The organism is Corynebacterium sp. TUM25020 (genome assembly GCF_056388495.1).
Window position 1 is genome coordinate 57,672 of record NZ_JBWJFG010000004.1, and the last position, 57,671, is coordinate 115,342.

The following is a 57,671-nucleotide window of genomic DNA, read 5'->3' on the forward strand; positions in this document are numbered from 1 at the left end:
CACCTCCACCCTTGAAACGCTGCGCGAGCTGGCCAGCGGTGAGTTTATCGCCGAGGCCGATGCGGAAATCTTGCGTGATGCCTGGATCACCGCCACCATCGCCCGCAACGCAATTGTGCTGGTCAAGGGCAAGCGCAAGGATCAGTTGCCTAGCCACGGAGACCAACTTCGTCACGTTGCGGCGGCGGCCCATTGGCAGCCAGAGCAGGCACAGGAGTTCCTTGACGACTACCTTAAGAAGACCCGCAAAGCACACCGCGTGGTCGACCGGATCTTCTGGGGTGAGGATGTCGGCATTGACTACGGTGGCTAGTCCAGCTGCCCCTCGACGATGACGTTGTAGCCCAGGTCGCTGGAACCAGAAACGGAGCAGGCGATCAAAACAATGCGGCCTGGTCGCTTGTCGTCCATGATGTCCGGATCGACGATCGCCTCGTTCTTATCCACCAGCCAGCTGCGGGTGACTTTCCACGTGTGCCCGTGGTTCGCGCCATCGCGCATGGTGATGCGGGCGCCATTAAGCACATCGGAGGAGTAGCGTTTCACCGGTTTACCGTCGGTTCCGGTGACATTCTTCGGCGGAGCATTGAGGTTCACATCCGCGGTCACGGCTTCGCTCAGCGGGTTAAACACCAACGGAGCAGCGCCCCAGGCGTGCCCCAGCACATACATTGTGCCCTTTTCCGCATTGTTCGGGGAGACTCCCCAGCCATCTACCCAGCGCACCATCGTGTTCTGTGGGCCGGCTGGGTTGAGCGGTAGGGCATAGGGCATCGAGGCATATGTCGCCCCATTCACCGGTGCGGGACCGTCCATGGTGAAGGAACCATTCTGTCCGAGTGGCCCTGGGACAAGTGAGCGATCCTTCTTCTTGTCTTTGTCCCCGTCCTTATGGTCCTTGCCGTCTTTATCTTTCTTCTTGTCGTTGGGCTTCTCCGCGCTCGAAGATGCAGAGCTGCCAGTCTCCTCACTGGAGCTCGCACGGTTGGAGGCCGAGGGGGCGTCATCACCCGAAAGAGCTAACACAGCCCAAACAATCAGTGCGATGACGACGAGTAGAGCTACAACGGCGGCTACAGTTCGGCGGCGATTAGTAAAAGGGCGGGTAAAGCTCATAGTGAATAAGTTTATCCATATATCGACCGGGTAGCGTAGGACGCGTGACGGCGACAGACAAAGAGAAACTCAGCAGCCGCGCGCTGCTGGTATGGGGAGCTGGGGTGCTGTGCTACACCCTGGCGGTCACGGGACGCACTTCCTTTGGCGTGGCCAGTGTGGACGCAATCGACCGCTTCCACATCAATGCCGCGCAGCTGGCCGTGTTCACCACACTGCAGCTGGCCGTGTACGCGTTTGCACAGATCCCGGTGGGGTTGCTGGTGGATCGCTTTGGCCCGCGCAAGCTAATGGTTGCCGGTGCTTTTGTGATGGCGTTAGGGCAGGTGACTCTGGCTTTCACCTCCAGCTACCCGGTGGCGATCGGCGCCCGCATGCTCATCGGTGCAGGCGATGCGACGGCCTTCCTATCCGTCATGCGCCTGATCCCCGCGTGGATTCCACTACGTCACGCTCCGCTGTTGGGTCAGCTGACGGGCGCGGTGGGACAGTTTGGCCAATTTCTCTCGGCGGTGCCGTTTTTGAGCTTGCTACACGCAACAAGCTGGCAGGTAGGGTTCGTCAGCCTTGGAGCAGTGGGGGCGCTGGTGGCCTTGGCAGCGGGGGTTTTGGTGAAAGATGCGCCGGAGACTGCGAAGCCTGCCCCGACGCAGCCCTCTGCCACCACGCAGCGGATGCCCGTTAAAACGATCCTGGCTAATGTGCTGACCAACCGCGTGTGCTGGCACGGCTTCTTTGTTCACTGGACGGGTCTGGGTGCGCTGGTGGTGTTCACCCTGCTCTGGGGACTGCCGATCATGACTCTTGGCCTGGGGCTGACCGCGGATAAGGCCGGATTGGCACTATCCCTTGGCACCTTGGCCTCGGTGATGGTGGGGCCGATTGTGGGTCTGCTTTCTGCACGCTTCTACAACCACCGCATGCAGGTCGTGATGCTCTTTTCTGTTACCGGATGGTTGGGCTGGTTGTGGTTCTTTACCGCTGCTCCCACCGGTGTGTTGTGGACTGCGTGCCTGATGAACATCATCATGGGTTTCACCGGCCCCGTCGCGAACCTGGGTTTTGACTCTGTGCGCGAGAAAGTGGACCGCCGCTTCGTCGCCACCGGCACCGGCTTGGCGAATATGGGTGGCTGGATCGCGGGCATGATCGGCGCCCAGGCAGTTGGCGTGCTGCTAAACCTGCGGGCTCCGGATGGGCATTACACGTGGGGCGACTTCGGTGTGGCCTGGATTGCCGTGACTACTGTGTGGGCGTTTGGCTTCTGCGGAATGTGGCTTTCACGCGATCGAAACGTTCGGCGCCATTCTTAGGGCTGTTTTTCAGGGGGTTGTTCTTGAGGACGCCCACCGCCTCCGTTGTCGGAAGATCCTTAAACCCTTCACGGATGGCGAGGCGCAGCGTCAAGAAAGTAATGACGACCATAAGGATGTTCCGTGCCGTGAGCACAAGCGCCGCAAACCAGTGTGGGCCTTCGAAAAGGAGGTTATAGGTGAAGGGGAAAACCACCATCGTCAGTGCTGCAGCGAGCACGCTAAGACCCGGCAGGTAGCCGAGAACCTCGTGTTTGCCGAACACCATTGACCGGGATAGTGGCGCCGGGGTGCCCTGCTCGGAAGGGGCAGCTGCCGGCAACTTGGCGATCATCACGGCCAGCACGGGGCCGAACCACACCACGTACTGTGGCGAGAACACCTTGTTGGAGACGATCAGGAGTAGCACCATCGTCAGGAGGAACGCGCTGGTGCTTCGCGGGGACCAGCCGTCATAAATAAAGCGCCACAAGGCCCACCCCAGGCCGAACAGCATTGTGGCGAGCATAAGGATGCTGTTCAGTGTGAGCATTTGATCCACGCCGGGGCCGAAAATCTCAAAGCTCTTCGACGGGGCTTTCGCGATATGCCATTGGCCCGGCGCAAAGGCAGCAGCGAGGATCAGGGGAGTGGCGAGGACCGACTCGATCTGCAAGCCGCGGACGTCCTGGTAAGTGAGTGGGGAGACCAGACGATCCCAACCAGACGTCAGTACTGTGACCAGGCCGACAACCACCATGGTGCCGGCGAACGTGGCCAGCCGGACCCACGTGGTGGAGCGATTCCACTTATCCACGAGCCCGGCAGCTAGGGCAGCAGGCCAGAGTTTCGACATCGCCGCAAACCCCAATAGTGCGGAGGCTACCTTGGGGTGATTGAACAATGCAGCAGCAGCGATGGCCACCAAGAGGCCAGGGATGAGATCTAGACGGGAATACGCAATGGGGCCTGTGGCCGCGCAAAAAGCCGTCCAGAATAACGCCGCCCGGTGGCTTTGATTCAGCAGATAGAAGAAGAATGCGGTGCTGAGCAGGATCAAGAAGCCCGAGAAAACGACGAGGAAGGTGTGGGTGTGGTCGCCGCACAGCCACACGATGGCGCGTACCGGCCATAATCCCGCATCCGGATACTCGGTGAGTGGCACCGCTCCGTGGAGTGGTTTCGTGGGCTCATGTACTGAATTACGGAAGTAATACAGCGGATCGCCCTTGGCGAAAGGCCAGAAGACCAAAACGCTGATCAGAATCGCCTGCACCAACGCCCACGCGCCGATGATTCGGGATCGAGTCCAGTGGGCGGAGGATAGGTTTTGCTGATCATGCACAGAAGTGAACTGTACCTAAGACTCTTCTGCTTCCATAGCAATGGCACGGATGGTCTGCTGAATTCCTTGAGCAAGGCCAGCTTCGAATTTTTCCTCCCCACCGAGAAATGCAGCCACCAACGCTCGCGACACCAGCGTGGTATTCCCTCCTGCCACGAGCCGCTTCTCTGTGAGCGTGGTGGTTTCGTCGGCGGAAGTCTCTAATTCGAAACGCCAACGCGAGCGGTTGAGGGGGATCTTGAACTCGAAGAGCTTCTCCGGCACGACTTCTGTGACTACTGCCCACGTGGGCCACCACAGTAAACCTTGACGATTGATGTTGAGGTAGATCGTACCTGGCGTAGGGGTGCTGCCGGAGTTGCTCGAGTTGCCCGAACCGCTGGAGCGCTTACGGTTTAGCACAATCATTTTCTTGCACTGTGGGCTGCGGTCTCCCATTGCGGTGAGGTTGATAACGTGCTGCAGAATCTGTCGGGTTCGCGTTAAACGTCCATGACCAGCGCGGAATCCATCTCGCCATGCCGGGAACACTCTGCGGTCCATCCCATCGGGTTCACCTGAACCTTCATGCGGCGGCCACACAGTGGGCAGAAGCGCGGCGGTTCCAAACCCGCCACCGCCCCACGACTCGCCTGTGCAAGTGCCCCGCGGCCGACGCGTAAAGACTTATCAGAAGAATCGAGGGGTTGGCCCGTATGGGCGTCATACAGCGGAGTACCGCCGAAAACATAGAGAGCGGTGAGTTTGCTGAGGGGAGTACTAGAGGACATTGCGGTGAGCCTACAGCGTTGCGTTCAGAGCCTTGATCGGCAGCTGCAGCTTGCCGAGCATGTCCACGTCGCGCTCAGCGGGGCGGCCCAGCGTGGTCAGGTAGTTGCCCACAATAACAGCATTAATGCCGCCGAGTAGACCCTTTTCTGCGCCCAGGTCGCCCAGGGTTAGCTCGCGGCCACCGGCGAAGCGCAGAAGCTGGCGGGGTAGTGCCAGACGGAAGGCGCCGATGGTGCGCAGGGCATCATTGACGGGCATTGGTTCGATATCGGCGAAGGGAGTGCCCGGGCGCGGGTCGAAGAAGTTCAGCGGAACCTCGGTGGGGTCGAGGTTCTGCAGGTCGATGGCGAACTCTGCACGCTGCTCGACCGTTTCGCCCATGCCGACGATGCCGCCGCAGCACACTTCCATGCCTGCGTCGCGCACCATCTCCAGGGTGGAGGTGCGCTCCTCCCATGTGTGGGTCGTGACAACTTCCGGGAAGTAGCTCTTGCAGGTCTCCAAGTTGTGGTTGTAGCGGTGTACGCCGAGTTCCTTGAGGCGGTCAACCTGCTCCTGGGTGAGGATGCCGATGGAGGCGGCGATGTTGATGTCCACCTCTGCCTGGATGGCGGCGATAGCCTTAGCCATTTGGTTCATCAGATCCTCGTCAGGCCCCTTAACAGCGGCGACGATGCAGAACTCAGTGGCACCGGTCTTGGCGGTCTGCTTTGCGGCCTCGATCAGCTGGGCAATATCCAACTGGATGGAACGCACCGGAGATTCGAAAAGTCCCGACTGTGCGCAGAAGTGGCAGTCCTCGGGGCAGCCTCCAGTCTGCAGGGAAATGATGCCCTCCATCTCCACGGCATCACCACACCACTTCAGACGCACTTGGTGGGCGAGGTCTAGCAGCTCGTCAAGGTGCTCATCGCCGAGCTGCAGAACCTGCAGAGTTTCCTCGTAGTTCAGGGGCTCGCCATTTTCCAGCACCTTCGTGCGCGCGAGCTTTAGAACCTCGGGGGTATCGGTGGCCTTGGTAGCTTCAGTGGTCGTCATCGTCGGTCTCCTCTAGTTCTCGTGCGAGTTATGGTGGCGTATCGCTCTTGAACGCTGTTTAGTTTCACATGCTAACTTACTGCCATAGCGGCGTGCGACATACCGGGCGCTCAGGGAACCTCGCGGGGGTGGGGGAGCAAGCGGGGAACATGCGCGGTGCAAAAATAATGTGGCGCCTCCCCATGAGAAGCGCCACATTGAAGAACTCAAGCGAGTTTTATGCGTGCTCGTCAGCCTGCTGGTTGGAAGGCTGAACCGTCCACTCCGGTGGCACGTCCTTGCCGGATTCCTCGTCCTGCTCTGCCTGCTCGGCCGTTTCCTGAACGATGCCCTTGGCGTGGTGGCTCGGTGCATAGACCGCGTACACCTGCATCGGCTCTTCACCAGTGTTGATGATGTCGTGCCATACACCCGCCGGAACCTGTACGGCCCAGCCGTCGGAGACCTCCTGCTGGATGGTCATGTTGTCCTTGTCCGGACCCATGATGCACTTGCCAACTCCCGCATCCAGGCGCAGGAACTGGTCGGTATCGTGGTGCACCTCCAGGCCGATCGAATCGCCGGGAGCGATAGACATGAGGGTTACCTGCAGGTACTTACCCGTCCACGCAGTGGTTCGGTAATTGGTGTTTTCTCGGGTGGCAGTTTCAATGTCAAAGACGTTGGCTTCTGGTCCGTTATCGACAATCTTCATGATTCTCCTTCCGACTTGCCCCACCGGCAATGTTGAGCTGACCGTCCAGCTCCTACCGGTGCGACGTCCTCCACCACCCATACTAGGCCGATTATCCAGGAGCCTCAGATGCGTAGCAGCTCCGCTGTTTGGTCCTGCCAAACCTGTAACACTGGAGGCATGGCTACTTCTGACATCTATTGGAAGGACAACCCCGGCCGTCCTGGCGCCTGGGAAGTCGCGGGCCTGCGTTGGCTCGCTGACGCTCCGGGCGGGGTGCCCGTCGTCACTGTTCACGAGCACAATGAACGCGGTCTGGGGATTGACCGTGTTTCTTCGATGACGCCCACACGCGCCATGGCCGAAGATTTTGGAAGAAAGCTGGCGTTAACCCACGCCACAGGCGCGCCACACTTCGGTTACTCGCCGACGGGAGAGTCAGGATTCCAAGGCCCCAACGACAACCTCTTGGAGCTTCCCCTCAAGCCTTACGAAAACTGGGGCGAGTTTTATGCCAACGTGTGCCTAGCACCGCTGATCGAGCGGGTTTTCGACAATGCTCCAGCAGAGGTCACGCAGCTACTAGAAAGTTTGCGCGCCGGGCAGTTGGATGACGGCACACCTCCGGCCCGCATCCACGGCGATCTGTGGGCGGGGAATGTGTTGTGGGGGAAGGTGGCGTCAACAAATAGGACAGGAGGAATCCTTATCGACCCGAGCGCGCATGGCGGGCATCCGCGTGCTGATCTGGCGGCGCTACGGCTATTCGGTGCACCGCACTTAAGCTGCATCGAGGGCGCGTACTTTGAGGTGGCAAGTGAACAGGGCGTGCTGGGTGCAGAAGAGCCTGGTTGGGGTACAGGTTCACGAAGTGTTGATCTGCATCAACAGCACCTTCTATGGCTCCATGCGGCAGTTTTCGGTGGTGGCTACGTGGGGGAGGCTACAGCGGCGGCGGCGCGTGTGATTCGCACATTGTAAAGGTGCCCGAGAGACGGCCGCGGAGTAAGGTCAACTCTCGGACTAAAAATACAACTATCTTCGTAAAGGGGTTCCTGAAGCGTGAAGAGAACATTCTCCATCGCTATGGCCTTCGTCGGACTAACCGTCGGCGCGGGTTTCGCTACTGGCCAAGAAGTCATCCAGTACTTCGTTTCCTTCGGAATGAACGGAATCTGGGGCGCCGTGCTCGCCGGCATCGTCATGACTATCGCGGGCAGTGTGATCCTGCAGGTCGGCAGTTATTTCTTGGCCGACGAGCACCGGATGGTGTTCCGCAATGTAGCGCATCCGATTGTGTCGCGGTTCCTCGATATCTCTGTAACGCTGACCCTTTTCGCCGTAGGTTTCGTGATGCTCGCCGGTGCGGGCTCCAACCTGGAACAGCAATTTGGCCTGCCAGCCTGGGCGGGTGCGCTGATCATGACCGGCGTGGTGCTAGCAGCCGGAATGCTGGATGTGGAGAAGGTTAGCCAGGTGATCGGAGCGCTCACTCCGCTGATCATCGTGGCTGTCGTGTTCGCCTTCGTTTACACGATGATGCACATGCCCGCCGATACTTCCCACCTGAGCGAAGCTGCGATGGCGGAGGATTCGCCGGTTTCCCCGTGGTTCCTATCGGCCCTGAACTACAACGGTCTGGCTCTACTGCTGGGTGTATCGATGTCTCTGGTGATCGGCGGTAACTATGCTTCGCCGAAGGAAGCCGGTATCGGTGGCTTGATGGGTGGCGCGCTGTACACGGTGATGCTGATCATCGCGGCTATCACGCTGTACCTGAACATTGAGAAGGTGTCCGGTAGCGATGTGCCGATGCTGGAAATGATGAATCAGATCCACCCGACCTTGGGCGTGATCATGGCAATCATCATCTTCTTCATGATCTTCAACACGGCGATCGGCATGTTCTATGCCCTGGGTAAGCGCCTAACCGCCAGCACGGACAAGTCTTTCCGTCCGGTGTTCGTTGTCGTGACGCTGATTGGCTATGGCATCAGCTTCGTAGGCTTCGACACCTTGATGACGTACGTCTACCCGGTGATCGGCTACATCGGCATTGTGATGATCGTCATCATGATCGCGTGGTGGGTGCGCTCCCGCCGTCGCATTTTTATGGAGGCTAAGCGCCGCGACCGTATCCACGAGCTCGCCCACGCGCGCGAGGATAAGGATGGCGACTACACGGAAAAGGATCGCCAGGAGATGCGCAAGCTGGTTGGCGAATCCAATATCGACGATAAAACGCTGCACAAGACCATCACCGACGAGGTGAAAGACGAGATCGACCAGTAGGCTAAATATCCATGTTGGGCGAGATTTGTGACGCATATGTGACGGCTGCAATCAGTTCTGCGGATCTCGCCCCGCCACAGGGATGGGGGCCGGTGCTGAAGGAACAACTCGGCATCGAACTGTGGCGTATTCCGATTGTGATGGTCGCCGCAATCGGCATCTACTTCACTTTCCTCATTGCGGTGAGGCTCTTTGGCCAGCGCATTTTGAGCCCGCTAGGGGGCTTCGATGCCGTCGTTATTTTTATGTTCGGCGCTGTAGCGGGCCGTGCCGTGCTGGGGCACCCGCCGTCATTAGCTGCGGGCGTCATTGGCCTTCTTACCCTCATGGGCATGGAGGCCATCTTCGGGGTGGTGCAGGACGTTGTGGGGTTGCGTCGCACAATTAACCCGCCCCCGACGGTGTTGGTCGCTCACGGCGAGTTGGTCGAGGAGACACTCAAGCGTCAGCACATTACCGACAATGCAATCGCTACTGCGTTGCGCAAGGCTGGGGTGCGGGATATGAGCGAAGTCGCTTGCATGGTGCTGGAGTCCAATGGTTCCATCTCCACCCTGCGCGAGGGTCACGAGATCGACCCTTCTTTGTTGTTGGGAGTGGAGGGTGCCGAAAGGGTAGTGACGCCCCCTCGGCCCAGCGAACCTTAGGCGTTCAGTACTGGATGCAGTCGCTTCATGGTCCACGTTTGCTGGCTGCGCGCCGATAGCGTGGTGACCAGGAAGGCGCCGAGTCCGACCAGTATCAGCACTCCGACTGCGATCGGTAGGCGTTCATCGTAGAAGCCGTAGATCAGCTGCCTGAAGCCGTTGACTGTGTATGTCATCGGATCGAATGGGTGCAGGAATTGGAAGAACTTGTTCTGGGTCTCGATGGGGTAGAGGCCACCCGAGGCAACGATTTGCAGCATTAGCACCGCCAGTGCCGCCACTCTGCCTGGCCCGGGGCCCAGGAAGGCGATAAAGGCCTGGTTCATCAGCATCCACACGAGCGCCACGAGTGCGGCGAAGAGGAATAGCCCTGGGATGTTGGCGGTATCCATACCCACGCCCCAGATAGTTACCGCCACGACTACACAGGCCTGCAGGACGGCGATAATGCCGGTTGGCAGGAAGCCGGAAAGTGCCGCGCGCCACGAGTGCACGCCGGAGTTTACCGTACGAGCCTGCAGTGGCTTAATCATGACGTACACCATGATACCGCCGATGAAGAGCGCCATACTGAAGAAGAACGGTGCCATACCGGCGCCGAAGGTGTTGGTGCCGGAATCGTTGTCGGACTGCATCTGCACAGGTCCGCCGATGGTGGATGCGGTGGCGAGGCGCTGCCCCTCGTTCCACTTCGGCACCTGCTTGGCACCATCGGAGAGCTTGTCACGCAGCTCGGTGGCGCCATTATTGAGCTTGACGGTGCCATCCTTGGCCTTGGAGGTTGCGTCGGTGAGCTGGTCGGCACCATCCTTTAGCTTGGTGTTGCCGTCGTCGAGTTGGATGATGCCATCCTTCAACTTGCCAGCGCCGTCCGAGGCATCGCCGAGCTTGGTGTTCAGGGTCTGCGCGCCATCGTCGATCTTGTTTACGCCGTCTTGCAGCTGCTTGAACTGTGCCGGCAGGCCGGAAAGCTCGCCGACACCCTTGCGCAGTGGGGCATTCGGGTCATTCAGCTGGTAGGACAGCTGCGCCGAGCCATCGGCCAGACGTTTGAGGTCGGCCGCGTTTTGAGACTTCGGCCCCAGCCCCTGGGTATCCAAAGAGTTAGCTGCCTTGTCCAGTTCATTTGCCGCATTGATGGCGGAGGGCAGACCGGTGGCTCGCAGGTCGCGGGAGATATTGCGCAGGTTTGTTGCTTGGTCGCTTTGCACCTTCGTGACGGTGCCGAGCTTGTTGCGTAGCTTCTGTACGCCGTCGTTCACCTGGCTTGCACCGTCGCCGAGCTTATCGACGCCAGTTTCCAGCTGATTTAGCTTTCCACTTTGACCGTTGAGCTTGTTTGCCGCAGCGTTTACCTTCGTGGCCAGCTCGCCCGTGCCGTCAGAGAGTTTGCCGGCACCGTCGTGCAGCTTGGAAATACCATCGTCGAGTTCAGTCGCGCCCTTGCGCAACTTGCCGGAGCCATCCTTGGCCTTGGAGATGCCGTCGGAGAGTTTGTTCGCGCCGTCGTCGAGTTTGCTGGAGCCGTCCTTCAGTTCAGCGGTGCCGTCGGCGAGTTTACCTGCTCCGAGAGCAGCCTTTTGCATACCGCTGCCGGCATCGACCACGCCGACCAGGACCTTGTCCACGGCCTCGGTGCTGATCTTGTCGCCAACGACACTGATGACCTCACGCATGACGTTCTGGCCGATCATGGTGGACAGATAGCCATTGGCGTCGTTGTACGTGCTGATGAGGTTGGCTTTCTCCGGGGTTTCAGAGGTGGGGGAGGCCACGGCTTCGGAGAAGTTCTCCGGTAGCTCAAGCGAGAAATAGTATTCGCCGGATTCCACGCCCTTACGGGCATCCTCGGCGTCGGTTTCGATCCAACTGATCTGATCGTTTTCCTTTAAGCCCTCGATCACCTTATCGCCGGCGCGGAGCTGCTCGCCCTTCACATTCGCGCCCTTATCACTGTTGACCAGGGCGACGGGAAGCGAGTTGAGGTGCCCAAAAGGGTTCCAAAACGCCCAGAGGTACAGGGCGGAGTACAGCAGCGGCATGAGTACCAGGATCACGAGTGCAATTCGCGTCAACCGGTTGCGCTTGAAGCTGCGGATTTCGCTGTTGAGTTTGAATCCGGCGAGCATTAACGGTTCTCCTTTGGCTCTGCGATGTGGGTGGAGGTGTCTTCGGGGATGTCGAGGTCGTCTAGTTCTGGATCGTATTCCGGATCGTTTTCCGGATTGGGTTCCGAATTGTCATGTGGACTGTCTTGGGAACCGCTATAGGCCGGTTCACTATCCATCGGGTCACTGTATTCGCACAGTCCGGTATGAATCGGGTGCGTGTGGCCAGCGTTGGCGTCAATTTCAATAACCTTGTTCGGTGCAACGGGGCCAACAATTGGGTTAGCGGAGTTGACGATCACCGGAATATCTTCCGACAGGCGTTCGAGCACCTGTAGCAGAATTGCTCGGTCATCGTTTTCGTGTACCTGCTCAATATCGTCCATGATCAGCAGTTCGACGGGCTTGTTATCAGCGGGCGATAAAGCCAAGCTGATGCGAAGCATGATCTTGTCGAGATTGTCCAACTGGGAGATGTAGGCATCCAGCGGGGGAAGGTCACGATCGCCGTAGACGTGGGAGCAGATACGCTCCAGATCTTCCTGGGTGGCCTTACCCATTGGCATGAACCAGTGCTTTGACCACGACAGGGACTCGGTGAGGATGTCCTGGACAGTAACTGAACGCTCTAATAGGTCGATTTGCTCCACGCCGGCGATGGCGACGCGGGAGCGAATTGGGCGAGGCTTGGATTCGCCGAGAACACTCAGCGAGCCGCCCGTGGGCTTCATGCGACCCGAAAGAACCAGGGCGAGAGCCGTGCGGCCGGAGCCGCCCTTGCCGAGCAGATTGGTTAGCCCCTGGCTGGGCACGGCGAAGCTAAGGGGGCCGAATACTTTGCCCTCATCGCCTTTAAGCTCGAGATCCTGGGCTTCTACTGCATAGGAAGACATGGCTTTACCTGATTTCTTGGAGAGTGGGAAGCGCGGTCTATTTCATCAGACACCCTGGGTATTTTTGTAGATTTTGACGATTTCGTCAATTTTCGTTGTGGTGTGGCGAAATAGCGCTATACGTTGCCGTATAGCGCTTAGTTTATAGTGTGTTGGGCAGTAGCCGCTTGGCTATATTGCCGCCCCGAAGATGCTGCCGACCGCGAAGGTCACCGCCAAGGCGAGCATTCCGCCAATCACGATGCGCAGTATTGCGCGGGTCTTTGGCACGTTACTTAGGTGAGCCGACAGGGCGCCGGTGAGCGCCAGAGCCACGAGGGTCACGCCGAAGATGACGGCGACGGGAGCGAAGAGGGCAGCAGCAAAAGGTAATGCGGCGCCCAGGATGAAGGAAATGAAGGAGGCGATGCCTGCCGACCATGGGTTAACGAGCTGGCTCATTCCCATGGTGCGCTCGGAATCGCGCTGGGAGGAGACGGAGACATATTCACCCAGGGCCATGGATATGGCGCCACCAATCACGGCGCGTCCGGTGTGCTTGGCGCGTGCGGCAGAGGTTGTCACTTCAGTCGTCGCAATGGTGACGGTCTGGCGCTCGCACGCGTCGACGGCCACGCAGCTGCCGTCGTAGTAGCGATCACAAGGACAAGATACTGAAGTGCTCATGACTCAAGTATTGCCGGGTTGGAGAGGCGCCGCAAGCATTGGAAGGCTACCTTTGCGCAGGTCAGGGTACCTTTCATTAGGTGAGGCTGGGATTGGGGAACTAAAGATCGTGGTAGATTTTTGGGTTAGATAGTTTTGTGTTTGAGAAGTGTACGTGGGTGTCGAACTCGGAGAGCTGCTCCCAGATCTTTCGTACTTCGGACTTTGTCCGAAGCTTCTTCATCTGAAGTCCGCGGGTGCCGTATCTAGTTCTTGTTTCACCTGCTCTGAGGAAATGCCACGGGCTAGTGCGACTGCGGAAGAAGATACGACGCCCTTGCGATAGCCCTTGGTTGCGTCGGCAACCAGGCGCGGAGATGGTCGTGGCTGGTCTGAAACTAGCGCATCCGCATTGTATTGCTCCCGCCAGCCGTAAAGGGAAGCCAATTTAGGAGCGGACCATTCTTTAGATAATTCGTCGCAGACTTCCTCGCTAATCAATCCAGCCTCTTTCAGCTGGATGGCAGCTACCGAAGGGGAGACGCGGAAGTGTTGAATGATCTTGGAGAGTGTTTCGGGGGCTGCGGGAGAGAGGTTCTGAGCAATTTTCTTCACCCCATCCAAGGGGCACAGTACGTTGCGGGCAAACGAATTGGCTCGAGTCTCCGAAGGGCTGTTTGGCTCGCATTGAGGTACCTCGGAAGATCGGTCAATATCGTCAGCCAGGATGTGTCCGACCTCGTGGGCTACAGTGAAACGTTGCCGATAAGGAGAGGCACTTGTTCCTACGCCGATGACGATGTTGCCCGTTTGTGGATCCTTGACGGAGATTGCTTCAACGTCCGTTGGGAGAGGGCGAATGAGCAGATCAGCATTTACGTGCTCGGTAAACGATTCGATGCGATCGATGGGATCGTTTCCAAGCTCGTAGAAGTGCCGAAATTGTTCAGCGAGGCTTTTGCCTTGCCTGGTTGGGGAGGCATTTTGCTCAAAGGAGAACGTACTAGGCATCTAGCACCTCGTCCAGGGTGTTTCGGAGCTCGAGGTACGGCATCAGGCCGCTTTTTATTTCAGAGATGTCGATCTCCTTTGAAGAACGCGCAGCCCACTGAGCGCGCTTAGAAAGTGGAATTTCATCCGTTAGCTCATTCAGGCTGACTCCAAATACCCAGCTCAGGGCCACCAGATCGCTCACCGTTGGTTGTTTTGCCCCATTCTCCATGCGTGAGATCCCAGATTGGGAAATCACTCCCTCAAGCTCTCTAGAGAGTTCACGGGTCGACAAACCTCGCAGCTCTCTTAGGGTCCTCAGACGTGTTCCAAAATCTTCTGGCACCACCTGAATCACTTCCCCTCTTAACTGATTCACCTAAGTTTAGGGCGGAATCCGATGGCTGTAAAGGCCTGGTGGCGTCAGTAACTAACGGGCGGATCGGTGGGCGCGCAGGCGATTGTCATAAAGAGCGATGACGAGGGCGACGGCCATGAGTGAACCGATGGTGCCGAAGCCGATGGCGGTGCCGAGGGGCCAGTTGATGGCGCGCGAGCTGGCGAAGACGATCGCGGTGATCAGCGCGATGTCGATCAGTGCCACGGTGATGCCGTCGATCACAACTCTGCGGCCCCGGTCGGCGACCCGCTTGCCAGCCCAGTTGGCGGAGAAAGAGCTGCTGATCGCGGCGGGGATTCCCACGCTACCGGGGACGAGCGCGCTGTAACCCAGGCCGTTTTGAAAGTACAGAGCCACTAGTACCCAAATGCTGGTTATACCCATGAAGTACACTCCCGCCAGCATGGTGCCCAGCCGGAAGCTGGGGAAGCGGAAGATCTGGATGTCCACCATCGGGTCGAAGGGCTTCGACTTTTTCACATAGCGCTCCCACGCCAACCATCCGGCCAGAAGGGCGACAGCGACGGGCAGGAGCAGGAATGTGCGCGCGTTGCCGGAGGATTCCACGAATGGGAAGAGGAAGGCCAGAACGGCCAAGCCCAGCAGGAGAGAGAGTCGAAGGGGTCGAGGCTGCGCACCGCGCGGATGACGCCCACGTTACGGCCGGTGACGGGATCCTTAACCCGGCCCATCAACGGGCGCGGGAACCACAGGAGTGCGAGGACGAAGGCGAGAAGGCCGAAGGGAACGTTGACCAGGAAAGTCCAGCGCCAGCCGTGCTCCGGGCCGCCGACGCGAATGAGGAAGCCACCCAGGGTGGGGCCGATGGCCACGGCTACTCCCACGACGGTGCCGAACCAGCCGAAGGCCCGGCCGCGCTCCTTGCCGCGGAAGAACTGCTGGATCATGCCCACGGCCTGCGGGTTGAGCAGGCCAGCGCCCACGCCCTGGATGAAGCGGGTGACATTCAAGGCTTCCGCGGTGGGGGCAAAGCCAGCGGTGATGGCCGACAGGGTGTAGACGCTCAAGCCGATGAGGTACATCCCGCCCCGGCCGAGCAGGTCGCCGGTGCGGCCTGCGGCAACGAGGACCACGCCGAAGGTCAGCGTGTAGCCGGAGAGTACCCACTGGATGTCCGATTCGGTGGCGCCCAGCCCCTGCTGGATGGAGGGTAGGGCGACGTTGATGATGGACACGCTGATCAGCGACATGAAGATCGTCGTGAGGATGACGCCCAGAACCTTCCAGCGGCGCGGGTCCTCACCCGGGGGATAGGTGCCGGGGGAGTGGATCGTGGCCTCCGACGCGCCGGGGCGGTGGTTTGCGGTGCCCTGGCGCGGGTTACCCGTCTGTGCTTCCCCGCGAAGGTTGCCCGGCTGCGAGTTTGCGGCGTGAGTGTCCTGGTCAGCCACGGTGATGCGTGCCCTCCTTCGGATCGCCTGTTTGTGTGTAGTTCTGCGCGCTGGTGCGCGCAGCCTCGCGCATTTGCGCGGCTATACCCGTGGTGCGCGAGATTCCCCTTAGTGAAGCTTAGCGATACTAAGGGTGCCCTTATTCCAGGGGGTGGCTATGCGATACCGGGGGCGAGGCGTATTAGCCCTCGAGGGCAGCCTTCATGCAGCGCATCGCGGCCAGGGTCTTCGGTACGCCGACGTAGGGCATGAGGTGCACGAAGCATTCAGCAACCTCTTCGGCGCTCATGCCTGCGACGTCCACGGCGGTCTTGATGTGGCCGGTGAGTTGCGGCTCCACGCCACCCATCGCAGCTAGGGCTGCCATGTTCAGCATCTGACGGTCACGGAGGCTGATCCCTTCCCGCTGGTAGGTTCCGCCGAAGACGGCCTGGACAACCCAGTCGGACGCGCCGGGAGCGAACTCGTCGAGCTGCTTCTTTCACGCAGCGGCGGACTCTGGGGTTTGGGTCTCGTGGACGAACTCGTCGCCTCTGTCGCGGTTCAGTTCCATGGGGTAGTCCTTTCTCTCTGGGAAGTCTCTGCTCGGGGGTGAAGATGCACGGGGTGAGCACGTGGCCATGGTTGCGCCCCCGCCAGCGTTGTGGCTCGGCGCGTACGCCAGGAGCGGGGCGAGCCACCCTGAGGTTAGCCCAAGTTCTCGCACCAGGACGCGGGGTAGCCGTGGGCTAACCGGTGCACTTGCCTAAAGCCTTCGTTGTACAGCAGTGCCAATCTGAGGGCGTGCGCATGAGCATCGAACACTTCTGTTGGCGACGAGATGTTCGATATTTTTGAATCCTAGTCTGCAGCGCTTGTTAGATTGAGCACATGAATCGGACAACTGTGGTGGCAGATGCGTTGGCGATGATCCGTCTTGCGGACTCGGTACCTGCTTGGGCGATGCTTCGTGCCCATAACGCCCCAGCTGTTCTTTCTGTCTTAAGTGCTGTCTTCCACCAAGCAGGTAATCGCCAGATCGCCGGATCCGAGCTCACCCTCGCAGTGGAGTCCTTGCTGATCGATATTCGAGAACAGACCAATATGGAGCTGCCCAAGTCAGCCGTGGCTTATATCAATGACTGGGTGAAACTCGGATACCTCACTAGGCGCAGCCCACAGGGTTCGAGGGAAGAGTTTTACGAGCTCACCACGGACGCGCACGTTGCTATCGACTATGTCCAGCAGTTGATTAGTCCTCAGCGGGTGGTGACCAAATCCCGCCTCGGAACCCTATTCAATAATCTCCAGGATCTGGCGGCTGAAACAGATCCCGACGAAGCGAGAGCAATTAGTCGCCTGGAAGCTCAGCGAGATCAGATCCAAAATCGTATCGACAACATCCGCATGAACGGCGTCGGCGTGATTTCCGACGAAGAGGCAGCGGAGAGGGCACGGGAAATCCTGGCTCTGGCGAGGGACTTGCCCACCGACTTCTCCCGCGTTCGGGAGGAGGTTGAAAATGTCGATCACGAACTTCGAGAATCGCTCGTCGAAGGGCAGCTAAACGCTGGTGAGGTACTGGACAATGTCTTCCGAGGTGTAGATTTGATCGCAGAATCAGAAGCGGGACGGGCATTCAACTCCTTCTATGAGCTTTTCCTTGACCCGGAGCAATCAAAGCAACTCGATGCCGTGATGGATTCAGTGCAATCACGGGACTTCATGGAGCAGCTCGGCTCGGAAGAGCGGAGCGAGATCGCGCAATTGGTAGACATGCTCGATTCCTCCTCAGGACAGGTGCATACCTCGCTCACGGGCCTATCGCGGTCGCTAAGGCGCTTCGTGCAGTCCCGAGAAGCTGAATCGCAGCAGGCCCTCACGCGGGCAATCAATCAGGCGCAGCAGCAAGCGCTCGAGCTCGCAAAACGAGGGATTGCGCCTTACGAGAAGATCGGCTACGAGCTCGAGCTGACGACGCGGCAACCGACGTCGCTTTCCAGTTGGGAATTACACAACCCGAAGGAATACCGCATCGAGCGGTCAATGGAAGTCAACGAGTCAGGCGAGATCGACTTCGAACAGATGCGTCGGCGTATCCGGGAATCAGAAATTGACTGGCAGGAACTGCGCGACGCAATCAACGATGTGCTCGGTAAAAAGGGACAAGCATCGATTCGGGAAGTTTTGGAAGAGCACCCTGCCACCCAGGGGCTAGCGAGTGTGGTGGGGCTCATCAAACTTGCGCATGATCACGGCGAAAGATCCGACGGTACGGAAGTCCTGCAGTGGGAGAGACCAAGCGGGAAGAGGTATCAAGGGCGGTATGAGCGTTTCGAATTTCGGAGAAAGGTTGGGCGCATCTAAATGGAAAACAAACTGTATGAAGGCGACACCGGAACCCTGACAGGTTTGCAGCGTCGTGCCCTGGCGGAACTCATCCGCGGCCCATACGTGTCGAGCGTGAAATCGCCAGATGTGTTTGCTGCGATATCCAACTCACGTGAGATTCTTGCCCAACAGCTGGATAATCTCTTCCTCACTCTCATTCTCGACGAGCATGCAGGGGTTGCCTACACAAAGGCGTGGGAAGCGGATGCTCCTGAAAAGCGTGCGCTGCTACGCAAACAGTCGTTGACTTTTATGGACACGGTGGTGATTCTCCACCTGCGCCGTGAGCTGGTGACGACGAGCCCCAACGAGCGAACCATCGTGGATGAGGGTGAGGTTTTTGAGGCGACCCTGCCGTATCAAGGCCACGCCGGCACGGACAAATCCACGCAGCGTAAGCGCTTTACTGCAGCGTGGAACAAGCTGAAGAGCTACTCGATTATTGCCAGCACCCCGACCGAGGGGCGTTTCGAGGTGTCCCCGGTGCTGCGCATCATCTTTTCCAGCGAAGAAATCGCCGCTGTCACCGAGTCTTTCCGAGCTCTCCTGGAGGAAGAACAATGACGACAACTCTGCCTGGCCAATTCCGGCTTTCCCAAATCCAGGTATACAACTGGGGAACATTTGACAACCTTCACTGTGTCGAGGTGCCGCGGGAGGGCTTCCTCATCACAGGGCCTTCAGGTTCCGGTAAGTCGACGCTGATTGATGCGATCTCGACGATTCTTGTTCCGCCCGGCAAGATTCGTTTCAACGCTGCGGCGGATAACCAAGCACACTCGGGCCGTAACTTGGTTACCTACTGCCGCGGTGCCTGGCGCCGCGAGCACTCGATCGAGGCAGACGAACTTACGCAGTCTTACCTTCGAACAGGTGCGACGTGGACGGGCGTCGCTCTACGCTATAGCGACGGGGCAGGGGAGACCGTAACCGCGTGCCGGTTGATGTTTTTGCCCGCTAACGCCTATTCGCGCCAGGAAATCACGGATCTTTACATTTTGCTCTCTCGGGCCGCCGACCTGACAGAGTTTGAGGATCTGGCACAGAAGAACTTGCCGGTTAGTGAGGCGAAGAAGACATACAGCGATGCCCTGCACGTCAGTCGAAATCATCCGAAGTTCAGTTTGGCGCTGCGCCGAGCGGTGGGGATCGCCGATGCCGGTGCTTTGGACCTGCTGAACCGAACGCAATCGGCTAAAACGCTCGGCGATCTTAATCACTTGATGCGTACCTTCATGTTGCCCGAACCAGAGACCTTCGAGATCGCGGAGCAAGCAGCGGAGAACTTCACAGACCTCCGAACGGCGTATGAGTCGGTGGTGAAAACTCGTGAGCAGATCGAGCAACTGGCACCGGTGCGCGTTGCAACAGAGAAGCGTGCAGAGGTCGAAAACTGGCTGACCACGGTAAAGGAAGACCGAGACGGCGTCGAAACCTTCGTCGACGAGTGGCGGCAGCGTTTCGCCGAACAGGAGCGGAATCAGTGGACCTCCGAGATTGAAACAGTCAGCGCGAAGATTGAAGAAGCCACCGGGGTTCGAGATGCACACCGGGCGCAAGCAGATCAGCTGCGCACGTTGATTCATGGAGCGCAGGATTCGGCCTTGGTTTCTGCACAGGCTCGGCGTGACCGCTTGCAGGACCGGCTGGAGCGAGTGACCAAAGAGGAAGAGGCATTCAATTCCCGGCTCAAATCCATTGGGGCTGCAAAGCCCGGCAGTGTCGAGGAATTCACCAACCTTGTGCTGCAGTTGCGTGAAGAGCGGAAGCGGTTGAGTGCTGCATACGAAACAGAAGACGTAAAGCTGGGTCAGGCGCACGTGCGCGTTTACGAGCTGGGAGAGAACAAGGATAAGCTGGTCGCGGAGCTTGAGGCTTTGCGTAAATACGAATCAGCCATGGATAACCGGTTGCTCCGGGCACGAGCCTTGATTGCAGAGAAGTCAGGGGTGCGGGAGTCTGACCTTCCATTCATTGCAGACCTCCTGAGTATGAAGCCTGGTGAAGACCATTGGCAAGGAACTGCAGAGCGAGTGATGGGCGGATTTGTCCGGCGGATCCTCGTCCCAGATGAGCACTATGACCAGGTTTCTTCGGCTATCGATGACACCTACCTCGGTGCGAAAGTGAGCTACACCAGGTTCGCTCGGGATCTGGAAGAACAGCGCCCGTCCCGTTTCGTACCGAACTCACTGGGGCTGAAAATCAACGTAAAGTCCGGGCGGTATCACGGCTGGATCCAGACCCAGCTTTCTACGAAGTTCGATTACTTATGCTGCGGATCTGTGGAAGAGTTTCGTGCTGCCCGGCGGGCGGTGACTGCAAAGGGTCAGGTGAAACATAACCACAACGACCACATTAAGGATGATCGCCGCCGAATCGATGACCGTTCGAACTGGGTGCTGTGGGGCAATCTCGCTGACAAAATCGATGCCCTTCAAACAGCGGTGCGCAACATTGTGGCGAAACTTGAAGACGCTGAACGGCGACGCAAGGCCATCGCGGTCGGCCAGGAGCAAAGGCGTGCCCAAATAGCCACGATCGAGCGGCTATTGGAGACGGAACGTTTTCAGGATATCGATGTGTCATCGGTGATCCAGGAGCTTGTAGAAGCCCAGCGAGTCGTTGATGAACTCACTGATGGAAACGCGGAGCTGGCTGAACTGAAAGCGAAGTTGAAGGGCGTTGAAGCTACTCTCGACAAAGTTGAGGAGCAGGTCATGGCGCAGCGCAATCAGCTTAGTGTCTCCAAAGTTCGCCTGGAGCAAGCAGAAGAAACGCTTGAGAAGATTCGGAATCGCCGAGGTGGGAAGACCGTCTCTGAGGACGTTGGGACCCGTCTGACAGAACGTTGCACGGCTATCGACCGCACCATTCGGCCCGATAACATCGATGCGCTCAACAATCGGCTCATTCGTGGTATCGAAGATCAGCTTGCAGACCTCAATGCGCGCTTCACCAAATATTGTGGTGATCTGGTCAACGCAATGAACCTTTACTTGGTGCGCTGGCCTGATCGGGCGGGTGACCTCAAGGCGGATATGGAGTGGGAGCAGGACTTTCTTCGGGAACTGGGCAGGCTTGAAGCAGACGACTTGCCCCGTTTTGAACAGCGTTTCCGGGACATGCTGCAAGACGAAACCCACAAGCATCTGGGTCGGCTGCGCCGTTTAATCCGTGACGCGACAGCGAAGACTCGCAGCTCGATCCAGATGATTAATGATTCACTTGCGGAAGTCGAGTTCTATCCGGGTGCTTACCTGACGATCGAGGTGAGGGAGGCGCAACCCGCGATCGCCCGCAATTTCGTTGAACTTCTGGATTCCGCACTGGCAGGGATTATCAATGAAGCTGATCAGGAGGAGAGCGAGCACCGATTCCATAAGCTACAGGCGGTGATCGACGCAGTGACGGTCTCGGACGGTACGACAACTCGTGATCGCCAGTTGCGTCTGGATACGAGGCAACACGTGAAGTTCCTGGGAGTGGAATACAGCGAGGATGGAACGCGCGGTGCGGTCTACGACTCGTCGGAAGGACTCTCGGGCGGCCAAGCCCAAAAGCTGTCCTCCTTCTGCCTGGCTGCAGCCTTGCGTTACCGGCTGACTGGGATGGGGTTGCCAGCCGCACAAGAAAAGAAATCTATTGTCCGGGTGGGGGAGGATATTTATCCGCGATTCGGCACGATCGTTCTGGATGAGGCTTTTGATCGTGCGGATACGGAGTTCACTCGGGCTGCGATGGAGGCCTTTCGCCGCTTTGGTTTCCACATGATTCTGGCCACGCCCGAGAAGCTGCTGCAGACCGTACAGGACTACATTGGGGGTGTGCTGATGGTGGAATGCCCAGACCGGAAGCGATCGCGAACGAGTTCTCTGACGATCGAGGAGGTCCAGGATGAAGACTCCTGATCAGGTGCGCCGACGCGCTGCGGTTTTTTATTCACGTAACCACCGCACCTGGTTAGCCAGGGAATTCAAGAGGCTGACCATCAACCTGGATCCGCCGACTGGAAGGTCGGCAGAGCGTGATGACGGCGCTGCCGTGAGAGCCTGGGTCGCACAGTGGAACCGCAGTTCAATTACCGTCGAGTGGGAGGATAAAAAGCTCAGCTATTTGGGGACTTATTCGCTGCCCCGGCGAGTTGTTCTCGCGGACGCGGATACTGCGGCTCGCGTGGCCGGCAAACTCGATCATTGGCAACGCCTCCGCACGGTCTTGGACCGTTTCTGCACGGAATTGGGGGAGAGCGTTCGACCTGAGCTCATCAGGCACCTTTCTGTGTGGGACGACTGGAATGATACGACTGTGGAGCAGTTCATTGCTGTTGTCCGGTGGGTTCACGAGCACGAGGTCAGCGACTTTTATATTCGCGAACTGCCAATCTTTGGTGTCGATAGCAAATGGTTCGAGGCACACAGGGTGGTCGTTGAAGCGGTGGTCGGGCCACTGAACTTCAAGCCGAAGCCCCAGTTGGTGGAGGTCAGCAGCCTTGACCCGGCACTGGGAATTGGCGGTTTGCGGCACTTGGCATGTCCGGTGGCAGAACTCCGTGAGATCCCGGGGGCGCGAGTTCTTATCGTTGAAAATCACCAGAGTTTCCTTGCCTTGCCAGACTTGCCCGCGACGGTTGCGATCTTCGGTGGTGGATTGAACGCTGCCAGGATCGTCCAGCAGATGCCATCGCTAGAGGCGAAGGAAGTTCTTTATTGGGGAGATCTAGATTCGCATGGTTTCTATATCCTCGAACTCGTGAGGCGGTACGTTCCTCATGCGCGATCTGTCCTCATGGATCTGGATACGGTCCGTGACCACGTTGATCTTGCGGTGGAGGAACCACAACCCAGCCGGTTCGAACCCGACCTGTTGAGCTACGCGGAGCACCTGGCCTTGGACTATCTCCGGGGGCGCTCTGCGGGTGGGTGCTTGCGCATAGAACAGGAGAGAATCTTGTTCGATTATGCGCGACAGCAACTGCGTAATGCAGTGATTTCCAGTGAGGCGAATACACAGCAGCGGTTGTAGGCCCGTAGCTGGTCAATTAGCCAGCAGACTTCCGCTCATGAGGAGAACCACCAAGCCCACAGTTCCCGGCGCTCACCAGGAGTTTCACGATTCCGCTGTTGCGGCGAAGATGGACTCCCAGCGTGCCGGTGTGCTGGGCGCCAAAGACGGCACCGTGTCCGTGGCCGCCCTGCTGATCGGTGTGATCGTCACCGGGGCGGGAGGATAAGGCCACCCTGATGGCCGGCCTTGCTGTCACCATCACTGGTGCCGTCTCCATGGCGCTGGGTGAGTTCGTGTCAGTCTCTGACCAGTGCGTAGGCGGTGGCGTTTTTTGGACAATCCTTCCTCGCAGGTGCGGCGCTGCCGATGATCTCGGTCTTCGTGGCGCTGACCTACGGCGCGGATGCTCTTTTCGGCGGGGTGGCTTAGGCCTTGCCATACGGGAAGGGGGGGTGTCTGGGTTGGGATCCACCCCCGTGCCGGTCGTTGAGTGCCCCCTGTCACGGGGCATAATGTTCCCATGGCGAAGTTTTCCGAGGTCCTCACCCAGCTGCGCGACAATCAGCCACAGGCGATGTACGGCATCGCTTTCGAAAAGCTGATGGTCAACTATTTTCGCACCGACCCCACACTGAAAGCCCAGTTCGATGAGGTGTACCGTTGGACTGATTGGCGCTACAACGGCGGCAAAGCGGATACCGGCATCGACCTGGTCGCCCGCCGTGTGGACGACGATTCGTGGACAGCGATCCAATGCAAGTTCTACAAGCCGACGACCAGCATCAGTAAGGCGAACCTCGACTCCTTCTTCGAAGCCTCGGGCCGCACGTTCAAGACCGAAGAGGGCGTGGAGCACTTCGGTAGCCGCATGATCATTTCCACCACTGACCGTTGGTCCTCCAATGCGGAGGAGATGCTTAACAACCAGGTGATCCCCACCAGCCGCATTGGCGTCTCCGCGATCTCTGAGTCCCCGATCAACTGGGACTTGGTCTTCCCAGGGGCGGCGATGGGGGATAGCGCGATGCAGATCTACCTCTCCCGCCGCGAGACGTTCGAGCCCCGCCCACACCAGCAGGAAGCCATCGACCGGGCCATCGAGGGATTCAGCACCCATGATCGCGGCAAGTTGATCATGGCCTGTGGCACGGGCAAGACCTTCACCGCGTTGCGTTTGGCCGAGCAGGTCGCGGAGAACAATGGTGGTAAGGCCAGGGTGCTGTTCCTGGTGCCATCGATTTCCCTGCTTTCGCAGACCTTGAAGGAATGGACCGCTCAAGGGCGTATGGATATGCGCACCTTCGCGGTGTGCTCGGATGCGAAGGTCTCCCGCAGTGCGGAGGACATCGCCACCTATGACCTCGAGGTCCCGGTGTCCACGGAAGGCTCGCAGATCGCGGAGCGTTTTGCCTCGGGGAAGCGGGCGAAGGGCCTGCACGTGGTCTTCTCCACCTACCAGTCGCTGCCTGCGGTGCACGATGCGCAGCAAGAGGGCCTGGATGATTTCGACCTCGTGATTTGCGACGAGGCCCACCGCACGACGGGCGTGACCTTGGCGGGGGAGGACGCTTCGAACTTCGTGCGCATCCACGATGCGGACTACATCCGTTCCGCGAAGCGTTTGTATATGACGGCGACGCCGCGCCTGTTCGACGACCAGGTTAAGGGCAAGGCTGCGGAGCATTCCGCGGAGCTCGCCTCCATGGATGATGAGGCCGTGTATGGCCCGGAGTTCTACCGTTTGGGCTTCGGTGAAGCAGTGGATAAGGGGCTGCTGACCGATTACCGCGTCCTTGTGATGACGGTGGATGAGTCTGTCGCTGCCGAGGCCATGGCTCGTGGCGAGGATGGGCAGCTGAACCTGACGTTGGCCTCGGCGATGATTGGTGCGTGGAATGGTCTGGCGAAGCGCTCGGGTGACCTTCAAGGCCAAAAGGGCGGCTTCGATACGAACGCCGCGTCGATGCAGCGCGCGGTGGCTTTCGCCCGGGATATTAAGACCTCGAAGCAGATCTCGGAGTCTTTCCCTTCCCTGATTTCGGCCTATCAGCAGCAGCTGCGGGAGGCTGCGGTGATGGGGGATGTGTCCCTGCACAACGTGGATCTGCGTGTGACATCCCAGCACGTGGATGGGGCGATGAATGCGATGGAGCGCGGCTCGCGGCTCTCCTGGCTGGAGTCCACTCCTGACGAGGACCAGACCCGTGTGCTTACGAACGCTCGCTGCCTCTCTGAGGGTGTGGATGTGCCGGCGCTGGACTCGGTGATTTTCTTCAACCCGCGTAACTCCATGGTGGATGTGGTGCAGTCCGTCGGCCGGGTGATGCGCAAGTCCGAGGGCAAGGACTATGGCTACATCATCTTGCCGGTAGCCGTGGCCCCGAATGTGTCGCCGGCGCAGGCATTGAATGACAACCAGCGCTTCAAGGTTGTGTGGCAGATCCTCAACGCGCTTCGCGCCCACGATGATCGCTTCAACGCGAAGGTGAACTCCATCGCGCTGAACGAGGGGCGGGTGGACGAACTGCCGATTGCCGTTGATCACGTTGCAAGTCCCAAGGAGCAGCTGGATCAGGCGGAGGCCCGCTCCCAGACCGACTCTTCGGAGCCGGATCAGGACATGGCCAAGCAGATCGCCCTGTTCTCCCTGGAACAGTGGCAGGAGGCGATGTACACGAAACTGGTGGATAAGGTCGGCACCCGCACCTATTGGGAGGACTGGGCCGACGATGTGGCGACCATCGCGGAGAACCAGATCACCCGCATTAAGGCGCTGCTGGATGGTGCGGACGGGAAGCTGCGCAAGGAATTCGAGAAGTTCGTCGAAGGCCTGCGCAATAACCTCAACGAGGGCATAACCGAGGACGACGCCATCTCGATGCTCTCCCAGCACCTGATCACCGCGCCAGTGTTTAATGCTCTCTTCGAAAACCACGACTTCATCACCCACAACCCAGTTGCCCAGGTGATGGAGAAGATGGTCGCGGCACTGTCCCGGGAGAACCTGGATACGGAGACGGAATCCCTGGAGAAGTTCTACGACTCCGTGCGTGTGCGAGCCTCGGAGGTCTCCAGCGCTTCGGGTAAGCAGCAGGTAATTAAGGAGCTCTACGAGCGCTTCTTCCAGAAGGCATTCAAGAAGCAAGCGGAGTCGCTGGGCATCGTCTATACCCCGGTCGAGATTGTGGACTTCATCCTGCGAGCTGCGGACGAGGTCTCCCAAAAGCACTTTGGCAAGGGGCTTTCCGACGAAGGCGTGTGCATCCTCGATCCCTTCGCTGGAACGTCGACGTTCACGGTTCGCCTCCTGCAGTCTGGGCTCATCAAGCCGGAGGACCTTGCGCGTAAATACGCCAACGAGCTCTTTGCTGCGGAGACCATGCTGTTGGCCTACTACGTCTCTGCCGTGAACATCGAGACGACCTACAACGCCCTGCGCGCGGAGGCTGCCCAGCGCAACGGCGAGCCGGCCCCAGAGTACGTCCCGTTCAGCAATATTGCGCTCGCGGATACTTTCCAGATCCACGAGGAAGACGATATCCCGGACCTGCACATCTTCCAGGAGAACAACGTCACCATCGAGCGCCAGAAGAATGCGCCTATCAACGTGGTGATCGGTAATCCGCCGTACTCCGTCGGCCAGAAGTCCGCGAATGACCTCAACGCGAACCTGAAGTATCCGAGCCTGGACAAGCGCATCGCGGAAACTTACGCGGCGAAGTCCACGGCGACGAATAAGAACTCGCTTTACGACTCTTACCTGCGGGCATTCCGCTGGGCCACCGACCGGGTCGGCGATCAGGGCGTGGTCGCCTTCGTCTCTAACGGGGGTTGGATCGACGGCAACACCGGTGACGGTGTGCGCCTGTCCATGGCCGAGGACTACACGGACCTGTATGTGTTCAATCTGCGCGGTAACTCCCGGATGGCTGGTGAACAAGCCAAGCGTGAGGGCGGCAATGTGTTTGATATTCGGGTTGGGGTTGCGGTGTTCATCGGGGTGAAAGATCCCTCCAAGACTGGCTTCCATCTGCATTACGCGAAGACTCCTGACTACCAGAAGCGTGATGAGAAGTTGGAGTTTGTAGAGAACGCCTCGGTTGGTCAGATTGAGTGGCATTCAATTACTCCGAATCAGCACGGGGACTGGTTGAATCAGCGCTCGGATGACTTCGCCACATGGCCGGTCATCAGTGAGAAAAAGGGAAATTCGACGAAGATCTTTGAAGAGCATTCGCGTGGCCTTTCGACTGCACGTGATGCATGGTCGTATTCTTCTACGACCGCCCAGCTCGTAGAAAACATCGAGACGCACGTTGCGAACTACCGCCAAGCACAGGACCTGTTGCGAAACGAAGGGTTTGAGGAGAGCAAGCGTGGTGTCGACGCGTTGTTTGCGCAGCACCCTGAGTTGGTCGATAGCAGGCAAGGCTCATGGAACGTCAACCTGAAACAGGAACTAGCCCGCGGAACTGAGATCTCGTTTGAACCGGACCGTGTGTATACATCGGTGTACCGCCCGTTTTTCAAGCAACGCAATTATTTCGCGAAAGAATTGATCGATAGGCAGTATCAGTTGCCGTCGATGTTCCCGACGCAGCAACACCACAACATCGGGCTGATACTCACTGCACCCGCTGATCGTGCCACCGTCTCTTGCATTGCTTCAGACATGTTTCCTGACTTGAATTTCTGGGGTGTCCCAGCCCAGTTCTTCTCGCGTTTCACCTGGGAGCCGGTGGATGCTTCGGATGGTGGGTTGTACAGCGAGGGGGCGTTGATAAGTGAGGGCGAGTCCTCGATGTATGGGCAGGTCGGTGAGGTCGTAGACGGCTACGTGCGTGTAGACAACGTAACTGCCGGGATCAAGAAAACCTACCGTAATGCGCTGGGTGAGGATGTCACCGGTGACGACATCTTCCATTTTGTTTATGGAAAGCTGCACGACCCGAAATATCGGGAGATTTACGCGGCGGATTTGAAGAAGATGCTGCCTCACATCGAAACGCCGGATTCGCGTGAAGAATTCGAAAGGTTTGCCCGTGCCGGCAAGGAACTCATGGACTTACACGTTGGGTACGAAGACGTGGAGCCGTACCCGCTGGATATCGCGGTGAGGGGCGACGAGTCCGACCCAGAGACCTGGCGTGTGCTGAAAATGAAGTGGGCACGTAAGAAGGACCCAGAGACCGGTAAGAACGTCGACGACGTCACGAAGCTGATCTACAACAAGCAGATCACCATTACGGGTATCCCGGCAGAAGCGGATGAGTACATGCTGGGACCCCGCTCTGCGATCGCGTGGCTGATCGACCGTTACCAGGTGAAGCAGGATAAGGCCTCCGGCATCGTCAATGACCCGAATGACTGGGCCGACGAGATCGGCTATCCGCGCTACATCGTGGATCTCATTGGTCGAGTGACTCGCGTGGCGATGGAAACCAAGCGCATCATCGATCCTTTAGCGAACCAATAACGTCCCATGCGAGTCGCTGGACTAGCAGTCATTAACTAAACGCCACAGCTCTATGGTCCTAAGAACTATATCGGGAGAATACTGTTGAGTAACAGAATGGAACTTCAAGATTTCATCATTGCATCGTTGCAGACGCAGTGGCTGAATAACGTTGGCGGGCTTCCACTTTTGTGTCCCTTCATCAATACAGAAGCGCTTAGTGTTGAGTGTTTTGAATCTTTAAATAGCGGGTTTAAGCATGATCAACTTGCCCAATGTGCGCCCGCACAGTATAAAAGCATTAGGTATGATGGCAAGGTTAGGTCATTCGAGTTTCCGCATCCCCTCCCTTACTTCTCTGCAATCCAGACGTTCTGTGAAAATTGGCAAGAGATTGAACCTTTTATTGGTAGTCCGCAATCGAAGTTGAAGCCTGGATCTCGGGATGATAAAGAACGAGCATTTGTTATGGCCGGATATTTGTCAGCTCCCGATATCTTTTTGTTTGGCAATATTTCACATAATGATTCAGATGATGATTCCGATTGCGACGTGCTTGATGACGGAACCGCATGTGAACCGAAACCAGGTCTTGTAAATTTCGAGATGATGGGCGGGAAGGTTGTAAGGTTAGATATAGAGAACTTTTTTAACTCAATATATACTCATGCAGTTGAATGGGTTATCAACGGTGGTCGTCAACATCCGAGTGTGGCGAGGGGGACGCCGGGGCAAAAAATCGATAAAGCGCTACAAGGGGTAAGGACAGGCCGTACTGATGGAGTTTCCATTGGTCCTTTGATGTCGAACATTGTCGCCGAGATAATTTTGAATCCGGTCGATGAGTTTCTTTTGTCGAAATGCCGAGAGGAAGGATGGCTATTTCAGCGGAATGTAGATGATTATGAAATACATGTTACTAGGTCTGCTGATATCGACAAGCTAATCTCTGATGTAGCTAGAATGTTGGCTACCTACAGTTTGAGCTTGAATATAGCAAAAACTCAGGTTTCTGACTATCTCGCATACTTTGAAGATTCTATTTTTTCAAAAGTTAATAGTTTGGCTCCTCGATCCTCGAATGAGTTTTCTGCCCTAAGGTTTCGCCGATGGTCGGCAGACCTTAGGAAGGTTGCCAAGCTGAATCCTGGGTATTCCATCGTTAAATATGGGTGGAAAAAACTGGGCGCCGTAGTGAAAAACGGGGAGAATAACCATGAGTACATCTGGAACTTTTCGCTTGTATCCTGGGAAATGACATACGATCACCCAGAAATTGTTCCAGAGGTTGTGCAGTTTACTTTAGATAACTGGAGCTCAATAGGTGCTGATGTCATATCTCTTGATTATGTGACTGGCTTATTGAATAAGTCTTGTTTGGTCGGACGCACAGATACCGTCAGCTGGCTGATTTATTACTTGGTTTGCTCGGGTTATGATCGGGAAGAGCTTGCTGCAAAGCTGGAGTCCGCGTTAGCGGCGCTTGGGTTTTTTGGCACTGACCAGGCTGCCGCGGAAGAACTACGGAAGACTTGGCTGTCTCCGATGGTTGCCTTAAGTCTGATGCAAGTCTATATCGTGCCTGATTTGTCGTCAGATCTCCGCCTGGCGGATCTCGGTTCAAAGATCGTCCGTCGTCTAGTTGAAATCTTTTCTGGCGAAAGAGATCCGCTGGAGGACGGTCGCACTAGTAGCTGGTCGTCCTCATGGCCCGTTAGGTATCAGTTGTATCTACGTGGGGAATTGGATAACGGTGATTTGTCGGATATGGAAGCACGGTGCTTCCCGCAACTGAAGGAAAACGCTTTTACACTGATCAAATCCTCAAAGTTTTGGTCCGATAGTTAAATCTCTTTTACCCGCGAGCGACTGGTTTGACGATTGAGTTGCTAGGTCCGCGATGCAAAGATCGCCCACAGCAAAAGGCCCGGAAGCAGCGCGCTTCCGGGCCTTAACTCACTAACCGCTTAGCAGTCGTAGTACATTTCGAACTCCTGCGGGGTCGGACGCAGGCGTACAGGCGCGATCTCATTGTCGAACTTGTAGGCGATGTACGTATCGATCAGATCGTCGGTGAATACGCCACCCTCGGTCAGGAACTCGTTGTCCTCCTCCAGAGCCTTCAGGGAAGCCTCCAGGCTGGTTGGAGCCTGCGGAATGTCCTTAGCCTCCTCCGGCGGCAGCTCGTACAGGTCCTTGTCGACCGGAGCGTGTGGCTCGATGCGGTTCTTCACACCGTCCAGGCCAGCCAGCATCATGGCGGCGAAGCCGAAGTACGGGTTACCACTCGGGTCCGGAGCACGGAACTCAATGCGCTTAGCCTTCGCATTGGAGCCCGTGATCGGGATGCGGACCGCAGCAGAGCGGTTGCGCTGCGAGTAAACCAGGTTAATCGGAGCCTCGAAGCCCGGAACCAGACGGTGGTAGGAGTTCAGCGTCGGGTTGGTGAAGGCCAGCACCGCACCAGCGTGCTTCAGGATGCCGCCGATGTAGTAGCGAGCGATGTCGGACAGACCGGCGTAGCCGGACTCATCGTAGAACAGCGGCTCGCCGTCCTTCCATAGCGACTGGTGGGCGTGCATACCCGAACCGTTGTCGCCAGCCAGCGGCTTCGGCATGAAGGTCGCGGACTTGCCGGCCTGCCATGCGGTGTTCTTGATGATGTACTTGAAGGACTGCAGATCATCCGCAGCGTGGAGCAGGGTGTTGAACTGGTAGTTGATCTCCTGCTGGCCACCGGTGCCAACCTCGTGGTGGGCGCGCTCCAGCTTGAAGTCGGCATTCGCCAGGTTGCGGCACATATCGTCACGCAGATCCTGGTAGTGGTCGTACGGGGCAACAGGGAAGTAGCCACCCTTCATACGGGTCTTGTAGCCCAGGTTCGGGGTGCCGTCCGGGTTGACCTCCGCACCGCGGTTCCACCAGCCCTCAACGGAGTCCAGCTCGTAGAACGCACGGTTCGTGTCCGTCTCGAAGCGAGCGGAGTCGAACAGGTAGAACTCGGCCTCTGCACCGAAGAAGCAGGTATCCGCAATGCCCGTAGAGGTCAGGTACTGCTCCGCCTTGCGGGCAACGTTACGCGGGTCGCGGGAGAACGGCTCGCGGGTAAAAGGATCGTGGACGAAGAACTTCACGTTCAGCGTCTTAGCCTTGCGGAACGGATCGATCCGGGCAGTCTGCAGATCTGGCAGCAGGTTCATGTCCGACTCTTCAATGGTCGTGAACCCACGGACGGACGAACCGTCGAAGGCCAGGCCCTCCTCAATCGCATCCTCGTCGAATTCCGAAGCAGGGATGGTGAAGTGCTGCTCGATACCGGGCACATCGGTGAAGCGAACGTCCACAAACTCGACGTCATTGTCCTTGATGTACTTGACGACTTCTTCTGCACTCTTGAATGACACTGTAATTTCTTCCGTTCCTTGCAGTGGGAATCTCAAACTGTTGCGACAATATATAAAAGCAACACCATCGATCCTACGCATACTGGGCGAAGGTTCAGGCAAAAATATACAAAATTATGCCACCAACATGGGGGACGCTAGGCTCTAAACCATCATGAGTGAATCGCGTAGCTGGCTTGAAGGCCCCCTTGTTCCAGGCGAAAACGAAGACCTCGCCGAACTGAGTCCATACCCCGGTGCCCGCCTCGGGCTCCCCAAGGACGGACCTGGTTCTCTTTCCCCCTTGTTCCCCCGCATCGGTGCCCTGGCCATCGACTGGCTGGCCTGCTACGCCCTGGCGTGGTTTGTCGTCTCCATGACTTCCGCGCTGGGCGATTCAGCTACCGCCACGATCATCTTCTTTATCGTGTGGCGCATCCTCACCGTCTGGCTGTTCGCCCAGTCACCCGGGCACGCTATCCTAGGCATCGGTGTGGCTCGCATTGATCAGCCCGACCAGCGCGTCGGCCTATGGCGCGCAGTAGTCCGCGCGCTGCTGACAGTCTTCCTGTTCCCCCCGATTATTCAAGACACCGATGGCCGTGGCATGCATGACCGCGCCACCGGCACCGCGGTCATCCGCACCCGCTAGGGGTTACTTCTTTCCGCGCTGCGCAGCGCGACGGGCACGGCGATTCATGCCGGACATCTTTGCGCCCTTCGGCATGGGGCCCTTCGGCATGTTGCTATTCGGGCTGCTTAGTCGCGAGATCGACTCAACCTTGGAGTTAAGGGCGTCAACCTCATTCTTCTTGATGTTGCGCGGCATGCGCATCAGGTGGTTCTGCAGCTTCTTTACCGGCACCTGCCCCTCTTCGTTGCCGACGATGACGTCGTAAATGGGGGTTTTGCCGAGGATGCGGGCGAGCTTCTTCCGCTCCTGCGCCATCATCGGCTTCAGTCGGTGCGGGGAGCCCTCGCCAACCAGCACGACGCCGGGGGTGCCTACCACGCGGTGCACTGCGTCCATATGGGTGTTTGACGCCACGCCGGTCTCCGTAATCCACTTCATGCCTACGCCATCACGCATGTTGGTCAGAGCCCATGCAGCGGCTCCCGCTTCGCCCTCAATCTGGTCGTACACGCCGGTCTGCAGACGACGGGAGAATGTCCACATCGCCGCGATGACGCCGATGAAGATACCTACGATCAGGTTCAGCCACCACCAGCCGAACACCAGGCTAAGTAGCAGCATCAGCACAACGGGAATCAGGAAGGCCAACACCATGAACGGGATAAGCTTCTTATCCCGTCCCTTCTGTAGCTTAAAGGCTTGCCACAGCTGGGAGCGCGTCTGCTTGCGCTGCTCCTTCTTTGCAGCCTTGGCAGCCTTCTTATCTTCCTTGACTCTTACGTCCTTTTTATCCTTCGCCATGGACTTAACAATAAGGCATGAATAAAGGCGGGGCGAAAGTGCCCCGCCGTGGATTCACTGGCAGCCTCGGTCAGGCACTGGTGTGGGCGCCGACCTCAGTGCAAACTGTGGCTCCGGCCTAACGGCGCGAAGCGGTAACCGGGGTATCTTCCGAAGCTCCGTAGCGCTCCAAGAGGGTAGAGGCCTCCTGGGAGGTAGTGGAATCCAGGGTGTCCTCCAGGTGCTTCAGGTTCTCTGGGATAGCCTCGCCACGCGCCTGCTTGGCCTGAGCGTATAGGCGGCCAGCGCGGTAGGAAGAACGCACCAACGGGCCGGACATGACAGCTTTGATGCCCAACTCGTAAGCGGCATCGGAGTGTTCCATGAACTCCTCCGGCTTCACCCAGCGCTCAATCGGGTGGTGCATGGAGGACGGGCGCAGGTACTGGGTGATCGTCAGAATATCCGTGCCGGCATCGGCCAGATCCTTGATCGCTGCGCGCACCTCCTCCTTCTTCTCGCCCATGCCGAGGATCAGGTTGGACTTCGTCACAAGGCCGTAGTCGTGTGCTGCCTGGATGACTTCCAGGGAGCGGTCGTATTTGAAGGCCGGGCGGATGCGCTTAAAGATACGGGGCACGGTCTCCAGGTTGTGTGCAAACACCTCCGGCTGAGAATCGAAAACAACCTTCAGCAGTTCCGGGCGGTTGGAGAAGTCCGGCGTCAGGTTTTCCACGCCCGTGTTGGGGTTCAGCTCGTGGATCTTCTTGACGACCTCGGCATACAGCCATGCACCCTCATCGTCGAGGTCATCGCGGGTCACGCCGGTAATGGTGGCGTAACGCAGTCCCATCTCGCGCACATTCTCCGCCACGCGGCGCGGTTCATCCCGATCCAGCGGGGACGGGCGGCCAGACTTAATCTGGCAGAAGTCACAGCGTCGCGAGCAGGTATCGCCACCGATGAGGAATGTCGCCTCGCGGTCTTCCCAGCACTCGTTGATGTTGGGGCAGCCAGCCTCCTGGCACACGGTGTGTAGGCCAGCGCCCTTCACGCGATTTTTAATGTCCCGATACTCCGGGCCGACCTTGGCGGTCGTGCGGATCCACCGAGGCTTCGACTCGATGGGGGTTTCGGCATTCTTCGCCTCGATGCGGAGCATCCGGCGTCCATCTGCGGTCACACTCATGGCGACTAGCCTACGCCGGGGGTATCTAGGAATCCACCTGCAAGTCGCCGTTCAACGCGTCGACGAGATGCTGGGCGAGCAGCGGCTGGGCGTCAGAAACACTAACCTTGCGTCCCAACTCTTCGGTAAGGGTCGTGACCCCTGCGTCCGCCAGTCCGCAGGGCACAATGTGGTCGTAGTATTCCATGGTGTTGTCGCAGTTCAGGGATACACCGTGCATGGTCACGCCGCGGGTGACGCGGATGCCTATTGCGGCGATCTTTCGTGCGGGCTTGAGCTCGTTATTGATGACGCCCGCAGGCAGCCATACGCCTGAACGTCCTTCAACGCGGCCCGTGCCGTGGAGGCCTAGGTCTTCGCAGGTTTGGATTAGCGCCTGTTCGAGGCGGCGAACGTAGTCGACTACGTCCACCGGGTCGGCAAGTTGGATGATGGGGTAGGCGACTAGCTGGCCGGGGCCGTGCCAGGTGATGCGTCCTCCGCGGTCGACGTCAACGACTGGTAGGCCGTTGGTCGGGCGGTCGGAATCTTGGGTGCGTTTGCCGGCGGTGTATGTCGGCGGGTGCTGGAGGAGAAGGATGGTGTCGGGGATTTTGTCCTCGGCGCGCTGAGCGGCGAGATCCGCCTGGAGGTGCCAGGTGGATTCGTAGTCGACGGTGCCGAGGTCGCGGATGTCGATGTCTGCGGCGGGGGCGCTGGTTGGCGTGTCTGCGCCAGGTGTGGTGGCTGGTGTGTCTGCGGTAGGTGTGGTGGCTGGTGTGCCTGCGCCGAACCTGCTGTTTGTATTGGATTTGCGGATGCTGCCTTGCTGGAATCCCATGGTGGCGATAGTACTCCAGCGGTTAAGAGCCTTGGATCTGGTGGTGCAGGTTAGGGCGCAGGTGGTGAGCGCTGTCTGAGGGTGAGCATTGTCAGAGGGTGGGCATTGTCGGAGAGTGATCACTGTCGGAGTGGTTAAGCACCTTGTAGGTCACCATGTGCTCGTCATTTGCGGCCGAGAAACGGACGAATGTCGTTGAATCGGGATTCTGCAAAAAGGGAACCCGGATTCAATTATTCTGAAACTCTCTGACCTGCACGTTTGGATAAGTGGGAATAGTTGTCTTTAACAGATTCCCGATCTAACGACATTTGGGGGTCTGGGCACCTACTGTGACCGGGCTGAGGGTCTGTCTGGCAAGGCTGGTGAGGTTAGTGGGGCTGGTGAGGCTGGTGGGAAGTGGCAGGAAAGGCCGCGCAATACAAAACGCCGACCCCGCGGGAAGCGGGGTCGACGCTTTGCCAGGATAGCTGGCGCTTAATGGCGGGCTGCAGCTAACAGCCTAGAGCTTAGAGCTCCAGGTCCTCGGTGAAGTCCGAGTTCTCCAGGCGATCACGCAGGGTGGACATGAAGCGACCTGCGTCGGCGCCGTCAATCACCTGGTGATCGTAGGTCATCGGCAGGAAGACCATCTGGCGGATGGCGATAGCCTCGCCGTCATCCTCACTCAGCACAACCGGACGCTTCACAATGGCACCCGTGCCGATCATGGCAGCCTGCGGCGGAACCAGGATCGGAGTATCGGTCAGGGCTCCCTCAGAACCGATATTGGTGATGGTGAAGGTGCCGCCGGACAGATCATTCGGCTTCAGCTTCTTGTTGCGCGCACGGTCAGCAATGTCCACGATGGCCTTGGCCAGCTCCGGCAGGGACATATCCTGTGCATCGTGGATAACCGGGCTCAGCAGGCCAGCCTCCGTATCCACGGCAATGCCCAGGTTGACCCGCTCGTGGTAGGTCATTTCCTTGGTTTCTGCATTGTAGGAAGCATTGACGTTCGGGTGGGAGATCAGCGCCTCGACCGCTGCCTTCGCGAAGAACGGCAGGTAGGTCAGGTTCACACCGTGCTTATCTGCAAAGGCCTGCTTGTTGGCCTTGCGCAGTTCTGCGATGTGAGTCATGTCGACCTCGTGAACCTGCGTCAGCTGAGCAGCAGCGTGCAGGGAATCCAAGGTGGTCTTTGCAGTGATCTCGCGGATACGGCTGACCTTCTTGGTCATGCCACGCAGCTCCTGCTTGGCCGGGTCGACCTTGTAGGAGGAAGCACGCGGACCAGCTGGGGAAGCGGACTTCGCAGAGGAATCAGATGCAGCGGAGCCAGATGCGGAGGTGCCTTCCGCCGCTGCCAGGATATCCTGCTTGCGGATACGGCCGCCGACGCCGGTTCCCTCGACGCTAGACAGATCGACGCCATGCTTTTCAGCAAGCTTGCGTACCAGCGGAGTGACATAAGGGAGGTTGCCCTCGGCAGGCTTCGACTTCTTTGCATCCGTCTCGGAGGACTTAGCTTCGGCCTTCTTCTCAGCCTGCTTAGCCTCGGCCTTCTTCTCCTCGGCTTGTGGCTCGGCCTTGTCCTCGGCCTTCTTCTCGGCCTTGTTAGCTTCGTCAGCCTTGTCGTCCTGCTTCTTGTCCTCGGACTTGGAGCTGGATGCAGTAGCGTTTTCGTCGCCGATGCGAGCGATGACTGCGCCGACGTCGACAGTGTCGTCTTCGTTAGCCAGGATCTCTACCAGGGTGCCTGCGACCGGGGAAGGAATCTCGGTGTCGACCTTGTCGGTGGAGACCTCCAGCAGTGGCTCGTCGACCTCAACCTTGTCGCCGACCTTCTTCAGCCACTGGGTGATGGTGCCCTCGGTGACGGACTCGCCGAGCTCCGGCATGGTGACGTCCTCCGCCTCGCCGGAAGCGGAACCAGAGTTATCGGAAGCCTCGTCAGTCTTCTTCTCCTCGGCCTGTGGCTCGGCCTTCTCCTCAGCCTCGTTAGCTTCGTCAGCCTTGTCGTCCTGCTTCTTGTCCTCGGACTTGGAGCTGGATGCAGTAGCGTTTTCGTCGCCGATGCGAGCGATGACTGCGCCGACGTCGACAGTGTCGTCTTCGTTAGCCAGGATCTCTACCAGGGTGCCTGCGACCGGGGAAGGAATCTCGGTGTCGACCTTGTCGGTGGAGACCTCCAGCAGTGGCTCGTCGACCTCAACCTTGTCGCCGACCTTCTTCAGCCACTGGGTGATGGTGCCCTCGGTGACGGACTCGCCGAGCTCCGGCATGGTGACGTCCTCCGCCTCGCCGGAAGCGGAACCAGAGTTATCGGAAGCCTCCTCGGCCTCGTTCTCGTCGGAAGAGTCAGCGGACTCAGCCTCGGCTGCCTCGCTGGAATCGTCGTCGCTGGAGCTGTCGGCGTCAGAACCAGAAGGCTCCTCGCCCTCCTCGCCGATTTCGGCGATGACGGCACCGACATCCACGGTGTCGTCTTCCTCGGCGATAATCTTCAGCAGCACACCACTCGCGGGGGAAGGGATCTCCGTATCAACCTTGTCGGTCGATACCTCAAGCAACGGCTCGTCAACGGAGACCTTGTCTCCGACCTTCTTCAGCCACTGAGTAACGGTGCCCTCGGTTACGGACTCGCCCAGTTCGGGCATTTCGACGGAGTACGCCATGGTGTTTGAAGCTCCTCAAGCTAAACGAAAATCAGCTGTGGTTATTTGGTTGAAATACTACATAAGTCTACGCGCCTTGACCCACCACCGTTGTCTGCCCCCTCACCCCTTCTTTGTTGACGCCACCTCACAGCCCGCGCACCTTTGGGGAACCGCTGGGTGCGTGAACTAGAATCGCTAAGCGTGTTTAATCTTTTCGGCCGGAACAAAAACAGCTCCACCAGACCACCGCGTGCACCGGGGGAGACTATCCGACCCAAGGACCTCAGTTACCTCCAGCAATGGGCGGGAGCACGCCGCGGCGTGGAAGGCTTCGTGGAACCCGAGACAATCGTTAACGAGATGTCCGTGGTGCTGGTCGATAGCGAAGGGGAGTGGACGCGTCGTCGCATCGGCGGGCCGAAGGGAATCGATAAGGTGGCCCAGGCCGTGGGGATTCCGCTGTATTTCGCGGAGGAGACAGGCTATCCACAGCGCATGCGCGATCGCATTGAACGCGATCGGCTCATCCAGAAGCGTCTGGAACAGCGCGAACGGCGTGCCCAATTCGAGCAGCGACGCAGCGAGCTAGAGGGCGATTAGCCCCTGCCTAGCCCTTGAACGCTAGCCCTTGAGCGCAATGTCTTCCAGTGCCGCGATGATCGTGCGTACTGGAGAGCCGGTGGCGCGCTTCGGTGTGTACCCGTAGGGGGCGCCATCGTTGTATGCCGGACCAGCAACGTCAATGTGCACCCACTGCACGCCTTCGGGGACGAACTTCTTTAGGTAGTGGCCGGCCACGGACATGCCACCCCAGCGGTTACCAGAGATGTTCTTGATATCTGCAACGTCAGATTTCAGCGCTTCGCCCAGCTCCGCGGGCAGGGGCATGGGCCAACCGGCATCGCCGACCCGCTGGGAGACCATCGCTACCCGATCGCGGAAATCCATGGACCCCATAATGCCCGGGGTGCGTTCGCCCAGGGCCACAATCTGCGCGCCGGTCAAGGTGGCGGTTTCAATCAGATAGTCCGGCTTGTCCTCGCAGGCCCGCACGATTGCGTCGGCTAGTACTAGGCGGCCTTCCGCGTCGGTGTTCCACACCTCGGTGGTGGTGCCACCGTAGTGGCGAAGCACGTCGCCTGGCCGGGTTGCATTCCCACCGGGCATATTCTCTGCCAGCGGGATGGTCGCGGTGACGTGAACGGGAATATTCAATTCGGCGGCGGCAATCACTGCTGCAACTACTGCTGCGGAGCCGCCCATGTCCGAGATCATGTTCCACATCTTTGCCGGTGGCTTGAGGGAAATTCCGCCGGTATCGAAGGTGATGCCCTTGCCGACCAGCGCCACACGCGGGGAATCATCGGCGATCTTGTCAGGATTGTAGTCCAGACGCACCAGGCGCGGCCCACGAGCAGAACCCTTACCTACTCCCAGAATGCCGCCGAACCCCTGCTCTTCCAGCGCCGCCTCGTCTAGCACCTCGACGGTGATGTCCGCGTGCTGAACAGCTTCGGAGATGATGGCCGCATAGCTTTCGGGGTACAGCACGTTGGAGGGGGTATTCACGAGGTCGCGCGCCAGTGCCACCGCGCGCACCGTTGCCAGCGCGTGCTCGAGGAGCTCTGCCGGATCCTCAGCGGTTAGCACCTCGATCGATTCAATTGCCGGGGTCGATGCCGCCGACTTCAGCCCGCGGTATTCGTAGGCACCCAGTGCATGGCCGACCAAAGCGGCTTCTGCGCCGAGCAGCCCTAGTGCACTTACGACGCGCGCACCACGTACCTGTCCCTGTGCGCCGTCGGCACCTTCAGCAGGGTTGGCGCTGGGGTTCTTAATGTTTCGCGACGCCACGCCTGCGGCCACGCGGACGTCTTCCGCGGATACTTCATCTGCTGGTCCCATACCGATTGCCAGGATCTTCTCCGGGCCACGCACTCCATCGCCGGCCTCGACGACGCCCTCGGCGGTCTGCGGATCTTGCGTGGACTCCAGTAGCTGTGCGGAGAGGGTGCCAGTGGAAACGACATCGGTTCGCGACGCAGCTGACAGGTTCGGTACCACCGTGACTTCACCAGCCGTGCCCTTTGCGCCTACGGAGATCAGAAGCTTCCACATTTCCAGCTGCTGTTCGGCCGTGAGGGCGTCAATAGGAGCGCCGGTGAGCTCCAGACCAGCCTCACCTTCGAAGACCGGGATGACCAGCGTATCGATGACCGAGGGAGTTTTGGTCGCGCCATCGTCCAACGTGGAATTGGTTTGTACCAGCGACATCTGCGGGATGTGGCCACGGGAGGGAAGGCCAGTGATGTTGGTGGTCATAACTGTTTCGACTGCTCCTTCGAAGTCTTGGACGGCGTTAATGACGTCGTTCTGTGTGCCGTCTTGTGTGCCGGCTTGTGCGTCTGCACAAGATCTCTATTCACTGTCTCTATTCACTGTTTTCACAATACCCAGAAACAGTTGCGCGACGGCTGAGGGTGTAAAAACCCTGGGGTTAATGAAAAGAATTGTTAGCTTCCTCACACTTTTCAACTGGGGCGGAGTACGCTGGTGTGCATGACTAGCACTCCGAAGACAGACTCACAGGCACAGCAGAACGCTTCTCCGGTGGAGTTCACCGTTACTCGCAACGAGAACCCGGCAACTGAGGAGAGAATCGCCGAAATTCTCACCGCACCGGGGTTCGGCAACCACTTCACCGACCACATGGTTGCTATCGACTGGACGGTCGACGAAGGCTGGCACAACGCCCGTGTGGAGCCTTACCAGCAGGTCCAGATGGACCCAGCATCCAGCGTGTTCCACTATGGGCAGGCCATATTTGAAGGCCTGAAGGCTTATCGCGGTGAGGATGGCAAGATTGTCACCTTCCGCCCGGAGCAAAACGCTCGTCGTTTCCAGAACTCCGCTACCCGCATGGCCATGCCGGAGCTGCCGGAAGAGCTGTTCCTAGAGTCGCTGCGACAGATCGTGGAGATCGACCAGCGCTGGGTTCCGCAAGGAGGCGGCGAGGAATCCCTATACTTGCGCCCCTTCATGATCTCTCGCGAGATCGGCCTGGGCGTGCACCCGGCCAGTAGCTACACCTATTTCGTGATTGCCTCCCCGGCTGGCGCCTACTTCTCCGGTGGTATCAACCCTGTCAGTGTGTGGCTGTCTACTGAGTACACCCGTGCCGCCCCCGGTGGCACCGGTGCGGCGAAGTTCGCTGGAAACTATGCAGCATCCCTGGCGGCACAGGCTTCCGCGCAGAAGGAAGGCTGTGACCAGGTCGTGTGGTTGGACGCAACCGAGCACAAGTACATCGAGGAGATGGGTGGCATGAACCTGGCGTTTGTCTTCGGTAGCGAAGACGGCGAGCAGGGGAGCAGTGGGGTCACGCTAGTTACTCCGGAACTGTCCGGTTCGCTACTCCCGGGCGTTACCCGCCTGTCCCTGCTGGAGTTGGCACGCGACCTGGGATACAAAGTCGAGGAACGTCGTATCTCCACCGACGAGTGGAAGGAAGCTGCGAAGTCCGGAGCCATGACCGAAGCATTTGCGTGTGGCACCGCTGCAGTCGTTACGCCGGTCGGTACCGTCAAGGATGAGTCCGGCGAGTTCCAGGTGAATGGTGGCCAGACTGGCCCTGTGACGATGCGCCTGCGCGAGCAGCTGACGGGCATTCAGAACGGCCGCGTCGCCGATAAGCACGGCTGGCTTTACACGTTGGTGGAGCAGGCAGCCACCGCGTAGCGCACCATAGGGAGCGCCAATAAGGCGCCGAGTCCCTGGCCGGCGCCGATCTTCAAGTCCAGTAGCGGTTCAAGCCCCAGCGCATTCAGTGCGGAAAGAGTAGCGGGCTCCGTTCCCGGTGAGGCTACCATCCACCACGCAGCCGCACCCGGCGCCAACATCTGCGCGCACAAAGCGGCAGCAGTCGCGCCCACGCCGTCGAAAATCACCGGCGTGCGGCGGACCGCGGATTGCGCCAAAATGCCCGCCATCACCACCAGATCCGCCGAACCGATTCGCTGCAAAACTCGTGCAGCTACAGCCTTGTCATCGCGCACGCGGAACATTGCGTCGCGGATAGCCGCGACCTTCGTCTTCCACGCTTCATCACTGATACCGGAACCGCGGCCGATGATCTTCACCGGCTCCACGCTGCACACGCTGCCGATCACGGCGGCGGCGACGGTGGTGAGCCCGCGTCCAAAATCGCCCAACAAAAGGATCGATGTGCCCTGGTCAGCCTCCTCGTCAGCGATCCGCACGCCACGCGCCAGATGAATGTCATACTCTTCTGGGCTCAAGGCGTCCACGGTATCGATGGAACCGGAGGGCTTATCCGGTGCGGTGTCGATAAGAGAAAGAGCGACCTGCGCCGACCTGCAGGCATCCACGAGTGGAACTTGCCCGTCGAGAATGCCGTCGCGCACCTGGGAGTTGAAATCAGCGGGAAGAGTTGAGATCTCCGGGTGTGCTTCGGCCACTCCGTGATCGCCCGTGACCAGCACCATCCGCGCAGCATCCAGCGCGGCGGCGGGAGCGGTGTTTTGGCACGCCGCCACCCAAGCTGCAATATCTTCGAGCTTCCCTAGCGACCCAGCCGGAATTCCTGCGCCAGTGGGCGCTGTGCTGCGGAGCTGCGCAGCACGACTACGAGCTGCCTCGTCCGGAGGGACGATCGGTGGGAAAGTCGGAGCGGAGGTCGAAGGTGCCATGGGGACAAGTGTAGATGCTGACTAGACGCTGTCGCCGACCTGCTTCTGCGGGGCGGGGGTGCGCAGGCGGCGGATCATAGCAGCGCGGGTAAAGGCGTACATGCCCAGCGAGAACTTGCCGTGTGGGTTATCCGGGAAGCGCTCGTTGACTTCACGGTTAACGCGGCGACCGAGCCACAACCCTTCGGCGAGCATGATGAGGAACACGACCATCATCACCAGGGAAGCCAAGTTGGCCACGTTCGGGTTAGACATGCCAAAGATCATGATGGCGATAACGAATACAGCCATCGGCAGGAAAAAGTTCATCAAATAACGGTGGGAATCGACCCAATCGCGGACAAAGCGCTTTTCCGGACCCTTGTCGCGATCCATCATGTAGTCCTCGTCGCCAGCCATCATGCGCTCGTTGGCGCGGCGGCGTTCGCGGTTCGCCTCGTCCCGCTGGCGCTGCTTCATGGCCTTGTACTCTTCCTTGGACATGGAGGCCTTGAGTTCTTTGCGCTGCTTACGGGCCTCGCCCGGCGTTTTGGGGGCGGAGTAGGCACTACGGCGTACGCCGTGCTTGCGCTCCTGGTCGTTGCGCTTCGGGGTCGCTTTGCCCTTCTTCGGCGTATATGCCTTGGAGGTCTTTTCCTGAGACTCTGCCGCGCCCTTTGTCTCTGCCGCTGCCTTAGTCTCTGCTTCTGTCTCTGCGACGCCCTCGTCTGCGTCGCTAACTACGTCAGCCGTTGTGGTGGCCTTTTCCTGCTTTGTCCATGGCATTTTCACATGTAACAGGCTAGATCAGGAGCACAGAGGAACAAAACCCAAAACCCAGTGGCGGAGTTACTGCAATTAAGACTGCAATAAAGAAGGAAACAAACACGGGAATAAAGCGGACGGGCAGTGGCGTTGTGAAACAATGAAGCGTAGCTTGTGAACAAAGGCTTGTGAGTAAAGCCATTTTTGTTGAATGAGGAGGACCAACATGACTGCTCCGGAGAAGGTCACCGGTGTGGAGCTGACCGAGGCCGCTCAGCAGAAGGCCAGCGCACTGCTGGCACAGGAGGGCCGCGACGATCTTTCCCTGCGTATCGCAGTGCAGCCAGGTGGCTGCGCCGGCCTGCGTTACCAGCTGTTTTTCGATGATCGTTCCCTGGATGGCGATCTAGTTGACGAGTACGACGGCGTGAATCTGGTCGTAGACCGCATGTCTTCCCCGTACCTGGTGGGCGCGAAGATCGATTTTGCGGACACCATCGAGTCTCAGGGCTTTACCATCGATAATCCGAATGCCACCGGTTCCTGTGCCTGTGGTGATTCCTTCAGCTAAGCAGCTAGTTAAACAGCTAGCCTAGTTCGCTTAGGCCCTTAAACTATTGACGCCCCCGAGGGATGAACTCCTTCGGGGGCGTTTTGGGGTCTTCTACAGGTCGACCGGGTACTGGCGCTGATCGATCTTCGGGTGGATACGATCCTCGACAAAGATACCGTGCCAGACCATGAACGCGATGACGGTCCACAGGCGACGCGAGTGATCCGGGCCGGAGCCGGTATTCATGGCCACTCGATGCTCGTCCAGCATCTTTAAGACTTCGGCCTTGTTGAAAAGGTGGTCGGTCTGGGAAGCTTCGATGTTCTCCTTGGCCCAGCCGTAGAGTTCATCGCCCGCGAGCCAGTGGCGCATAGGCACGGGGAAGCCCAGCTTCTTGCGGTGTAGAACATGCGGGGGAACGATACGTTCCAGAGCCTTACGAAGGGCGTACTTGGTAGTGCCGTGGGAGATCTTCAGTTCGTGGGGGAGAGTCTCTGCCACGTCGAAAACGACCTTGTCCAGGAAAGGCACGCGTAGCTCCAGGGAGTTAGCCATGTTGATCTTGTCGGCCTTAACCAGGATGTCTCCGCGCATCCAGGTAAACAGATCCAGGTGCTGCATGCGGGCAACCGGATCCATGTCCTGCGACTTCGCGTAAATCGGCGCGGTGACCTCGCGGTGATCCCACTCTGGGCGGATCTCGCGGAGCACGCGCTCCAGTTGCTGGTAGTTAAAGGAACGCGCATTGCCGTAGTAACGATCCTCCATCGGCATGGTGCCGCGTTGCAGCAGGGACTTGCCGCGCACGCCCTCGGGGAGCGCGTTACCCACGCTAGCCAGTACTCGCTTCAGCGGGGAGGGGATCTTGTCGAAAGGTGCCAGGCTGAGCGGCTCCTTGTAGATCGTGTAGCCGCCGAAGAGCTCGTCGGCGCCCTCGCCGGAGAGCACGACCTTCACGTGCTTGCGGGCTTCGGCTGCAACGAAGTACAGGGGAACCAGAGAAGGATCGGCCACCGGATCGTCCAGGTACCAGATGATCTTCGGAATAGCCTCGGCATATTCCTCGGGGCTCACGACCTTCACGATGTGCTCGGCTCCGATAGCGGCGGCAGATTCGGCGGCTACATCTACCTCGGAGTACCCCTCACGCTCGAAACCGGTGGTGAAGGTCAGCAGATCCGGGTTGTGACGCTTTGCCAGTGCGGCGATGGCGGTGGAGTCGATGCCTCCCGAAAGGAAGGAGCCGACCGTCACGTCTGCGCGCATGTGCTTGGCCACGGAATCCTCCAAGGCCTCCGCGATACGCTGGAAAACGGCTTCTTCATCGCCTGCTGCAACCTTCTTAACGGGGAAGCGAGGCTCGAACCAACGAGTTTCCTCGATCTGGCCACCGGGTGCCACGAAGCCATAGCTGCCGGATTCCAAACGGCGAATGTGCTTGTGCAGGCTCTCCGGCTCCGGCACGTACTGCAGATCCGTGTAGTGAGCGATTGCGCGGATATCCAGGTCGAGGTTCAACCCCAGCTGCTCGGCCATCGACAGGATGCACTTCTTCTCCGAGGCGAAAACGGTGCCCGCCTCTGTAGTGGCGATGTACATCGGCTTGATGCCGAATTGGTCGCGAGCCAGGAAGAGCTTCTTTTCCTTGGAATCCCACACAGCAAAGCCAAACATGCCGCGGAGATGATTCACCACGTCGGCACCCCAGTGGTGGAAGCCAACAACAATCGGCTCTCCGTCACCCTCAGTATTAAAGGAATAGCCCGCTTGCTCGAGTTCCTCTCGAAGCTCCACATAGTTGTAGATCTCGCCGTTAAACGTCAGTGCATAACGGTTTGGTTCGTCCTCTGGGCCCCACTGGAGTGGCTGGTGAGAGTGCTCCAGATCGATGATGGAGAGCCGGTTAAAGCCGAAGACAACATCTTGGTCATGCCAGGTGCCACTATCGTCCGGGCCACGGTGGTGCATGCAGGGCAGTGCACCCTCTACTGCATCGACAAAGTTTTCCGCGTCGTTATTCGCCGCAATGATTCCAAGCAATCCACACATGCGTTCAGACTTTACGCGGGCGGGGTAGAGGTGGGCTAGTTGCCACGGCGGGGAAAGCTCGTTTGCTGGGGATCCCTACGTTAAAAAGTGATTTGTATTACAGAATTGGGATTCTGTGAGACTTTACAGCAACCAATGCGCTACCGAATAGCCACGCGTAACCTTGTGGCATGGCAAAAAACTTCGCAGCACAATTAGTAAAGACTCTTGAAAATCAAGGCGTTAAGCGAATCTTCGGATTGGTAGGCGATAGCCTCAACCCCATTGTGGATGAGGTTCGTCAATCCTCTATTGAATGGATCCACGTTCGGAACGAGGAATCTGCGGCCTTCGCCGCTGGTGCTGAATCCCTCGTTACCGGTGAATTGGCAGTATGTGCTGCTTCCTGTGGCCCTGGCAATACTCACCTGATCCAGGGGCTATACGATTCCCATCGAAATGGTGCAAAGGTTCTGGCCATTGCTTCTCACATCCCGAGCGTGCAGATCGGCACCCAGTTCTTCCAGGAGACTCACCCGGAGCAGATTTTCCAGGAGTGCTCTGGATACTGCGAGATGATTAACTCTGCCGCGCAGGGTCCCAAGGTATTGCACAATGCGATCCAGTCCACCCTTGCTGGCAACGGTGTAAGCGTGCTGGTTATCCCCGGCGATGTATCCTCCCAGGCGATCGAGGAAGAAGGCTTTATCGGTTCCGTGTATGCCAAGGGTCGCCCCGTGCTGTACCCGGATGCCGAGGAAGCAGCCCGCCTGGCCAAGGCTATTAACGATGCTAAGACTGTCACCTTGTTCTGCGGTGAGGGCGTCAAGAACTCCCGAGAGCAAGTGCTCAAGCTTGCGGAAAAGATTAAGTCTCCCATTGGCCACGCTTTCGGCGGCAAGATGCACATTCAGTACGACAACCCGTTCGACGTCGGTATGTCCGGTCTGCTGGGCTATGGAGCAGCCCGAGAAGCGATGTACGACGCGGATTTGCTGATCCTGCTGGGCACAGACTTCCCATACAACGACTTCCTGCCAAGCGGAAACGTGGCGCAGGTGGATATCGACGGCTCGCACATTGGCCGCCGCACAACCATTAATTACCCGGTCGTCGGTGACGTTGGAGCTGTGATTGATACGATCCTGCCTCACATCGAGGAAAAGACTGACCGTAGCTTCCTGGATAAGCAGTTGCGTAACCATGCTCGTGCACTGAATCATGTGGTGGATGCCTACACGAAGAAGGCTGGCAAGTCTAAGCCGATCCACCCGGAGTATGTGGCGGATACCATTGACCGTCTTGCAGCTGAAGATGCCATCTTCACTATCGATACCGGTATGTGCAATGTATGGGGTGCTCGCTACATCACGCCGAATGGTAAGCGCACGGAGATCGGCTCCTTCCGCCACGGCACGATGGCCAATGCGCTGCCGCAGGCACTCGGCGCACAGGCTGCGGACCGGAACCGCCAGGTGATTTCCTTCTCCGGCGACGGTGGTTTGGGCATGCTGATGGGTGAACTACTGACCGCAAAGCTCCACGATCTGCCCGTCAACATCGTAGTGTTTAACAACTCCTCGCTGGGTATGGTGAAGCTCGAGATGATGGTTGCTGGTCTGCCGGAGCATGAGACTGACCACGAGCACGTGAACTTCTCCAAGATCGCTGAGGCCATTGGCATTAAGGCGATCCGAATCGAGGATCCGCAGGATGTCGAGAAGGGCATCAAGGAAGCCTTGGCTTATGACGGGCCGGTGCTGGTGGATGTCGTTACTGACCCGAACGCTCTGAGCCTGCCGCCGAACATCACCTGGGAGATGATGATGGGCTTCTCACGCTCCGCTACGCGCACTGTGTTTGACGGTGGCGTGGGACGCATGGTCGACCTGGCGCGCGCCAACCTCCGGAACATCGGAGCGGCGGGCACAATTGAGATCAACAAGCTCTAAGTAAGAGGGGTGAGGCGCTCTGAGGAGTGCCTCTTCAGGCCTACCTATGGCGGGAGTCACACATGTGTGGGCTCCCGCCTAACCCGTGTGGGGGCAATGGGAGCGGTAGCCAACCCCGAAAAGGGAATTTCCGCTTCCGTGATGGTGGCAATGTCCTGTCAATGGTCTAAGGTTCTTTAAGTGAAGTTGTTGTAAGACTATCTAACGCGCGCGAACTGCAGGCGAGCGTGAGAGTCCAGTTCTTGCAACGCAAGTGACGTGTGAATGAGGAAGGCAAACTCGCGTGGAACAGCGAAATAAGCACGGTTTGACTCGCCGTATTGGCCTCGCCGGCGTACTGGGTCTTGCTGGCCTGGTGCTGACTGGTTGTACTGTCGCCCCACCGGAAAACAAGTTCTTCGATGCTCTGCGAATGGGCTGGCCGAAGGGTATTACCCCGGAGTCCAAGGAAATGGGCAACATGTGGGTATGGGTCTGGGTTGTCGCCTGGATCATCGGCATCATCATGTGGGTTCTGTTGTTCGTCAACATGGGCCGTTCTAGCGCGAAGAAGGCCGCTAAGCGCGGCGAGGACGAGTTCCCGCGCCAGACTGGTTACAACGTTCCGCTGGAGCTCGTTCTAACCACCTTGCCAGTTCTGATCATCTGTACCCTGTTCTTCTTCAACGTTCAGACTCAGGATCGTGCGACCGCACTGGACAAGGATCCGAAGGTTACCGTCGACGTCACTGGCTACCAGTGGAACTGGAAGTTCGGCTACAGCCACGTTGCTGCAGAGCTGAACGGTGGCCAGGAGTACAAGGGCACCGACAAGGAAGCACAGGCTCGCGCCGAGGATTCCAAGAAGCCCGCTAAGAAGCTGGACAAGCACGGCGAGCAGGTTCCGGGGCCGATCCACGGCCGCGCGAAGGATGAATACAGCTACCTGAACTTCGACAAGATCGAGACCGTGGGCACCACCCAGGAGATTCCGGTTCTGGTCGTTCCTTCCGGCACTCCGATTGAGTTCAACCTGGCCTCCGCCGACGTTGTCCACTCCTTCTGGATCCCGGAGTTCCTGTTCAAGCGCGACGTCTTCCCGCACCCGGAAGCAAACCGCTCTGAGCGTATCTTCCAGGTTGAGTCCATCGATCAGGAAGGCGCGTTCGTCGGACGCTGTGCCGAGATGTGTGGTACTTACCACGCAATGATGAACTTCGAACTCCGCGTCGTTTCCCCGGAGAAGTTCGAGCAGTACATGAAGTTCCGCCAGGACAACCCTGAGGCACCGAACTCGGAGGCTCTGAAGTCCATCGGCGAGCAGCCGTACGCAACCTCCACCCACCCGTTCAATTCCGACCGCACTGGTACCAGGAACCCGGAAGAGAACCACAAGGATCGCAACGCCGCTTAAGCGGCAGCGCAAGGTTAAGAAGAAAGAGAGACAAAGCAAATGACTTCTGGTGCAAAGCTTTTCTACGGCATAGGTACTTTCTTCACCGTGGTCACGGTGTTCTACTTCATCGTTACGCACTCCGTTAGCGATGCGGGCAACGTCATGGGTGTTGAATGGGCCGGTGGCACCGGCCTCGTGATGGCAACCCTGCTGGCTTTCATGCTCGCTGGCTACCTCCACCTGACGTCGTCTAAGACCGACATTGGCCCGGATGATTGGGAAGAGGCAGAGATCGAGGACGGCGCTGGCGTGCTGGGCTTCTTCTCCGCAAGCTCCATCTGGCCGTTCTGGATGACCGTTTCCATCGTCGTGATGGGTGCAGGCCTGGCCTGGTGGCACCTGTGGCTGGTTCTCTTCGGCGCAGCAATGCTGATCTGGGCAACCACGATGCTGAACCTGCAGTATGGCCTGCCGCCGGAGAAGCACTAAACTTCACACTTCACTAAAAACTCCCCCTTCCGCCAACCCACGAGGTTGCAGCGGAAGGGGGAGTTCTTTTTGTGCTAGAACTTCCGTCCCACGATCTTTTCCATCTGCTTCCACGCAGCCCCGGATTCCAGTGCTTCCCGGGCGTGCTCTACTTGCTCAGATAGGGACGCCTGGAATCCCTTCTCTTCCCATCCGCGCACAGCTGTCAAGGCACCAGCGGCGTTAATCAAGACAGCATCCTTTATTGCGCCGGTGATTTCGCCCTTCATCAGACGCACAGCCACATCTGCGTTATAGCTAGCATCACCACCGGCGAGGCTGCCATCTTCATAAAAGTCGAGTCCGACACTGCGAGGGTTAATGACTTCTTCACCGGTGCGGCCTGCGGCGTCAACAGTAACGACCTCGGTAGGTGTGCACACCGAGATTTCGTCCATTCCGTCCATGCCGCGAACGACGAGTACGCGGCTGCCCTGACGGGCGAAGGCGCCACCCATGATCGGCATGAACTCCTTGAAAGCGCAGCCAATGAGTCCGTACTTGGGGTAGGCGGGGTTGGTCATCGGGCCAAGGAGGTTGAAGATGGTCGGGGCGCCCAGCTGGCTGCGTACAGGGGCGGCGAAGCGCATCGCTGGGTGGTAGGTTTTGGCGAACATGAAGGCAAAACCTGTCTCGTGTGCGTCGTCGCGAATAGCCTCTGGGGAGCGCTCGATATCGAGGCCCAGAGCCTCCAACATGTCCGCACCGCCACACTTCGAACTTGCGGCGCGGTTACCGTGCTTCACTACCGGAACGCCCGTGGCGGCAACAACAAAGGAAGCCATTGTGGAAATGTTCACAGTGTGATGACCGTCGCCGCCGGTGCCGACGATATCCACGCAATTCGGCACGTCCGAAAAGTCAACTGGAGTAGCGAAGCTGGTCATTGTCTCGGCAGCGGCGGCAAGCTCGGCAGCGGTAATACCGCGCACTCGAATTCCGAAGGCAAATCCCGAAATCTGTGCGTCGGTTGCGTGACCCTCCATGATCTGTTGCATTGTCCAGCGCACCTGCGATTCGCTCAGCTCCTGGCCATTGCCCAGTCGCCCCAGTACGCCGGGCCAGGTGAAGTAGCTTGGCGGTAGTTGTTTGGGGGAGAGACCGCTGATGTCTGCGGGACGTGGGGTAGTGGGGGCCATGGTTCTTTCGACGCGCCTTCCTGTCCTAGAAAGAAGTAATAAGCAAAAACGCTCTGTACTAACCAGTCTATTAGTTGGGTAGTAGCACGGGGAGTTTTTGGGTTGACGCCCTTACAGGGGAGATATTCGAAGGTTCCGCTCAGGTGAAAGGGGTAGGAGGGGAGTAGCCCCATCGTGGGGTATGCGGCGTGTCCGCTCTTGACGAAAGTGGGTTTTGACCTGTCGTTATGTAGCTCGTCGGATGGGGGAGGATAAAAGTTCCCGCTAACCCCTAACGGGGTGGGCTTTCAGCGTTATCCAAGGTTTTACCTGCGATTTTACAGATGGCTTCCAGAAAAGTGCTGGAGTGAATCGACTATCGGGCTTTAAACGGCCATACTGTTATGCGTGACGAGCGCAGTTGAAAACCCAGGTATGGCAGCACCACATCGTGTTGCGACACTGAACCGACCCAATATGGTCAGTGTCGGCACGATTGTGTTCCTGTCTCAGGAATTGATGTTTTTCGCTGGCCTTTTCGCGATGTACTTCGTGTCCAAGGCCAACTCTGGCGGCAATTGGCCGTCTGAGCCCACTGAGCTGAACGTGCCATTCGCGGCAGCGATCACGATTATTCTGATCAGTTCTTCGTTCACTGCTCAGTGGGGCGTCTTCGCGGCGGAGAGGGGTGACGTCTTCGCGCTTCGCAAGTGGTACGCATTGTCCGCGCTGTTGGGAACTATCTTCCTTATTGGCCAGGGCTACGAGTACGTTCACTTGGTGGAGCACGGAACGACGATCCCGGGCTCCGTCTATGGTTCGGTCTTCTTCATCACGACAGGCTTCCACGGCGCGCACGTGCTCGCCGGTGTGATTGCCTTCATCGTGGTGCTGCTGAGGACCGCCAAGTCGAAGTTCACCCCGGCACAGGCCACCGCCGCCGTCGTTGTGTCCTACTACTGGCACTTCGTCGACGTCGTCTGGATCGGCCTGTGGATCACCATTTACTTCATTCAGTAGGCCGGCCAGGTCGGTTCCTCTTAACACGAAGACATTCGCTTAAGAGGGTCGGCCTACAGCCCATCGCAATTCCATTGACTAACTAATAAGGGAACAAGATGGATATCAACTCCACCAACGCGACCACGGAGCAGAGCTCCGTTGGTTCGAAGGGCAGTGCCGCCAAGGCACGCCGCCGCCGGAAGGTCCGTAAGGCCTTTGCTGGCGCGTTGGCATTGTTGTTCGCGCTGACGGGCGCGGGCTTCCTAGCCAACGCATTGACCCCTGACGCACAGAATGCCGTTGCTGAGCAGAGCTCGGAGGAACTGGCCAAGCAGGGTAAGGAACTCTACGAGGTTGCTTGTATCACCTGTCACGGTGGAAACCTGCAGGGTGTTAAGGACCGTGGTCCTTCTCTGATCGGTGTCGGTGAGGGCGCTGTGTACTTCCAGGTACACTCTGGCCGCATGCCGATGCTGCGTAACGAGGCTCAGGCAAGCCGCAAGAACCCGCGCTACTCCGAGCAGCAGGCTCTGGCGCTGGCCGCATACGTAAATGCAAACGGTGGCGGCCCGGGCATCGTCCGCGACTCTAACGGTGAGATTGCAATGGAGTCCCTGCGTGGCTCCAATAACAAGAACGGCGAGATCGACCCGGCTGATGTTGCCCGTGGTTCTGACCTGTTCCGCCTGAACTGTGCATCTTGCCACAACTTCACCGGTAAGGGCGGCGCACTGTCCAGTGGTAAGTACGCTCCGGCTCTGGCCCCGGCCAACGAGCAGGAGATTTACCAGGCAATGCTGACCGGCCCGCAGAACATGCCGAAGTTCTCTGACCGCCAGCTGACTGCTGACGAGAAGAAGGACATCATCGCCTACCTGAAGTCGGCCAAGGAAACTCCGAACCCCGGTGGCTTCGGTCTGGGCGGTATCGGCCCGGTGACTGAAGGCATGATGATGTGGTTCGTTGGCATCGTGGTTCTCGTTGCCTTCGCTATGTGGATTGGATCGCGGTCATGAGTGAGCACAACAAGAAGTACAGCAACGAAGAGCTGTCGAAGATGAACGATGACGAGCTGGCCCGCCTGGGTACTGAGCTCGACGGCGTAACGGTTGCCTACCGCAAGGAACGCTTTCCGATCGCCAACGATCCCGCTGAAAAGCGTGCAAGCCGCAAGGTCACCATCATGCTGGCCCTGTCGGTTCTGTTCGGTATCGCTTTCATCGGTGTCTACCTGTTCTGGCCGTGGGAGTACAAGCACCTCGCTGAGGATGGCGTGTGGCTCTATTCGATCTACACCCCGCTACTGGGCCTTACTGCGGGTCTGAGCATCACGCTGCTGGGTGCGGCTATCATTACCTACACCAAGAGCTTCGTTCCGGAAGAGATTTCGGTGCAGACTCGCCACGATGGTCCGTCTGAGGAAGTTGACCGTCGTACCTTGGTCGCTCTGCTGAATGATTCCTGGAAGACTTCCACCCTGGGTCGTCGTCCGGTAATCGCTGGCCTGGCTGGTGCTGGTGCAGTGCTGGCTGGCTTGACCATTGCTCTGCCGCTCGGCGGCATCATTAAGAACCCCTGGAAGGCCAAGGCCATGGGTATCCAGGGTGACGGCACCCTGTGGACTACTGGTTGGACGCTGGTGGAGCAGGGCGAGAAGGTCTACCTGGGCCGCGATACCGGTGCAATTGCCGAGGAGCACGAGGGTCACTACAGCACCCAGGGTGTTTCCCGCCTGATCCGCATGCGTCCGGAAGATCTGGATCCGGCTTCGATGGAGACCGTGTTCCCGCTGACCGAGGAGATGGTCAACGACGGCGACAAGTTCGACAAGAACCGCGACGTCTACGAGGAGCACATGCACTCCATCCACGGCCCGCGTAACGCCGTGATGTTGATTCGCCTGCGCCAGGCAGACGCCGCAAAGGCGATCTTGCGCGAAGGCCAGGAGGACTTCCACTACGGCGACTACTTCGCCTACTCCAAGATCTGTACTCACATCGGTTGCCCTACGTCCCTGTATGAGCAGCAAACCAACCGCATCCTCTGCCCGTGCCACCAGTCCCAGTTCGATGCACTGCAGCATGGTAAGCCGATCTTCGGACCGGCAGCCCGTGCTCTGCCCGAGCTGTCGATCTCGGTTGACGAAGAGGGATACATGTACGCCGACCGTAACTTCATCGAGCCTGTCGGCCCGGCATTCTGGGAGCGTCGTTCATGACCACTAAACAACAGAGCCGCGCTGCTAAAGCGGCCAACAACATCGACGAGCGGTACACAGCTTCTGGCTTGATCCGCCCGCAAATCAACAAGGTATTCCCGACTCACTGGTCGTTCATGCTCGGTGAGATCGCGCTGTACTCTTTCATCATCCTGATCCTGTCGGGTGTTTACCTGACGCTGTTCTTCGACCCCTCCATGTCGAAGGTGATCTACGACGGCGCTTATGCACCTCTAAATGGTGTGGAGATGTCCGCCGCCTACAAGACTGCTCTGAACCTTTCTTTCGAGGTTCGCGGTGGTTTGTTCATCCGCCAGGTTCACCACTGGGCTGCGTTGCTGTTTGCCGTGTCGATCATGGTTCACATGCTGCGCATCTTCTTCACCGGTGCATTCCGCAAGCCGCGTGAGGCGAACTGGGTTATCGGCTGTGTCCTGCTGCTGCTCTCCGTGGCTGAGGGCTTCATGGGCTACTCCCTGCCGGATGACCTGCTTTCCGGTGTTGGTCTGCGCATTATGTCTGCCATCATGGTTGGCTTGCCGGTTATCGGCACCTGGCTGCACTGGATCATGTTCGCTGGCGACTTCCCGGGTGAGATCATTATTCCTCGCCTGTACATCGCCCACGTTCTTCTGATCCCGGGCATCCTGCTGGCACTGATCGCTGCCCACCTTGCACTCGTGTGGTACCAGAAGCACACCCAGTTCCCTGGACCGGGTCGTACCGAGAACAACGTTGTCGGCGTTCGTATTCTGCCGGTGTTCGGTCTGAAGGCAGCTTCCTTCGGCCTGATCACCTTCGGCGTGGTTGCTCTGATGGCTGGTCTGTTCCAGATCAACGCCATCTGGAATCTCGGCCCGTACAACCCCTCCCAGGTTTCTGCTGGTTCTCAGCCGGATATCTACATGCTGTGGACTGACGGTGCTGCGCGTGTCATGCCGGCATGGGAGCTGTACCTCGGTAACTACACCATTCCGGCTGTGTTCTGGGTAGCTCTGCTGCTGGGCATCCTGGTTGTGCTGCTGTTCACCTACCCGTGGATCGAGCAGAAGTTCACCGGCGATGACGCCCACCACAACCTCTTGCAGCGTCCGCGCGACGTTCCGGTTCGTACCGCCCTGGGCGTCATGGCACTGACCTTCTACGTGCTGCTGACTATCTCCGGTGGTAACGACCTGCTGGCGATGCACTTCACGATCTCGCTGAACCTGATGACGTGGCTGGGTCGTATCGGCCTGGTATTGCTGCCTCCGATCGCGTACTTCATCACGTACCGCCTGTGCGTCTCCCTGCAGCGCTCCGACCGCGAGGTTCTGGAGCACGGCATTGAGACCGGTACCATCCGCCAGCTGCCATCCGGTGGCTTCATCGAGGTCCACCAGCCGCTGGGTCCGGTCGACGAGCACGGCCACCCGATTCCGCTGGAGTACCAGGGTGCATACGTTCCGAAGACCATGAACGAGCTCGGCGCTGCCGGTCACCCTGGTCGCGGTGGCTTCTTCTCCCCGGATTCCCCAGAGATCGTGGAGAAGGCGGAGCGCATCGAGCACGACAATCACGCAGAGCAGAAGGAAATGTTCGAGCGTCTCAACGAGGAGAACCGTCGTCGCCACGAGGAGCTCGACAAGTAACCTCGCATCGAGCTGATTCAACTGCTCTCACATAAGGCTCGATAAAATCCCGTCCACCAAGAAGGTGGGCGGGATTATTTTAGTTCCGCTCTTGCGACAGTGCCTTTAGTACGTCATAGGTCGCCAGGGCGTCACTCATCGCTCGATGTAGTGGGCGGTGGGTGACCTTGAGATACGACGCCACGTTCCCCAGGCGGTAGCGTCCAACTGACTCTCGCGGAATTAGTGTGCGGGATGCCTCCGCTGTACACACCAGTCGTGGAGTGTAGGGAGGAGAGACAAGCTCGTTTGAAGCGGTGAGCTGGGTGCGCAGCATTTCGTGCTGCAAGAAGGAGAAGTCGAAGAAGACATTGTGCCCAACAAGACGTGGGACGGTGGAGCCATGTGGGCGGAGGAACCCCAGCAATTCGGGAAGTATGTCCTCAAAGGTGGGTTTGTCGGCCAAGAGCCCTTCGGAGATGCCCGTTAAGTCGGTAATCTCCTCTGGAACCTTTTGTAGCGGGTTGAGGAGTGATGTATAGCGTTGCTGGATCTTTCCGTCTGAGACCCGCAGAGCCGCGATTTCAATTATTCGCTCTTGCTGTGGCCGCAACCCGGTTGTTTCCAAGTCGATCACGATGCAGTTGTGAAGAGTGCGCTGTAGATCCGAGCGTGTGTGCGCCAAGGCGTAGGAATCCGGCATCTCATCGGAACGGCGTGGCTGGCGTGGCTTAGCGGGCCGTGAATCCTCTGCGGGGAGAAGAGGCTCATGGTACCGCGGATTCGGCACGGTAGGGGGCATGGGGATCAAGTTTAGCTTTTGGGCGGGGGATGTTGGCAGGGTTGCACTGAGCCAGGCGGTTTTTGAAGCGCTATGGGCGTAAAAGACACGCCAAAATTACCTAGTGTGACGAGTATCACATCTGTTATTTTCTGAAAATATCCTAAGTGTCAGGCTGTGGTAGGGGCAGTAAGTGCATTTACTAAAACCGCAGGTCAGCAATTTATAAAGCTTCGATAACTTTCAGGCTACAGTTGAGGGTTCGAAAAATCTCGGTTTGATAACAACGGCACGTCTAAGGCTCAAAAAGCTCAGATTTGCGGAACGGCTGGACATGGACCGCAATCATTTCGTAATCTTTTCGAGACCTTAGAGGTGAGCGACAAAGAGCTCACCGCACCGCGGTAGCTTCCGAAGGGTTGCCGGGCGAGGGGATATGGAAAAGCTCCACACCCCAAACAACGGATTGAAAGGTAATTGAGGACTTATATGGGCAAGCACAGCCTGAAGAAGAACAACGTATCTCGCAACGCAGCTGTCGTCGCTGCCGTCGGTGTGGGTGCCGCTGTACTGACCCCCGCTGCCGCCCAGGCTGCGCCGGTCACTCACAAGCAGTCCGGCGTAACCGTAGAGGTTCCGGATCACCTGCTGCCGACCATCAAGCCTTACTTCAAGCAGGCTGGCCTGACCACCGATGGTGGCAACAAGAAGGCTGCGACTAAGGCTGTCAAGGCTGCGGCTCCAAAGCTGGCTGCTTCCTCTATCGGACAGCGCATTGCGGACATCGCTAAGTCCAAGGTTGGTGCACCGTACTCTTGGGGCGCTTCTGGCCCGAACGCGTTTGACTGCTCCGGCCTGACCTCTTGGGCTCACCGCCAGGTTGGCAAGTCCATCCCGCGTACCTCCTCTGCTCAGGCTTCCGCTGGCAAGAAGGTGTCCATGAACGCTCTGCAGCCGGGCGATGTTATCTCCTACTACGGTGGCGCATCCCATGTTGCGATCTACATTGGCAATGGCAAGATCGTTCACGCCCTGAACTCTTCCAACCCGGTGCGTATCGACAACCTGCACATGATGCCTGTGTACAACGCGGTTCGCTTCTAATTTTTAGCCAACACCTTCCGGTGTTTCTCTAGCTCAGATGTTGATATCGG

General features: G+C 58.4%; 47 protein-coding genes and 2 pseudogenes (1 of these 49 only partly in view). 24 read left to right on the forward strand and 25 right to left on the reverse strand.

All coding sequences use genetic code 11. The features are described from left to right. Positions 1–313: the end of a bifunctional [glutamine synthetase] adenylyltransferase/[glutamine synthetase]-adenylyl-L-tyrosine phosphorylase gene (locus AC05K6_RS06185; RefSeq protein WP_476728066.1), read on the forward strand. It extends 2,732 nt beyond the left edge of the window; 313 of the gene's 3,045 nt are visible here — the last part of the coding sequence; the start codon falls outside the window, past its left edge; the stop codon is at positions 311–313. On the opposite strand, the gene AC05K6_RS06190 is transcribed toward AC05K6_RS06185, so the two are convergent. Then, complete coding sequence (locus tag AC05K6_RS06190) at positions 310–1,116, reverse strand: sortase family protein (protein WP_476728067.1); 807 nt, start codon at positions 1,114–1,116, stop codon at positions 310–312. The genes AC05K6_RS06185 and AC05K6_RS06190 overlap by 4 nt on opposite strands. Positions 1,117–1,160: 44 nt before the next feature. On the opposite strand from AC05K6_RS06190, the gene AC05K6_RS06195 reads away from it, so the two are divergent. Beyond that, the gene (locus AC05K6_RS06195; protein ID WP_476728068.1) at positions 1,161–2,429 is read left to right on the forward strand and encodes an MFS transporter; all 1,269 of its coding nucleotides are present in this window, start codon (positions 1,161–1,163) and stop codon (positions 2,427–2,429) included. Here AC05K6_RS06195 and AC05K6_RS06200 read toward each other — a convergent pair. The 5 genes from AC05K6_RS06200 to AC05K6_RS06220 all read right to left on the reverse strand — a co-directional run bounded on the left by AC05K6_RS06200 (position 2,359) and on the right by AC05K6_RS06220 (position 6,256). Further along, positions 2,359–3,753, reverse strand: coding sequence for a hypothetical protein (locus tag AC05K6_RS06200; RefSeq protein ID WP_476728069.1), 1,395 nt, complete (start codon positions 3,751–3,753; stop codon positions 2,359–2,361). The two genes, AC05K6_RS06195 and AC05K6_RS06200, sit on opposite strands and share 71 nt — an antisense overlap. A gap of 15 nt (positions 3,754–3,768) precedes the next feature. Beyond that, a complete protein-coding gene (locus AC05K6_RS06205) occupies positions 3,769–4,161 on the reverse strand; it encodes an SRPBCC family protein (RefSeq protein ID WP_476728070.1) in 393 nt (130 codons plus the stop codon). A 74-nt stretch (positions 4,162–4,235) separates the two neighbouring features. Next, positions 4,236–4,523 carry a biotin synthase auxiliary protein BsaP gene (gene bsaP / locus AC05K6_RS06210; protein ID WP_476728071.1) on the reverse strand — a complete coding sequence of 96 codons (288 nt, stop codon included), beginning with the start codon at positions 4,521–4,523 and terminating at the stop codon, positions 4,236–4,238. A 10-nt stretch (positions 4,524–4,533) separates the two neighbouring features. Beyond that, positions 4,534–5,562, reverse strand: coding sequence for a biotin synthase BioB (gene bioB, locus AC05K6_RS06215; protein WP_293791785.1), 1,029 nt, complete (start codon positions 5,560–5,562; stop codon positions 4,534–4,536). Between the two features lie 217 nt (positions 5,563–5,779). Further along, positions 5,780–6,256: a cupin domain-containing protein gene (locus AC05K6_RS06220; RefSeq protein WP_476728072.1), complete on the reverse strand. Its 477-nt coding sequence runs from the start codon at positions 6,254–6,256 to the stop codon at positions 5,780–5,782. A gap of 159 nt (positions 6,257–6,415) precedes the next feature. Here AC05K6_RS06220 and AC05K6_RS06225 point away from each other — a divergent pair, with 159 nt between their 5' ends. The 3 genes from AC05K6_RS06225 (at position 6,416) to AC05K6_RS06235 (ending at position 9,174) form a co-directional block, all read left to right on the forward strand. Further along, entirely contained in the window at positions 6,416–7,216 is an 801-nt protein-coding gene (locus tag AC05K6_RS06225) for a fructosamine kinase family protein (protein WP_476728073.1), read from the forward strand. A gap of 81 nt (positions 7,217–7,297) precedes the next feature. After that, complete coding sequence (locus AC05K6_RS06230; protein WP_476728074.1) at positions 7,298–8,527, forward strand: YkvI family membrane protein; 1,230 nt, start codon at positions 7,298–7,300, stop codon at positions 8,525–8,527. An 11-nt stretch (positions 8,528–8,538) separates the two neighbouring features. Further along, positions 8,539–9,174, forward strand: coding sequence for a DUF421 domain-containing protein (locus AC05K6_RS06235; protein WP_293791778.1), 636 nt, complete (start codon positions 8,539–8,541; stop codon positions 9,172–9,174). Here AC05K6_RS06235 and AC05K6_RS06240 read toward each other — a convergent pair. From AC05K6_RS06240 to AC05K6_RS06275, 8 genes and pseudogenes are all read right to left on the reverse strand, one after another. Next, on the reverse strand, positions 9,171–11,303 hold the full coding sequence (locus AC05K6_RS06240) for a YhgE/Pip family protein (protein WP_448307192.1): 2,133 nt from the start codon (positions 11,301–11,303) through the stop codon (positions 9,171–9,173). The two genes, AC05K6_RS06235 and AC05K6_RS06240, sit on opposite strands and share 4 nt — an antisense overlap. Further along, positions 11,303–12,175: an ATP-binding cassette domain-containing protein gene (locus tag AC05K6_RS06245; RefSeq protein ID WP_293791775.1), complete on the reverse strand. Its 873-nt coding sequence runs from the start codon at positions 12,173–12,175 to the stop codon at positions 11,303–11,305. The genes AC05K6_RS06240 and AC05K6_RS06245 overlap by 1 nt, the downstream gene beginning before the upstream one ends. A gap of 171 nt (positions 12,176–12,346) precedes the next feature. Beyond that, positions 12,347–12,841 (reverse strand): VIT1/CCC1 transporter family protein, encoded by a 495-nt coding sequence (locus AC05K6_RS06250; RefSeq protein ID WP_293791774.1) that lies wholly within the window; start codon positions 12,839–12,841, stop codon positions 12,347–12,349. Between the two features lie 219 nt (positions 12,842–13,060). Continuing rightward, positions 13,061–13,831, reverse strand: a complete 771-nt coding sequence (locus AC05K6_RS06255; RefSeq protein WP_293791773.1) for an ImmA/IrrE family metallo-endopeptidase — start codon at positions 13,829–13,831, stop codon at positions 13,061–13,063. Further along, a complete protein-coding gene (locus AC05K6_RS06260; RefSeq protein WP_476728075.1) occupies positions 13,824–14,189 on the reverse strand; it encodes a helix-turn-helix domain-containing protein in 366 nt (121 codons plus the stop codon). Before AC05K6_RS06260 ends, AC05K6_RS06255 begins: the two co-directional genes overlap by 8 nt. A 51-nt stretch (positions 14,190–14,240) precedes the next feature. Continuing rightward, the gene (locus AC05K6_RS06265) at positions 14,241–14,690 is read right to left on the reverse strand and encodes a hypothetical protein (protein WP_476728076.1); all 450 of its coding nucleotides are present in this window, start codon (positions 14,688–14,690) and stop codon (positions 14,241–14,243) included. Further along, on the reverse strand, positions 14,687–15,622 hold the full coding sequence (locus AC05K6_RS06270; RefSeq protein WP_476728077.1) for an MFS transporter: 936 nt from the start codon (positions 15,620–15,622) through the stop codon (positions 14,687–14,689). Before AC05K6_RS06270 ends, AC05K6_RS06265 begins: the two co-directional genes overlap by 4 nt. A gap of 181 nt (positions 15,623–15,803) precedes the next feature. Continuing rightward, positions 15,804–16,175, reverse strand: a pseudogene (locus tag AC05K6_RS06275) (carboxymuconolactone decarboxylase family protein). Between the two features lie 317 nt (positions 16,176–16,492). On the opposite strand from AC05K6_RS06275, the gene AC05K6_RS06280 reads away from it, so the two are divergent. The 7 genes and pseudogenes from AC05K6_RS06280 (at position 16,493) to AC05K6_RS06310 (ending at position 30,302) form a co-directional block, all read left to right on the forward strand. Then, positions 16,493–17,968, forward strand: a complete 1,476-nt coding sequence (locus AC05K6_RS06280) for a DUF3375 domain-containing protein (RefSeq protein WP_476728078.1) — start codon at positions 16,493–16,495, stop codon at positions 17,966–17,968. Then, positions 17,969–18,556: a DUF4194 domain-containing protein gene (locus tag AC05K6_RS06285; protein WP_035006141.1), complete on the forward strand. Its 588-nt coding sequence runs from the start codon at positions 17,969–17,971 to the stop codon at positions 18,554–18,556. It abuts the gene before it with no gap. Next, positions 18,553–21,903, forward strand: coding sequence for an ATP-binding protein (locus tag AC05K6_RS06290; RefSeq protein WP_476728079.1), 3,351 nt, complete (start codon positions 18,553–18,555; stop codon positions 21,901–21,903). Before AC05K6_RS06285 ends, AC05K6_RS06290 begins: the two co-directional genes overlap by 4 nt. Further along, the gene (locus AC05K6_RS06295) at positions 21,890–23,017 is read left to right on the forward strand and encodes a DUF3322 domain-containing protein (RefSeq protein WP_476728080.1); all 1,128 of its coding nucleotides are present in this window, start codon (positions 21,890–21,892) and stop codon (positions 23,015–23,017) included. Before AC05K6_RS06290 ends, AC05K6_RS06295 begins: the two co-directional genes overlap by 14 nt. 37 nt (positions 23,018–23,054) lie before the next feature. After that, positions 23,055–23,310, forward strand: a pseudogene (locus AC05K6_RS06300) (VIT1/CCC1 transporter family protein); the annotation flags it as partial. A gap of 209 nt (positions 23,311–23,519) precedes the next feature. Beyond that, complete coding sequence (locus tag AC05K6_RS06305; protein WP_476728081.1) at positions 23,520–28,475, forward strand: DEAD/DEAH box helicase; 4,956 nt, start codon at positions 23,520–23,522, stop codon at positions 28,473–28,475. 96 nt (positions 28,476–28,571) lie between these two features. After that, complete coding sequence (locus tag AC05K6_RS06310) at positions 28,572–30,302, forward strand: RNA-directed DNA polymerase (RefSeq protein WP_476728082.1); 1,731 nt, start codon at positions 28,572–28,574, stop codon at positions 30,300–30,302. A 119-nt stretch (positions 30,303–30,421) separates the two neighbouring features. Here the strand turns inward: AC05K6_RS06310 and glnA are convergent, their stop codons facing one another. Then, positions 30,422–31,858, reverse strand: a complete 1,437-nt coding sequence (gene glnA / locus AC05K6_RS06315) for a type I glutamate--ammonia ligase (RefSeq protein ID WP_476728083.1) — start codon at positions 31,856–31,858, stop codon at positions 30,422–30,424. Positions 31,859–32,012: 154 nt separating this feature from the next. Between glnA and AC05K6_RS06320 the strand changes: the two genes are divergently transcribed. Next, a complete protein-coding gene (locus tag AC05K6_RS06320; protein WP_476728084.1) occupies positions 32,013–32,489 on the forward strand; it encodes an RDD family protein in 477 nt (158 codons plus the stop codon). Positions 32,490–32,492: 3 nt separating this feature from the next. On the opposite strand, the gene AC05K6_RS06325 is transcribed toward AC05K6_RS06320, so the two are convergent. From AC05K6_RS06325 to sucB, 4 genes are all read right to left on the reverse strand, one after another. Further along, positions 32,493–33,272: a DUF4191 domain-containing protein gene (locus AC05K6_RS06325; protein WP_287862450.1), complete on the reverse strand. Its 780-nt coding sequence runs from the start codon at positions 33,270–33,272 to the stop codon at positions 32,493–32,495. Positions 33,273–33,390: 118 nt separating this feature from the next. Beyond that, entirely contained in the window at positions 33,391–34,440 is a 1,050-nt protein-coding gene (gene lipA, locus AC05K6_RS06330; protein ID WP_287862452.1) for a lipoyl synthase, read from the reverse strand. Positions 34,441–34,465: 25 nt separating this feature from the next. Continuing rightward, positions 34,466–35,260: a lipoyl(octanoyl) transferase LipB gene (gene lipB / locus AC05K6_RS06335; RefSeq protein WP_476728085.1), complete on the reverse strand. Its 795-nt coding sequence runs from the start codon at positions 35,258–35,260 to the stop codon at positions 34,466–34,468. 509 nt (positions 35,261–35,769) lie between these two features. Continuing rightward, complete coding sequence (gene sucB, locus AC05K6_RS06340) at positions 35,770–37,917, reverse strand: 2-oxoglutarate dehydrogenase, E2 component, dihydrolipoamide succinyltransferase (protein ID WP_476728086.1); 2,148 nt, start codon at positions 37,915–37,917, stop codon at positions 35,770–35,772. Positions 37,918–38,100: 183 nt separating this feature from the next. Here sucB and AC05K6_RS06345 point away from each other — a divergent pair, with 183 nt between their 5' ends. Further along, entirely contained in the window at positions 38,101–38,499 is a 399-nt protein-coding gene (locus AC05K6_RS06345) for an oxidoreductase (protein ID WP_293791766.1), read from the forward strand. 21 nt (positions 38,500–38,520) lie between these two features. Here the strand turns inward: AC05K6_RS06345 and AC05K6_RS06350 are convergent, their stop codons facing one another. Beyond that, positions 38,521–40,221, reverse strand: coding sequence for a leucyl aminopeptidase (locus tag AC05K6_RS06350; RefSeq protein ID WP_476728087.1), 1,701 nt, complete (start codon positions 40,219–40,221; stop codon positions 38,521–38,523). A gap of 237 nt (positions 40,222–40,458) precedes the next feature. Between AC05K6_RS06350 and AC05K6_RS06355 the strand changes: the two genes are divergently transcribed. Beyond that, positions 40,459–41,637, forward strand: a complete 1,179-nt coding sequence (locus AC05K6_RS06355; protein ID WP_476728088.1) for a branched-chain amino acid aminotransferase — start codon at positions 40,459–40,461, stop codon at positions 41,635–41,637. Here the strand turns inward: AC05K6_RS06355 and AC05K6_RS06360 are convergent. Both AC05K6_RS06360 and AC05K6_RS06365 read right to left on the reverse strand, forming a co-directional pair. Beyond that, positions 41,604–42,608 carry a nicotinate-nucleotide--dimethylbenzimidazole phosphoribosyltransferase gene (locus AC05K6_RS06360; RefSeq protein ID WP_476728089.1) on the reverse strand — a complete coding sequence of 335 codons (1,005 nt, stop codon included), beginning with the start codon at positions 42,606–42,608 and terminating at the stop codon, positions 41,604–41,606. The two genes, AC05K6_RS06355 and AC05K6_RS06360, sit on opposite strands and share 34 nt — an antisense overlap. Positions 42,609–42,629: 21 nt before the next feature. Continuing rightward, positions 42,630–43,373: a DUF3043 domain-containing protein gene (locus AC05K6_RS06365; RefSeq protein ID WP_476728090.1), complete on the reverse strand. Its 744-nt coding sequence runs from the start codon at positions 43,371–43,373 to the stop codon at positions 42,630–42,632. A 205-nt stretch (positions 43,374–43,578) separates the two neighbouring features. Between AC05K6_RS06365 and AC05K6_RS06370 the strand changes: the two genes are divergently transcribed. Further along, complete coding sequence (locus AC05K6_RS06370; protein ID WP_293791760.1) at positions 43,579–43,923, forward strand: HesB/IscA family protein; 345 nt, start codon at positions 43,579–43,581, stop codon at positions 43,921–43,923. Positions 43,924–44,016: 93 nt separating this feature from the next. Here the strand turns inward: AC05K6_RS06370 and asnB are convergent, their stop codons facing one another. Further along, positions 44,017–45,954 (reverse strand): asparagine synthase (glutamine-hydrolyzing), encoded by a 1,938-nt coding sequence (gene asnB, locus AC05K6_RS06375; RefSeq protein WP_448307178.1) that lies wholly within the window; start codon positions 45,952–45,954, stop codon positions 44,017–44,019. Between the two features lie 170 nt (positions 45,955–46,124). Here asnB and AC05K6_RS06380 point away from each other — a divergent pair, with 170 nt between their 5' ends. The 3 genes from AC05K6_RS06380 (at position 46,125) to ctaF (ending at position 49,749) form a co-directional block, all read left to right on the forward strand. Continuing rightward, positions 46,125–47,885, forward strand: coding sequence for a pyruvate dehydrogenase (locus AC05K6_RS06380; RefSeq protein ID WP_476728091.1), 1,761 nt, complete (start codon positions 46,125–46,127; stop codon positions 47,883–47,885). A 283-nt stretch (positions 47,886–48,168) separates the two neighbouring features. Further along, positions 48,169–49,278, forward strand: a complete 1,110-nt coding sequence (gene ctaC / locus AC05K6_RS06385; protein ID WP_293791366.1) for an aa3-type cytochrome oxidase subunit II — start codon at positions 48,169–48,171, stop codon at positions 49,276–49,278. Positions 49,279–49,317: 39 nt separating this feature from the next. Continuing rightward, positions 49,318–49,749 (forward strand): aa3-type cytochrome oxidase subunit IV, encoded by a 432-nt coding sequence (gene ctaF, locus AC05K6_RS06390; RefSeq protein WP_293791365.1) that lies wholly within the window; start codon positions 49,318–49,320, stop codon positions 49,747–49,749. 74 nt (positions 49,750–49,823) lie between these two features. Here the strand turns inward: ctaF and trpD are convergent, their stop codons facing one another. Continuing rightward, positions 49,824–50,927 carry an anthranilate phosphoribosyltransferase gene (gene trpD, locus AC05K6_RS06395; protein WP_476728092.1) on the reverse strand — a complete coding sequence of 368 codons (1,104 nt, stop codon included), beginning with the start codon at positions 50,925–50,927 and terminating at the stop codon, positions 49,824–49,826. Positions 50,928–51,314: 387 nt separating this feature from the next. Between trpD and ctaE the strand changes: the two genes are divergently transcribed. The 4 genes from ctaE (at position 51,315) to qcrB (ending at position 55,757) form a co-directional block, all read left to right on the forward strand. After that, on the forward strand, positions 51,315–51,926 hold the full coding sequence (gene ctaE / locus AC05K6_RS06400; protein WP_476728093.1) for an aa3-type cytochrome oxidase subunit III: 612 nt from the start codon (positions 51,315–51,317) through the stop codon (positions 51,924–51,926). A 98-nt stretch (positions 51,927–52,024) separates the two neighbouring features. Then, the gene (gene qcrC, locus AC05K6_RS06405; protein WP_293791362.1) at positions 52,025–52,924 is read left to right on the forward strand and encodes a cytochrome bc1 complex diheme cytochrome c subunit; all 900 of its coding nucleotides are present in this window, start codon (positions 52,025–52,027) and stop codon (positions 52,922–52,924) included. Next, entirely contained in the window at positions 52,921–54,126 is a 1,206-nt protein-coding gene (gene qcrA, locus AC05K6_RS06410) for a cytochrome bc1 complex Rieske iron-sulfur subunit (protein WP_476728094.1), read from the forward strand. Before qcrC ends, qcrA begins: the two co-directional genes overlap by 4 nt. Beyond that, on the forward strand, positions 54,123–55,757 hold the full coding sequence (qcrB, locus tag AC05K6_RS06415; protein ID WP_293791360.1) for a cytochrome bc1 complex cytochrome b subunit: 1,635 nt from the start codon (positions 54,123–54,125) through the stop codon (positions 55,755–55,757). The genes qcrA and qcrB overlap by 4 nt, the downstream gene beginning before the upstream one ends. 79 nt (positions 55,758–55,836) lie before the next feature. Here qcrB and AC05K6_RS06420 read toward each other — a convergent pair whose 3' ends face one another. Next, on the reverse strand, positions 55,837–56,538 hold the full coding sequence (locus tag AC05K6_RS06420; RefSeq protein WP_476728095.1) for a 3'-5' exonuclease: 702 nt from the start codon (positions 56,536–56,538) through the stop codon (positions 55,837–55,839). A 468-nt stretch (positions 56,539–57,006) separates the two neighbouring features. Between AC05K6_RS06420 and AC05K6_RS06425 the strand changes: the two genes are divergently transcribed. Beyond that, the gene (locus tag AC05K6_RS06425) at positions 57,007–57,621 is read left to right on the forward strand and encodes a C40 family peptidase (protein WP_293791358.1); all 615 of its coding nucleotides are present in this window, start codon (positions 57,007–57,009) and stop codon (positions 57,619–57,621) included. Positions 57,622–57,671: the final 50 nt, after the last annotated feature.

What these genes read in the sequence shown, in the direction of transcription:
- AC05K6_RS06190 (WP_476728067.1), bottom strand. Translation starts at nt 1,116, where the DNA reads ATGAGCTTTACCCGCCCTTTTACTAATCGCCGCCGAACTGTAGCCGCC.
- AC05K6_RS06205 (WP_476728070.1), bottom strand. Translation starts at nt 4,161, where the DNA reads ATGATTGTGCTAAACCGTAAGCGCTCCAGCGGTTCGGGCAACTCGAGC.
- bsaP (WP_476728071.1), bottom strand. Translation starts at nt 4,523, where the DNA reads ATGTCCTCTAGTACTCCCCTCAGCAAACTCACCGCTCTCTATGTTTTC.
- bioB (WP_293791785.1), bottom strand. Translation starts at nt 5,562, where the DNA reads ATGACGACCACTGAAGCTACCAAGGCCACCGATACCCCCGAGGTTCTA.
- AC05K6_RS06220 (WP_476728072.1), bottom strand. Translation starts at nt 6,256, where the DNA reads ATGAAGATTGTCGATAACGGACCAGAAGCCAACGTCTTTGACATTGAA.
- AC05K6_RS06225 (WP_476728073.1), top strand. Translation starts at nt 6,416, where the DNA reads ATGGCTACTTCTGACATCTATTGGAAGGACAACCCCGGCCGTCCTGGC.
- AC05K6_RS06235 (WP_293791778.1), top strand. Translation starts at nt 8,539, where the DNA reads ATGTTGGGCGAGATTTGTGACGCATATGTGACGGCTGCAATCAGTTCT.
- AC05K6_RS06240 (WP_448307192.1), bottom strand. Translation starts at nt 11,303, where the DNA reads ATGCTCGCCGGATTCAAACTCAACAGCGAAATCCGCAGCTTCAAGCGC.
- AC05K6_RS06245 (WP_293791775.1), bottom strand. Translation starts at nt 12,175, where the DNA reads ATGTCTTCCTATGCAGTAGAAGCCCAGGATCTCGAGCTTAAAGGCGAT.
- AC05K6_RS06250 (WP_293791774.1), bottom strand. Translation starts at nt 12,841, where the DNA reads ATGAGCACTTCAGTATCTTGTCCTTGTGATCGCTACTACGACGGCAGC.
- AC05K6_RS06255 (WP_293791773.1), bottom strand. Translation starts at nt 13,831, where the DNA reads ATGCCTAGTACGTTCTCCTTTGAGCAAAATGCCTCCCCAACCAGGCAA.
- AC05K6_RS06280 (WP_476728078.1), top strand. Translation starts at nt 16,493, where the DNA reads ATGAATCGGACAACTGTGGTGGCAGATGCGTTGGCGATGATCCGTCTT.
- AC05K6_RS06285 (WP_035006141.1), top strand. Translation starts at nt 17,969, where the DNA reads ATGGAAAACAAACTGTATGAAGGCGACACCGGAACCCTGACAGGTTTG.
- AC05K6_RS06290 (WP_476728079.1), top strand. Translation starts at nt 18,553, where the DNA reads ATGACGACAACTCTGCCTGGCCAATTCCGGCTTTCCCAAATCCAGGTA.
- AC05K6_RS06295 (WP_476728080.1), top strand. Translation starts at nt 21,890, where the DNA reads ATGAAGACTCCTGATCAGGTGCGCCGACGCGCTGCGGTTTTTTATTCA.
- AC05K6_RS06305 (WP_476728081.1), top strand. Translation starts at nt 23,520, where the DNA reads ATGGCGAAGTTTTCCGAGGTCCTCACCCAGCTGCGCGACAATCAGCCA.
- AC05K6_RS06310 (WP_476728082.1), top strand. Translation starts at nt 28,572, where the DNA reads ATGGAACTTCAAGATTTCATCATTGCATCGTTGCAGACGCAGTGGCTG.
- AC05K6_RS06320 (WP_476728084.1), top strand. Translation starts at nt 32,013, where the DNA reads ATGAGTGAATCGCGTAGCTGGCTTGAAGGCCCCCTTGTTCCAGGCGAA.
- AC05K6_RS06325 (WP_287862450.1), bottom strand. Translation starts at nt 33,272, where the DNA reads ATGGCGAAGGATAAAAAGGACGTAAGAGTCAAGGAAGATAAGAAGGCT.
- lipA (WP_287862452.1), bottom strand. Translation starts at nt 34,440, where the DNA reads ATGAGTGTGACCGCAGATGGACGCCGGATGCTCCGCATCGAGGCGAAG.
- lipB (WP_476728085.1), bottom strand. Translation starts at nt 35,260, where the DNA reads ATGGGATTCCAGCAAGGCAGCATCCGCAAATCCAATACAAACAGCAGG.
- sucB (WP_476728086.1), bottom strand. Translation starts at nt 37,917, where the DNA reads ATGGCGTACTCCGTCGAAATGCCCGAACTGGGCGAGTCCGTAACCGAG.
- AC05K6_RS06350 (WP_476728087.1), bottom strand. Translation starts at nt 40,221, where the DNA reads ATGACCACCAACATCACTGGCCTTCCCTCCCGTGGCCACATCCCGCAG.
- AC05K6_RS06355 (WP_476728088.1), top strand. Translation starts at nt 40,459, where the DNA reads ATGACTAGCACTCCGAAGACAGACTCACAGGCACAGCAGAACGCTTCT.
- AC05K6_RS06360 (WP_476728089.1), bottom strand. Translation starts at nt 42,608, where the DNA reads ATGGCACCTTCGACCTCCGCTCCGACTTTCCCACCGATCGTCCCTCCG.
- AC05K6_RS06365 (WP_476728090.1), bottom strand. Translation starts at nt 43,373, where the DNA reads ATGCCATGGACAAAGCAGGAAAAGGCCACCACAACGGCTGACGTAGTT.
- AC05K6_RS06370 (WP_293791760.1), top strand. Translation starts at nt 43,579, where the DNA reads ATGACTGCTCCGGAGAAGGTCACCGGTGTGGAGCTGACCGAGGCCGCT.
- asnB (WP_448307178.1), bottom strand. Translation starts at nt 45,954, where the DNA reads ATGTGTGGATTGCTTGGAATCATTGCGGCGAATAACGACGCGGAAAAC.
- AC05K6_RS06380 (WP_476728091.1), top strand. Translation starts at nt 46,125, where the DNA reads ATGGCAAAAAACTTCGCAGCACAATTAGTAAAGACTCTTGAAAATCAA.
- ctaF (WP_293791365.1), top strand. Translation starts at nt 49,318, where the DNA reads ATGACTTCTGGTGCAAAGCTTTTCTACGGCATAGGTACTTTCTTCACC.
- trpD (WP_476728092.1), bottom strand. Translation starts at nt 50,927, where the DNA reads ATGGCCCCCACTACCCCACGTCCCGCAGACATCAGCGGTCTCTCCCCC.
- qcrC (WP_293791362.1), top strand. Translation starts at nt 52,025, where the DNA reads ATGGATATCAACTCCACCAACGCGACCACGGAGCAGAGCTCCGTTGGT.
- qcrA (WP_476728094.1), top strand. Translation starts at nt 52,921, where the DNA reads ATGAGTGAGCACAACAAGAAGTACAGCAACGAAGAGCTGTCGAAGATG.
- qcrB (WP_293791360.1), top strand. Translation starts at nt 54,123, where the DNA reads ATGACCACTAAACAACAGAGCCGCGCTGCTAAAGCGGCCAACAACATC.
- AC05K6_RS06420 (WP_476728095.1), bottom strand. Translation starts at nt 56,538, where the DNA reads ATGCCCCCTACCGTGCCGAATCCGCGGTACCATGAGCCTCTTCTCCCC.
- AC05K6_RS06425 (WP_293791358.1), top strand. Translation starts at nt 57,007, where the DNA reads ATGGGCAAGCACAGCCTGAAGAAGAACAACGTATCTCGCAACGCAGCT.